Origin of the sequence: Streptomyces sp. URMC 129, from assembly GCF_051386415.1 — a bacterium.
Classification (GTDB): Bacteria; Actinomycetota; Actinomycetes; order Streptomycetales; family Streptomycetaceae; genus Streptomyces.
On the sequence record NZ_JBPQTQ010000032.1, the window covers coordinates 1 to 45,534 of the forward strand.

Annotated in this window: 42 protein-coding genes, 1 pseudogene and 1 riboswitch; of the genes and pseudogenes, 10 read left to right on the forward strand and 33 right to left on the reverse strand. The window is 72.9% G+C overall.

Features of this window, described 5'->3' with window-relative positions; all coding sequences use genetic code 11:
* Positions 1–58: 58 nt before the first annotated feature.
* Positions 59–667, reverse strand: coding sequence for a TetR/AcrR family transcriptional regulator (locus ACSNOC_RS09355; protein WP_436746832.1), 609 nt, complete (start codon positions 665–667; stop codon positions 59–61).
* A 99-nt stretch (positions 668–766) separates the two neighbouring features.
* Here ACSNOC_RS09355 and ACSNOC_RS09360 point away from each other — a divergent pair, with 99 nt between their 5' ends.
* Positions 767–2,188 carry a cytochrome P450 gene (locus tag ACSNOC_RS09360; RefSeq protein ID WP_436746833.1) on the forward strand — a complete coding sequence of 474 codons (1,422 nt, stop codon included), beginning with the start codon at positions 767–769 and terminating at the stop codon, positions 2,186–2,188.
* An 85-nt stretch (positions 2,189–2,273) separates the two neighbouring features.
* Positions 2,274–3,083: a tyrosine-protein phosphatase gene (locus ACSNOC_RS09365; protein WP_436746834.1), complete on the forward strand. Its 810-nt coding sequence runs from the start codon at positions 2,274–2,276 to the stop codon at positions 3,081–3,083.
* A gap of 27 nt (positions 3,084–3,110) precedes the next feature.
* On the opposite strand, the gene ACSNOC_RS09370 is transcribed toward ACSNOC_RS09365, so the two are convergent.
* The 11 genes from ACSNOC_RS09370 to ACSNOC_RS09420 form a co-directional block, all read right to left on the reverse strand.
* Entirely contained in the window at positions 3,111–4,172 is a 1,062-nt protein-coding gene (locus tag ACSNOC_RS09370; protein WP_436746835.1) for a polyprenyl synthetase family protein, read from the reverse strand.
* Positions 4,169–5,599, reverse strand: a complete 1,431-nt coding sequence (gene hpnE / locus ACSNOC_RS09375; RefSeq protein WP_436746836.1) for a hydroxysqualene dehydroxylase HpnE — start codon at positions 5,597–5,599, stop codon at positions 4,169–4,171. The genes ACSNOC_RS09370 and hpnE overlap by 4 nt, the downstream gene beginning before the upstream one ends.
* Positions 5,596–6,534 (reverse strand): presqualene diphosphate synthase HpnD, encoded by a 939-nt coding sequence (gene hpnD, locus ACSNOC_RS09380; RefSeq protein WP_436746837.1) that lies wholly within the window; start codon positions 6,532–6,534, stop codon positions 5,596–5,598. Before hpnD ends, hpnE begins: the two co-directional genes overlap by 4 nt.
* A 10-nt stretch (positions 6,535–6,544) precedes the next feature.
* A complete protein-coding gene (gene hpnC, locus ACSNOC_RS09385) occupies positions 6,545–7,471 on the reverse strand; it encodes a squalene synthase HpnC (RefSeq protein WP_436746838.1) in 927 nt (308 codons plus the stop codon).
* 109 nt (positions 7,472–7,580) lie between these two features.
* Positions 7,581–8,378: an ABC transporter ATP-binding protein gene (locus ACSNOC_RS09390; protein ID WP_436746839.1), complete on the reverse strand. Its 798-nt coding sequence runs from the start codon at positions 8,376–8,378 to the stop codon at positions 7,581–7,583.
* The gene (locus ACSNOC_RS09395; RefSeq protein ID WP_436746840.1) at positions 8,371–9,285 is read right to left on the reverse strand and encodes an ABC transporter permease; all 915 of its coding nucleotides are present in this window, start codon (positions 9,283–9,285) and stop codon (positions 8,371–8,373) included. Before ACSNOC_RS09395 ends, ACSNOC_RS09390 begins: the two co-directional genes overlap by 8 nt.
* An 80-nt stretch (positions 9,286–9,365) precedes the next feature.
* Positions 9,366–10,211 (reverse strand): glycosyltransferase family 2 protein, encoded by an 846-nt coding sequence (locus ACSNOC_RS09400; RefSeq protein WP_436746871.1) that lies wholly within the window; start codon positions 10,209–10,211, stop codon positions 9,366–9,368.
* A 47-nt stretch (positions 10,212–10,258) separates the two neighbouring features.
* Positions 10,259–11,044: a CDP-alcohol phosphatidyltransferase family protein gene (locus ACSNOC_RS09405; RefSeq protein ID WP_436746841.1), complete on the reverse strand. Its 786-nt coding sequence runs from the start codon at positions 11,042–11,044 to the stop codon at positions 10,259–10,261.
* Positions 11,022–12,083, reverse strand: a complete 1,062-nt coding sequence (locus ACSNOC_RS09410; protein WP_436746842.1) for an iron-containing alcohol dehydrogenase family protein — start codon at positions 12,081–12,083, stop codon at positions 11,022–11,024. Before ACSNOC_RS09410 ends, ACSNOC_RS09405 begins: the two co-directional genes overlap by 23 nt.
* Positions 12,071–12,823, reverse strand: coding sequence for a sugar phosphate nucleotidyltransferase (locus ACSNOC_RS09415; protein WP_436746843.1), 753 nt, complete (start codon positions 12,821–12,823; stop codon positions 12,071–12,073). Before ACSNOC_RS09415 ends, ACSNOC_RS09410 begins: the two co-directional genes overlap by 13 nt.
* The gene (locus ACSNOC_RS09420; RefSeq protein ID WP_436746872.1) at positions 12,820–14,553 is read right to left on the reverse strand and encodes a DUF5941 domain-containing protein; all 1,734 of its coding nucleotides are present in this window, start codon (positions 14,551–14,553) and stop codon (positions 12,820–12,822) included. Before ACSNOC_RS09420 ends, ACSNOC_RS09415 begins: the two co-directional genes overlap by 4 nt.
* A 221-nt stretch (positions 14,554–14,774) precedes the next feature.
* Here ACSNOC_RS09420 and galE point away from each other — a divergent pair, with 221 nt between their 5' ends.
* From galE to idi, 3 genes are all read left to right on the forward strand, one after another.
* Complete coding sequence (gene galE, locus ACSNOC_RS09425) at positions 14,775–15,767, forward strand: UDP-glucose 4-epimerase GalE (RefSeq protein ID WP_436746844.1); 993 nt, start codon at positions 14,775–14,777, stop codon at positions 15,765–15,767.
* 151 nt (positions 15,768–15,918) lie between these two features.
* Complete coding sequence (locus tag ACSNOC_RS09430; protein WP_436746845.1) at positions 15,919–16,860, forward strand: cation diffusion facilitator family transporter; 942 nt, start codon at positions 15,919–15,921, stop codon at positions 16,858–16,860.
* 135 nt (positions 16,861–16,995) lie between these two features.
* Positions 16,996–17,565 carry an isopentenyl-diphosphate Delta-isomerase gene (gene idi, locus ACSNOC_RS09435; protein WP_436746846.1) on the forward strand — a complete coding sequence of 190 codons (570 nt, stop codon included), beginning with the start codon at positions 16,996–16,998 and terminating at the stop codon, positions 17,563–17,565.
* On the opposite strand, the gene ACSNOC_RS09440 is transcribed toward idi, so the two are convergent.
* Positions 17,531–18,058, reverse strand: coding sequence for an ATP-binding protein (locus ACSNOC_RS09440; RefSeq protein ID WP_436746847.1), 528 nt, complete (start codon positions 18,056–18,058; stop codon positions 17,531–17,533). The two genes, idi and ACSNOC_RS09440, sit on opposite strands and share 35 nt — an antisense overlap.
* A gap of 520 nt (positions 18,059–18,578) precedes the next feature.
* Here ACSNOC_RS09440 and ACSNOC_RS09445 point away from each other — a divergent pair.
* On the forward strand, positions 18,579–20,345 hold the full coding sequence (locus ACSNOC_RS09445) for an ABC transporter ATP-binding protein (protein ID WP_436746848.1): 1,767 nt from the start codon (positions 18,579–18,581) through the stop codon (positions 20,343–20,345).
* 25 nt (positions 20,346–20,370) lie between these two features.
* Here ACSNOC_RS09445 and ACSNOC_RS09450 read toward each other — a convergent pair whose 3' ends face one another.
* The 3 genes from ACSNOC_RS09450 to ACSNOC_RS09460 all read right to left on the reverse strand — a co-directional run bounded on the left by ACSNOC_RS09450 (position 20,371) and on the right by ACSNOC_RS09460 (position 25,861).
* Positions 20,371–21,981 (reverse strand): ABC-F family ATP-binding cassette domain-containing protein, encoded by a 1,611-nt coding sequence (locus ACSNOC_RS09450; RefSeq protein ID WP_436746849.1) that lies wholly within the window; start codon positions 21,979–21,981, stop codon positions 20,371–20,373.
* Between the two features lie 271 nt (positions 21,982–22,252).
* Positions 22,253–23,236 carry an acyl-ACP desaturase gene (locus tag ACSNOC_RS09455; RefSeq protein WP_436746850.1) on the reverse strand — a complete coding sequence of 328 codons (984 nt, stop codon included), beginning with the start codon at positions 23,234–23,236 and terminating at the stop codon, positions 22,253–22,255.
* A gap of 198 nt (positions 23,237–23,434) precedes the next feature.
* Complete coding sequence (locus tag ACSNOC_RS09460; protein WP_436746851.1) at positions 23,435–25,861, reverse strand: Tex family protein; 2,427 nt, start codon at positions 25,859–25,861, stop codon at positions 23,435–23,437.
* 192 nt (positions 25,862–26,053) lie between these two features.
* On the opposite strand from ACSNOC_RS09460, the gene ACSNOC_RS09465 reads away from it, so the two are divergent.
* Positions 26,054–26,689 carry a TetR/AcrR family transcriptional regulator gene (locus tag ACSNOC_RS09465; protein ID WP_436746852.1) on the forward strand — a complete coding sequence of 212 codons (636 nt, stop codon included), beginning with the start codon at positions 26,054–26,056 and terminating at the stop codon, positions 26,687–26,689.
* Between the two features lie 204 nt (positions 26,690–26,893).
* A complete protein-coding gene (locus tag ACSNOC_RS09470; protein ID WP_436746853.1) occupies positions 26,894–27,331 on the forward strand; it encodes an ATP-binding protein in 438 nt (145 codons plus the stop codon).
* Here the strand turns inward: ACSNOC_RS09470 and ACSNOC_RS09475 are convergent.
* From ACSNOC_RS09475 to ACSNOC_RS09500, 6 genes are all read right to left on the reverse strand, one after another.
* Positions 27,318–29,507, reverse strand: a complete 2,190-nt coding sequence (locus ACSNOC_RS09475) for a 3-hydroxyacyl-CoA dehydrogenase NAD-binding domain-containing protein (protein ID WP_436746854.1) — start codon at positions 29,505–29,507, stop codon at positions 27,318–27,320. The genes ACSNOC_RS09470 and ACSNOC_RS09475 overlap by 14 nt on opposite strands.
* Before the next feature lie 48 nt (positions 29,508–29,555).
* Entirely contained in the window at positions 29,556–30,767 is a 1,212-nt protein-coding gene (locus ACSNOC_RS09480; RefSeq protein ID WP_436746855.1) for an acetyl-CoA C-acetyltransferase, read from the reverse strand.
* A gap of 19 nt (positions 30,768–30,786) precedes the next feature.
* On the reverse strand, positions 30,787–31,932 hold the full coding sequence (locus ACSNOC_RS09485; protein ID WP_436746856.1) for an acyl-CoA dehydrogenase family protein: 1,146 nt from the start codon (positions 31,930–31,932) through the stop codon (positions 30,787–30,789).
* 10 nt (positions 31,933–31,942) lie between these two features.
* The gene (locus tag ACSNOC_RS09490) at positions 31,943–33,070 is read right to left on the reverse strand and encodes a CaiB/BaiF CoA transferase family protein (protein WP_436746857.1); all 1,128 of its coding nucleotides are present in this window, start codon (positions 33,068–33,070) and stop codon (positions 31,943–31,945) included.
* Between the two features lie 105 nt (positions 33,071–33,175).
* Complete coding sequence (locus tag ACSNOC_RS09495; RefSeq protein WP_436746873.1) at positions 33,176–33,370, reverse strand: hypothetical protein; 195 nt, start codon at positions 33,368–33,370, stop codon at positions 33,176–33,178.
* Positions 33,371–33,420: 50 nt separating this feature from the next.
* The gene (locus ACSNOC_RS09500) at positions 33,421–33,693 is read right to left on the reverse strand and encodes a hypothetical protein (RefSeq protein ID WP_436746858.1); all 273 of its coding nucleotides are present in this window, start codon (positions 33,691–33,693) and stop codon (positions 33,421–33,423) included.
* Between the two features lie 155 nt (positions 33,694–33,848).
* Here ACSNOC_RS09500 and ACSNOC_RS09505 point away from each other — a divergent pair, with 155 nt between their 5' ends.
* Positions 33,849–34,919, forward strand: coding sequence for an aminotransferase class V-fold PLP-dependent enzyme (locus tag ACSNOC_RS09505; protein ID WP_436746859.1), 1,071 nt, complete (start codon positions 33,849–33,851; stop codon positions 34,917–34,919).
* 22 nt (positions 34,920–34,941) lie between these two features.
* On the opposite strand, the gene ACSNOC_RS09510 is transcribed toward ACSNOC_RS09505, so the two are convergent.
* Complete coding sequence (locus tag ACSNOC_RS09510; RefSeq protein ID WP_436746860.1) at positions 34,942–36,393, reverse strand: glycine hydroxymethyltransferase; 1,452 nt, start codon at positions 36,391–36,393, stop codon at positions 34,942–34,944.
* 24 nt (positions 36,394–36,417) lie between these two features.
* A riboswitch (ZMP/ZTP riboswitch) is annotated at positions 36,418–36,512 on the reverse strand.
* Between the two features lie 115 nt (positions 36,513–36,627).
* Between ACSNOC_RS09510 and ACSNOC_RS09515 the strand changes: the two genes are divergently transcribed.
* Positions 36,628–36,849 carry a dodecin gene (locus ACSNOC_RS09515; protein WP_436746861.1) on the forward strand — a complete coding sequence of 74 codons (222 nt, stop codon included), beginning with the start codon at positions 36,628–36,630 and terminating at the stop codon, positions 36,847–36,849.
* Between the two features lie 19 nt (positions 36,850–36,868).
* Here the strand turns inward: ACSNOC_RS09515 and ACSNOC_RS09520 are convergent, their stop codons facing one another.
* From ACSNOC_RS09520 to ACSNOC_RS09565, 10 genes and pseudogenes are all read right to left on the reverse strand, one after another.
* A complete protein-coding gene (locus tag ACSNOC_RS09520) occupies positions 36,869–37,639 on the reverse strand; it encodes an enoyl-CoA hydratase/isomerase family protein (RefSeq protein WP_436746862.1) in 771 nt (256 codons plus the stop codon).
* A gap of 21 nt (positions 37,640–37,660) precedes the next feature.
* Complete coding sequence (locus ACSNOC_RS09525; RefSeq protein WP_436746863.1) at positions 37,661–38,806, reverse strand: cytochrome P450; 1,146 nt, start codon at positions 38,804–38,806, stop codon at positions 37,661–37,663.
* Between the two features lie 272 nt (positions 38,807–39,078).
* Positions 39,079–40,458 (reverse strand): annotated as a pseudogene (locus tag ACSNOC_RS09530) (cytochrome P450).
* A 9-nt stretch (positions 40,459–40,467) separates the two neighbouring features.
* Positions 40,468–41,058 (reverse strand): GTP-binding protein, encoded by a 591-nt coding sequence (locus ACSNOC_RS09535; protein ID WP_436746864.1) that lies wholly within the window; start codon positions 41,056–41,058, stop codon positions 40,468–40,470.
* Positions 41,033–41,410 carry a DUF742 domain-containing protein gene (locus tag ACSNOC_RS09540; protein ID WP_436746865.1) on the reverse strand — a complete coding sequence of 126 codons (378 nt, stop codon included), beginning with the start codon at positions 41,408–41,410 and terminating at the stop codon, positions 41,033–41,035. The genes ACSNOC_RS09535 and ACSNOC_RS09540 overlap by 26 nt, the downstream gene beginning before the upstream one ends.
* Entirely contained in the window at positions 41,407–41,808 is a 402-nt protein-coding gene (locus ACSNOC_RS09545; protein WP_436746866.1) for a roadblock/LC7 domain-containing protein, read from the reverse strand. Before ACSNOC_RS09545 ends, ACSNOC_RS09540 begins: the two co-directional genes overlap by 4 nt.
* On the reverse strand, positions 41,805–42,923 hold the full coding sequence (locus ACSNOC_RS09550) for an ATP-binding protein (protein ID WP_436746867.1): 1,119 nt from the start codon (positions 42,921–42,923) through the stop codon (positions 41,805–41,807). Before ACSNOC_RS09550 ends, ACSNOC_RS09545 begins: the two co-directional genes overlap by 4 nt.
* 387 nt (positions 42,924–43,310) lie before the next feature.
* On the reverse strand, positions 43,311–44,228 hold the full coding sequence (locus ACSNOC_RS09555; protein WP_436746868.1) for a carbohydrate kinase family protein: 918 nt from the start codon (positions 44,226–44,228) through the stop codon (positions 43,311–43,313).
* Complete coding sequence (locus ACSNOC_RS09560; RefSeq protein ID WP_436746869.1) at positions 44,225–44,365, reverse strand: hypothetical protein; 141 nt, start codon at positions 44,363–44,365, stop codon at positions 44,225–44,227. Before ACSNOC_RS09560 ends, ACSNOC_RS09555 begins: the two co-directional genes overlap by 4 nt.
* A gap of 3 nt (positions 44,366–44,368) precedes the next feature.
* Positions 44,369–45,406 carry a LacI family DNA-binding transcriptional regulator gene (locus ACSNOC_RS09565; protein WP_436746870.1) on the reverse strand — a complete coding sequence of 346 codons (1,038 nt, stop codon included), beginning with the start codon at positions 45,404–45,406 and terminating at the stop codon, positions 44,369–44,371.
* Positions 45,407–45,534: the final 128 nt, after the last annotated feature.

The following is a 45,534-nucleotide window of genomic DNA, read 5'->3' on the forward strand; positions in this document are numbered from 1 at the left end:
GGGCGGGGTCGGGGGAAGAAGGGGGCGGGGAAGAAAGAGTGTGTGAACCGGCCGTCGTTCAGCCGCCCACGGCGCCGAGCAGGGCGCGGGCGCACAGGTCGCGGACCTCGTCGCGGGTGAGCCGGCGGTTCTCCAGCCAGTCCAGACAGACGGTGGTGACGAACGACAGCCAGCCGCGCACGGCCGTCCGCAGCGCGTCGGGCCCCAGGCACTGGGCCGGCTCCAGGGCGGCCACGATGCGGGCGGCCTGGGCGTCCAGCAGCTCCTGGTAGATGGCGCGGATCTCGGGGTCGCCGGTGGCCATGGCGCGGTGGAAGGCGCGGTAGCCCTGGGAGTGCTCCTCGGCGAAGCGGAGGTAGACGTCGAGACCGGCCAGCAGCCGCTCGTCCATGGGCAGGCCGGGGTCGGTGGCGGTCATGCCGAGGATGCGCTCGCCCTCGCGGCGGACGACGGCGAGGAAGAAGTCCCGCTTGGTGGGGAAGTAGTGGTACAGCAGACCGCGGGAGACGCTGGCGAGCTCGGCGACCTGCTCGATCCACACTTCCTCGTAGGGGCGCTCGGCGAACAACTGAACGCCCACCCTCAGCAGTTGCTCCCGGCGGCGCTCGGTGTCCAGCCGGGTGCGGGCGCGTCCGGCACCGGGTTGTCGCACGGCCTTCTCGGTCACCCCGACAGACTACTTGACACCTGTTCGGCCGGCGCCGAAGGTTCTGTTGAATCGGGTTCAACAAGACGCGTGTGCGGGACCGGCTGGAGGGGAAGCAGCGTGACCACAACGGAGGCGGCGGCGACCGCGCTCTGGCCCCGGATCGGCGACATCCCGCACCCGAGGTTCCGGGTGCCGTTCCTGGGGGACATCCTGGCCACCTCGCCGAAGCGGCCCGTGCAGGGCTCGATGCGGCTGGCCGCCGAGCTGGGCCCGATCTTCCACCGGAACATCTTCGGCCAGCGGATCGTCGTCGTCTCCGGGGCCGACCTGGTGGCGGAGCTGGTGGACGAGTCGCGGTTCGCCAAGCGGGTGGTCCTGGGCGTCGAGAGCCTGCGCTCGGTCGGTGGGGACGGCCTGTTCACCGCGCACAACGAGGAGCCGAGCTGGCAGCGCGCCCACGACATCCTGGCCCCCGCCTTCACCCGCGAGGCCATGGTCCGCTACCACCCCACGATGCTCCGGATGGCCGCCCGGCTGACGGGCCGCTGGGACGCCCGCGCGGACGAGGGCACGCCGGTGGACGTACCGGGCGACATGACCAAGCTGACGCTGGAGACCATCGGGAACACCGGCTTCGGCTACGACTTCGGCTCCTTCGAGCGCGACGAGCCGCACCCCTTCGTCACCGCCATGGTCGGCGCCCTGCACACCGCGCAGCAGCGGGTGATCATCCCTCCGGTGATCGGCCCGCTGCTCACCCGCCGCGCCGACCGGCGCAACGCCGCCTGCACCGCGTTCATGGCGTCCGTGGTGGACGAGATCGTCCGGGAGCGGGTGGCCGCCGGGGACACCCGCACCGACGACCTGCTCGGCCTGATGCTCAACACCGCGCAGCCCGGCACGGGCGCGCGCCTGGACCCGGCCAACATCCGCAACCAGGTCATCACCTTCCTCGTCGCGGGCCACGAGACGACGTCGGGCGCCCTGTCGTTCGCGCTGTACTACCTGGCCAAGCACCCCGAGGTCATGGCCCGCGCCCAGGAGGAGGTCGACCGGGTCTGGGGACCGGACGGCGACCCGGGCTACGAGCAGGTCAGCAAGCTCCGCCACGTGCGCCGGGTGCTCGACGAGGCGCTGCGCCTGTGGCCCACGGCCCCGGGCTTCGTCCGCGCCGCCCGCGAGGACACGCTGCTGGGCGGCAAGTACCCGATGCGCGCCGGGGCGTGGGCCGTGGTGCTGATCCCGGTGCTGCACCGGGACCCGTCCGTCTGGGGGGCCGACGCCGAGCGGTTCGACCCCGACCGCTTCCTCCCCGAGCGCGTCCGGGCCCGGCCGGGCCACGTCTTCAAGCCGTTCGGCACCGGGGAGCGGGCCTGCATCGGGCGCCAGTTCGCCCTCCACGAGGCGACCCTGGTGCTCGGCCTGCTGCTGCGCCGCTACCACCTCCACGACCACGCCGACTACCGGCTGAAGGTCGTGGAGCGGCTGACCCTCATGCCCGAAGGGTTCACTCTGGCGCTCTCCCGCCGTCGCCGGTGAGGTGTTGCGCCGCATGACCGGACTGTTACAACGAGCCTTGTCGTATGGTCAGCCTGGAGCCATGGCCGCTACGGGAGGAGAGTCCGTGACGCAGCAGCAGTCCGCCGAGACGGTGTTGACAGGAGTGCGCAACTTTCGCGACCTGGGGGGCCTGCCCACCGCCGACGGGCGGCGGGTGGCGCACGGCCGGCTCTTCCGCAGCGGTCACCTGGCCCGTGCCACGGCCGCCGACCAGGCGTACCTCGCCTCGCTCGGACTGCACACGGTCTTCGACTTCCGGAACTCCGCCGACCAGGCCCTGGAGGGGCAGGACGTCGCCCTCCCCGGCGTGCGCAACGTCAACCTTCCGCTGACCGACCCGGCCGACGGCAGCGAGTTCTGGGCCCTGGTCCGCGACGGGGACCTCGCCCAGCTGCGGGCCGCGCTGGGCCAGGGGCAGGCCGTCGGCCGGATGGTCGCCTCCTACCGCTGGATGATCCACCGCAAGACCGCCGAGCACGGCCGGGTGGTGCGCGCGCTGGCCGCGGGGAGCGTGCCCGTGCTGATGCACTGCTCGGCCGGGAAGGACCGGGCCGGGCTGACCGTCGCGGTGACGCTGCTGGCCCTCGGCGTGGAGCGCGAGGCCATCGCGGCCGACTACCTGAAGTCCAACGCGCCGCACCGCCGGTACCTGATACGGCGGGGCGCCGCCACCGAGGGCGGCGGGACCGTGCTGTCGGCGGAGGTGTCGGAGCTGCTGGCGCCGCTGTTCGACGCCCGCGCCGAGTACCTCCAGACGGCGTTCGACGAGATCGACGCGGTGTGGGGCGGCACCAAGCGGTATCTGGCCGAGGGCCTCGGCCTCACCGCGGCGGACCGGGACCGGCTGCGCGACCAACTGCTGACGGACGGCTGAGCCGGCCGCCGGGCGGGCCCCCGCCGGTCACTTCTGCCGCACGACCACGAAGTCGCCCAGGGCCACCAGCCGGTCCCGGACGCTCCCGGGCATCTCCACGCCGTGCAGCGCCGCGACGGCCGCCTCGTACTGGCGGCGCGCCTCCGCGGCGGTCCACGCGCGCCCGCCGGCCTCGTCGATCAGCGCGGCCCGGACGGCGAACTCGGCCTCGTCGAAGTCGTCGAACTCCTGCCGGCTCTTCTTCGCGTCGGCCGTCAGCAGCGCGGTCAGCCGTTCGGCGGCGGGCCCCCCGGCGGCCAGCGCGGCGACGACCGGCAGCGACTTCTTGCGCTGCCGCAGGTCGCTCCAGGTCAGCTTGCCCGTGCTGCGCGGGTCGCCCCAGATGCCCAGCAGGTCGTCCACGGCCTGGAAGGCGAGGCCCAGGTGGTGGCCGAACAGCTCCAGGCTGTCCGCCAGGCGCTCGTCGGCGCCGCCGAGCACCGCGCCGATGGAGGCGGCGCAGGCGAGCAGCGCCCCGGTCTTGTTGCCCTCCATCTCCAGGCACTCCGCGACGCTGACCCGCTCGCGGTGCTCGAAGGCGATGTCCTGGGCCTGCCCGTCCACGAGCCTGCGGCTGGCGGCGGCCAGCCGCCGCGCGGCACGGGCCGCCCGGTCGGTGCCGGCCTCCAGGATCACCTCGTTGGCCAGCGCGAAAAGCGCGTCGCCGACCAGGATGGCCTGCGCCGGGCCGTGCACCTTCCACACCGTGTCCCGGTGGCGGCGCTGCTCGTCGCCGTCCATCAGGTCGTCGTGGAGCAGGGAGAAGTTGTGGACCAGCTCGACCGCGACGGCGCCGGGGATGCCGGTCTCCGCCGCGGCGCCGGCCGCCTCGGCGGACAGCAGGGCGAGCGCGGGACGCACCGCCTTGCCGCTGTCGCTGTCGGACGGGCGGCCCTCGGCGTCGATCCAGCCGAAGTGGTACGCGGCGACGGTGTTCATGGGCGGGGCCAGGCGGCCGACCGCGGCGCGCAGCGCCGGCGCGGCCAGCGCCCGTCCCCGTTCCAGCAGTGCCGGTACGGCACCGTCGCTCAGTGGCTGTGCCGGGTTCACACACTCTCCTCGTGTCGCTCGTGGCTGTGGGCCCGGACCGGCCCTCCGCCGGCCGCCGCGCGGGCCGCGGCCAGGCCGCTGCGCACCGCGCCCTCCATCGTCGCGGGCCATCCGGTGGCGGTCCACGCGCCGGCCAGGTACAGACCGGGGGCGCGGGTGGCCGTCCCGGGCCGCAGCCGCCCGACGCCGGGCGCGGGGGCGAACGTGGCGGCCCGTTCGCGGGTGACGAAGAAGTCGAGGACCCGCGCCCCGGCCACCGGCGGCAGCAGCCGGGCCAGCTCGGGCAGGTACCGCTTGCGCAGCACGTCGGCGGGGAGCTGGATCTCCTCCCCCGCCGCCGACTGGGACAGCACCAGGTACTGGGCGCCCGCGCCGCCGGGCAGGCCGGACAGCCCGGAGGAGGTGGTGCGGTCGAAGACCCACTGGACGGGGCTGTTGACCGCGGCGAAGAAGGGGCGGCGCAGCACGCGCCGGTCGAGGACGACGTGCACGTTGAGGATCGGCGCGGTGCCGATGCCCAGCAGCCGGTCCGGGTCGGGCAGCGCGTCCGGCGGCAGGAGCCGGTGCGCGGCGCCCTGGGGCACGGCCAGCACGACGGCGTCGGCGGTCAGCTCCCGCCGGTCCCGCCGGTCCCGGGAGGTGACCGCGATCCGCCAGCCGCCGCCGGGGGCCGGGCGCGGCCGTCCGGCCCGGGTGGCGAGCAGCGTGGTCACCCCGGCGCGGTCCAGGGCGGCACGGGCGAGGGTGTCGTGCAGCTCGCCGAGCGGGACGCGGGGGACGCCGATGTCGGCGGCGGCGGGCTCGGTCAGCAGCCCGGTGCGGAAGATCATGGCGGCCAGGGCGAGGGAGACGTCCTCGGCGCGGGCATTGAGCGTGGCGATGCCGATGAGGTCCCACAGCGCGGCGACGGCACGGGCGGTCTGGCCCTGCCGCCGCAGCCAGCCGGCGAAGTCCTGGCCGTCCAGCGCGGGGTCCTCGGGGTCGAGGCGGCGCAGCGCGAACGTGGCCCGCGCGGCGGCGGCGCGCTCGCCGGGCGAGAGGTGGGGGTAGCGGGCGAGGCAGCCCGCCAGGTGCAGCGGGACGGGCAGCGCGGTGCGGCGGATGCGGCCGAGCCGCCCGGAGCCGGGGTCGAGCACCGGCACGTCGAGGCGGGGCTGGAGGGGGGCCAGCGAGGTGCCGCCGACGCGGTCGAGGAAGCCCCGGTAGGCGGTGCAGCAGCGCAGGTAGACGTGCTGGCCGTTGTCGACGGTGAGGGTGCCGACGGGCGAGTCGCGGCGGAAGGAGAACGCCAGGCCGCCGAGCCGGGGCCGGGTCTCGACCAGGGTGACGCGGTGCCCGCGGTCGGCCAGGCCGAGGGCGGCGGTGAGTCCGGCGAGCCCGCCGCCGACGACGACGGCGGTCCGCGACGGGGCGGGCGGGGCGTTCATGACCCCACCCGCCGGGCGGCCCGGCGGGTGTCGACGCCGGTCAGGCCGCGCGCGGCGACCAGCGCCTTGCGGGCGGGCGACAGGGTGACCCGCCCGCGCAGCACGGCGGCGGGGTCGCGGGCGATGCGGTCCAGCAGCCCGTGGTAGATCCCGGCCATGGCGGCCACGCAGGCGGCGGAGCGGCGGTCGAGGAGCGGCAACAGCCGGAAGCCCTCCGCGAACAGCTCCTGGGCGCGCCGGACCTCGAACCGCACCAGCCCGGTGAAGTCGGCCTCGGGGCCCGGGGCGAGCAGGCCGGTGCCGCCGGGGCAGGCGAACTTCCGCAGGTCCTCGGCGGGCAGGTAGGTGCGGCCGTTGACCGCGTCCTCGCGGATGTCGCGGAGGATGTTGGTGAGCTGGAGGGCGAGCCCGAGGGTGTCCGCGTACCTCTCGGCCTCCTCGGCGCGGCCGGTGTGGCGCGTGCCGGGCGGCAGGCCGAAGACGCTGAGCGAGATCCGGCCGATGGTGCCCGCGACGCGGCGGCAGTAGACGCGCAGGTCCTCCCAGGTCTCGTACGTCGTGCCGCGCACGTCCATGAGGACGCCGTCGATCAGCTCGTCCAGGGCGCCGAGCGGCAGGGGGTGGAGTCCGGCCGCGTGGCCGAGGGCGACGGCGACGGGATCGGTGTCGTCCTCGGTGATCTCTCCGGCGCGCACCCGGTCCAGCAGGGCGCGGGCCCCGGCCAGCCGGGTCTCCTTCACGGCCGGCGCCAGTCCGCCGTCACCGATGTCGTCCACGCGCCGGGAGAACGCGTACACGGCCGTCAGCGCGAGCACCTTGCGCGCGGGCAGCAGCCGGACGCCGTAGCTGAAGTTCCTGGAGTTCAGGGCGGCGACGGTCTCGCAGTAGCGGTACGCGGCGGCGACGGGCGGCGGCAGCGGGGGGCTCTTGGTCACGGGCGTCCGCTCACGATCTTCTCAGCAGGGTGGTCGCCACCGCGCGCAGCAGCCCGCCCCTGGTGGCCCGGGGTGGCCCTGCCAGCACGTCGTATCCGGCGTCGGCGATGGCCCGGGCCGCCGCCCTGCCGCCGCCGATGAACCCGGCGAGCAGCAGCCGCAGCCGCCCGGGGGCGTCGCCGAGCAGTGGCGCGCCCTCGTCCAGCAGCCTACGGGCCTGTTCGGACAAGTGTGCCACCAGGGTGCGTACCGAGGCGTTCGCGGTGGGCGCGGCGAGGTCGGCCTCCGTGACGCGGAAGCGGCGCATGGCGTCGGCCGGGAGGTAGACGCGGTCGCGGGCGAGGTCCTCGGCGACGTCCTGGAGGTGCTCGATGATCTGGAGCGCCGTGCACACGGCGTCGGAGCGGCGGACGCTCTCGGGAGTGGCGGTGCCGGTGATGGCGAGGACGAGGCGGCCGACAGGGTTGGCGGACAGCTCGCAGTAGCCGAGGAGGTCCTCGAAGGTCGCGTACCGGCGGACCCGCTGGTCGACGCGGTTGGCCTCGACGAGCGCGAGGAACGGGTCGGGCGTGAGCCCGGCGCGGCGCACGGTCGGCACCAGGCCGCGCAGCAGCGGGTGGCGCGGCGGCGGGGCCGGGGAGCCGCCCGGGCCGCCCGGGCCGCCGCCGAAGACGCGCCACAGGTCGGCCTCCAGCGCGTCGAGCAGGGCGAGCCGGTCGTCGGCGCGGGCGGCGTCGAGGCCGAGCAGGACGGCGTCGGCGCCGCCGGGCGCGAGGTCCCCGTCGCCGATGTCGTCGACGAGGCGGGCGAAGCCGTAGACGGCCATGAGGTCGTCGCGCCAGGCGCGGGGCAGGAAGCGGGGGGCGACCGGGAAGTTCTCGTGGGCGGCCTTCGCCAGCACCGCCTCCGTGTGCCGGCCCTCGGGGGCGGTCAGCACGGGCGGACCACCCTCTCCGTTGCCGTCATGCTTGTATTTCTACCTTGTGATCAGATAAGCGCCGCCCCGGACACGCGGTGCGGGGCGGTGGAAGGATCCGGCGGGCGGCCTACTTCCCGGTCTCCTCCTCGTACGCCTTCAGCACCTGGTCGGTGGGACCGTCCATGACCAGCTCGCCCTTCTCCAGCCACAGCACCCGGTCGCAGGTGTCCCGGATCGTCTTGTTGTTGTGGCTGACCAGGAACACCGTGCCCGCCTCGGCGCGCATCTCGCGGATCCGCGCCTCCGAGCGCCGCTGGAACTTCTTGTCGCCGGTGGCCAGCGCCTCGTCGATCATCAGCACATCGTGGTCCTTGGCGGCGGCGATGGCGAACCGGAGCCTGGCCTGCATGCCCGAGGAGTAGGTCCGCATCGGGAGGCTGATGAAGTCGTCCTTCTCGTTGATCCCGGAGAACTCCACGATCGACTTGTAGCGCTCCCGGATCTGCTCGCGGGTCATGCCCATCGCGAGCCCGCCGAGTATCACGTTGCGCTCGCCCGTGAGGTCGTTCATCAGCGCGGCGTTGACGCCGAGCAGCGAGGGCTGGCCGTCGGTGTAGACCTTGCCGCGCTCGGCGGGCAGCAGCCCGGCGACGGCGCGCAGCAGCGTCGACTTGCCCGAGCCGTTGGTGCCGATCAGGCCGATGGCCTCGCCGCGGTAGGCGACGAAGCTGACGCCGCGCACGGCGTGCACCTCGCGGACCCGCGCGGGCGGCTCGCGGCGGATGATGCGGCGCAGCGCCGCCGTCGCGTTGCCCCGGCCGCCCCCGCCGTAGACGCGGTAGACGATGTGCAGATCGTCCGCGATGACGGTCGGGACCCGGCCGTCGTCCACCACCAGCCCGGTGGAACTGTCCTTGTCAGCCACGGCCGTAGCGCTCCTCCGCCTTCCAGAAGTACACGAAACCGCCGATCCCCGCGACCAGCGCCCACCCGAGCGCGAACAGCCAGGTGTTGGCGGGAATCGTGTCGTGATACGGGCCGTCGATGAGCGCGTACCGCATCAGGTCCATGTACACCGCGGCCGGATTGGCCTCCAGCATATCCGCCACCCAGCCGGGCCACTTCGCGGTCTTCTCGACCATGTAGCGCAGGGGGAACATGACGCCCGAGGCATACATCCAGGTGCGCAGGACGAACGGCATGAGCTGCACCAGGTCCGGGGTGTGGCTCCCCCAGCGCGCGAAGAGCATCGCCAGCCCGGCGTTGAAGACGAACTGCAGCACCAGCACCGGGACCACCAGGAACCAGCTCCAGGTGGGCCAGTGCTGGAAGCTCAGCATCACGACGACCAGGATGACCATCGAGTAGAGGAGCTGCTGGAGTTGCTGGAGCGAGAAGGAGATGGGCAGCGAGGCGCGCGGGAAGTGCAGGGCCCGCACCAGGCCCAGGTTGCCCGAGATGGACTTCACACCGGCGAGCACCGACGCCTGGGTGAAGGTGAAGACGAAGACGCCGGTCACCAGGAACGGGACGTACTCGTCGTTCCCCATGTCCCCGCGACCGCCCAGCAGCATCCCGAAGATCAGGAAGTAGACCAGGGCGTTGAGCAGCGGGGTGAAGACCTGCCAGAGCTGGCCGAGTTTCGCCTGGCTGTACTGGGCGGTAAGTTTCGCCTGGGAAAAGGCGACTATGAAATACCGCCGCCCCCACAACTGCCGCACGTACGCCGGCAGTGACGGGCGGGCACCGCTGACTGACAGTCCGTGCAGCGCCGCCAGTTCGGCCGGCGTCACCTCACGGGTGGGCGCACTGTCGTGCGTGGTCTCGCTCACCTTGGAAATTCGTCCTCACAGGGCACAGGCTGGAAGAAGCCGCGATGGGCGGCTCCTGGATGTTCTCAGACCCGAGCTTGTCAGATGACCGGAGGTCGTCCGAGCCGGGTCAGGCGCCATACCGTACGCCAACGCATCGGCCTCCGTGGACCGCACGGGGTGCGCCAGCCTTCCACGAAGCCGCCGAACCACGCCTTCAGGGCGGACAGCGGGGGCCGCCGCAGCAGGGTCAGCAGCAGCCACACGGACAGGTAGACGGGCACCAGCGGCAGCGGCAGGTTCCGGCGGGCCAGCCACACCCGGTTCCTGGCGATCATGCGGTGGTACACGGCGTGCCGGGACGGCTCGGTGGCCGGGTGGAGCAGGAGCAGATCGGCGCGATAGTGGATGTTCCAGCCCGCGTCCAGGGCCCGCCAGGCCAGATCCGTCTCCTCGTGGGCGTAGAAGAAGTTGTCCGGCAGGCCGCCGACCTGCTGGAAGACCTGGGTGCGGACGGCGGTCGCGCCGCCCAGGAACGTGGTGACCGGGGAGGAGCGCAGCGGGTCCGAGGCGCGCAGCCGGGGCACGTGGCGCCGCTGGGTGACGCCGGTGTCCGGGTCCGCGATACGGAAGCTGACGATGCCGAGCCGGGGATCCGCGTCGAACGCCGAGCGAATCAATTCGGCCGCGCCTTTGTCCGGAAGCAGACCGTCGTCGTCCAGAAACAGCAGCACGTCGACATTGGAGCCGCCCGGCCCGAACGCCTCGATGCCCACGTTCCGGCCACCGGGGATGCCGACGTTCTCCGGCAGCTCCAGGCTGCGCACGCCCTCCGGCAGATCGGACAGCTCGGCGCCGTTGCCGACGACCACCACCTCGACCGGCTCGCCCTCCTGCGCGGCGACCGAGTCCAGCAGCGCCCTGAGTTCCTTGGGGCGGTCCCCCATGGTCAGGATGACCGCGCCGAGCCTGAGCCGATCCGTCCCCACCGCGATCACCGGAGCCTGCTGGACGCCAGGATGGAGACCAGGTGCAGCAGCGTCTGCGTCACGGCGACGGCCGCCAGGACCACCACCCCGAGCCGGGTGAAGAACAGGTCGCCCCCGAACGCGTCCAGCACGGCCACCACCAGGATCAGCAGGGACGCCTCGACGCCGCCCACCAGCCGGTGGAACTTCAGGGCGGCGGCGGCCCTCCTGGCCAGCGCCAGGCCCTGCGAGCGCGGCGTGGCCGCCTCCTCGCGCACCGCGGGCAGCCCGCCGCGGGTCCGGGCGACGTCGACCAGGTCGGTCTCCGCCTTGATCAGGATCGCGCCGAGCGCCGCGACCGTGCCGAGGAAGGCCCACAGCCAGTCGGCCGCCGCCCCCTCGACGGCGAAGACGTCGGCGGCCCGCACCCCGAAGCCGACCAGCAGCGCCGCCTCGGCCAGGTAGTGGCCGACGCGGTCGAGATAGACGCCGGTGACGGAGGTCTGGGCCCGCCAGCGGGCGACCTCGCCGTCCACGCAGTCCAGGAGCAGGTAGAGCTGGATGAGCAGCGCGGCCAGCAGCGCCCCGGCCGGCCCGGGAACCAGCAGGACCCCGCCGGCCGCGACGCCGGCGAGGACCATCAGGTAGGTGAGCTGGTTGGGCGTTATGCGCGTGGACACCAGGTGCCTGGTCCAGCGCAGCGAGATCTCCCGCATGTACAGGCGCCCGGCCCAGTGCTCCCCGCTGCGCCGGTCCTTCACCCCCGGCGGGTGGACGACCGGGCGGAGTTCAGCAACCGATGGTTTTGACATAGTCGGCGTATGCGTCCCTGATCTCGTCGGTGGTCAGGTCGAGGTGCTCGAGGATGGTGTAGCGGCCCGGCCTGGTCTGCGGCGCGAAGGCGACGGCCGTCACGAACTCGTCGGCGGTGAAGCCGATGTCGTCGGGCAGCACGGGCAGCCCGTGCCGCCGCAGCACCTCGGCGATCAGTCCGCAGTGGCCGGGCTCGCCGCGCAGGTGCATGGCGAAGGCCGCCCCCAGGCCGACCTGTTCGCCGTGCAGTGCCGAACGTCTCGGATAGAGCAGGTCGAGCGCGTGCGAGATCTCGTGGCAGGCGCCGGAGGAGGGCCGGGTGTGGCCGGCGATCGACATCGCGATCCCGGAGAGCACCAGCGCCTCCGCGAGCACGGTGAGGAAGGGGTCGTCACCGCAGCCGCCGGGGTGGCGCAGCACGGCCTCACCGGCCTGCCGGGCCATCGCCGCGGCCAGTCCGTCGATCTGCTCGCCGGTCTCCCGGTGCGACAGCTCCCAGTCCGCGATGGCGGAGATGTTGGAGACGGCGTCCCCGATGCCGGAGCGGACGTACCGCACCGGGGCCTGGCGGATCACGTCGAGGTCCACGACCAGCGCGATGGGCGTGGGCACGCCGTAGGAGCCGCGCCCGGCGTCGTTGTCCAGGATGGAGACCGGGGAGCAGATGCCGTCGTGGGAGAGGTTGGTCGCGACGGCGACCATGGGCAGGCCGACGCGCGCCGACGCGTACTTGGCGGCGTCGATGATCTTGCCGCCGCCCAGGCCCACCACGGCGTCGTAGTGGCCGGAGCGCATGGCGTCCGCGAGCTGCACGGCGGCGTCGATGGTGCCGCCGCCCACCTCGTACCAGTCGGCGCCGGGCAGGGCCGGGGTCAGCCGCTCGCGCAGCGCGGCGCCCGAGCCGTTGCTGATGGCGACGGCGAGCCGGCCGGAGGAGGAGATGCGCTGGTCGGCCAGGAGCCCCGCCAGGTTGTCCAGGGCCCCGGCGGTGATGTCGACCGAGACGGGGGACGGGATGAGGCGGGTCAGTACCGGCACGCGATCTCCCGTCCCCGGGCGAGGTCCTCGTGGTTGTCGATCTCGACCCAGCTCACGTCGCCGATGGGGGCGGTGTCGACGCGGAAGCCCCGGTCGACCAGCTCCTGGTACCCGTCCTCGTAGTAGAGCTGGGGGTCGCGCTCGAACGTGACGCGCAGCGCGTCGGCCAGCTCACCGGCGGCCTCGGCCTCGATGAGGGTGACGCCGATGTACTCGCCGCTGGCCTCGGCCGGGTCCATCAGCTTGGTGATGCGCTGGACGCCCTTCTCGGGGTCGGCGACGACCTTCATCTCCTCGTCGGCCAGGCGCTTGACGGCGTCCAGGGCGAGAACGATTCGCTGCCCGTTCCCCCGCGCGGCGAGCAGGGTCTTCTCGACGGAGACGGGGTGCACGGTGTCGCCGTTGGCGAGGATGACGCCCTCGGCGAGGACGTCGCGGGCGCACCACAGGGAGTAGGCGTTGTTCCACTCCTCGGCCTTGTCGTTCTCGACCAGGGTGAGCCGGACGCCGTAGCGGCGCTCCAGGGCGTCCTTGCGCTCGTACACCGCTTCCTTGCGGTAGCCGACGACGACGGCGGCCTCGGTCAGGCCCACCTCCGCGAAGTTCGCCAGGGTCAGGTCGAGGACCGTCTTGGGGTCCCCGCCGTCCGGGGTGACGACCGGCACCAGGGCCTTGGGCAGGGTGTCGGTGTAGGGGCGAAGGCGCCGTCCGGCGCCGGCGGCCAGGATGAGGCCGATCATGCGGGTTCTCCTGTTTCGTCGTGTACGGCCGGTGCGCGGGAGGAGCTCCAGAAGCGGATGCTCTCCCCGAGCACCAGGAGCGCCAGGGCCCCGGCGAGGACCGCGAGCGCGGTGGTGAAGCCCTGGCCGGTCGCCCAGAGGGCGGCTGCGGCGGTGACCACCAGGACGCGGCCCTCGTGACCGCCGGCGGCCAGGACCAGCAGGCGGGGGGGCGCCCCGGCGCCGCCGCGGAGGCGGTACACCGTGTCGTAATGATGGTAGGCGCAAGCGGCCACCAGGAGGAAAGCCGCGGGCAACGCCCCGTTCACCCGGCTGTGTGCGGCCAGGACGAGCACGGTGAGGTATTCGCCGCAGCGGAACAGCGGTGGGAGGACCCAGTCGAACGGCCGCTCCAGCGGTGCGGCGACGGCTCGGCCCGCGCAGAGCGCGGAGCAGGCCGCCGCGGCGAGGGCCCACCCGTGGCCGTCGCCCGCGGTGGCGAGCAGGACGCCGACCAGCACGGCGGTGCCGGCCAGGGCCCACAGCGGGGCGGTGGCACGGCTCCCCGCGGGGCGGGGGCGGGCGGCGGCCACGGCGTGCGCCACCGGTCCGCTGTCGGCCAGCCCGGCGAGCGCGGCGGCGGTCCCGGGGCCGCCGCCGGACAGCCGGCGGGAGCGCAGCAGCCGTCCGGCCGTGGTGTAGCAGGCGGCGAACCCGCCGGCCGCGAGCAGCACGGTGAACGTGACCCGCGGAGTGGTGAACGCGGTGAGGACGGCGATCAGGGCCCAGCGTTCCCCGATGGGCAGCACGATCATCCGGCGCAGCCAGACGGTCCAGCCGATCCGGTCCAGCCGTCCGGTCAGGGCCGTGGCGCCCGGTGCGGCGGCGTTCGGCGCCGGCGGGTGGGCGGCGCCGAACGCGAAGTCCACGATGTGCCGGACGGTCTGGAGCACCATCGCGCCCAGGGCGAGCGCCCACACGTCGTCCCCGTCGCGGGCCGCGCCGAGCGCCAGCCCGGCGTAGAAGGTGTACTCCTTGGCCCGGTCGAACGTCGCGTCGAGCCACGCGCCGAGCGTGGAGTACCGCAGGGCGTAGCGGGCGAGCTGGCCGTCGGCGCAGTCGAGCACGAAGGAGGCGAGCAGCAGCAGCCCGGCCGCGGCGAATCCGGCGCGGGTGCCGGTGGCGGCGCATCCGGCCGCGATCAGCGCGGTGAGCAGCGAGGCGGTGGTGACCTGGTTGGGGGTCAGGCCCCGGCGGGCGCACCAGCGCGCCAGGTAGCGGGAGTAGGGGCTGACGAAGTGGGTGGTGAAGAACCCGTCGCGGGACTTCACGGCGGTGCGCAGCCGGTGGTCCTCCTCGTCCACGGCGGCCACGGCCGCGGCGGCCCGCTCGCGTTCGGCGGCGGTGGCGGGCACGGCGGCGACCGACCGGACCGCGGGCGGCGGGGCGTCGTCCGCGGCGGGGCCGAGCGCGGCGGTCAGGGCGGCCCGGCGCGTCGGCAGGACGGCGACGGCGCCGGGCACGGCCGAGGCGTCGAAGCGGGGGTCGGTGAGGCCGAGCCGCAGGCTGTGGCGGTGGCCGACGAAGCGGGGGTCGACGACGGCGATCCGTTCCCCGGCCGGCGCGTCCGCGAGCGCGGCCCTCACACCGGCGTACCCGTCGACCACCCGGACGGTGAATCCGAGTCCGCGCAGATCGTCCGCGAGTGACGATCCGGGTGGGGGCGGACCGGTGAGGATGGCGGTCGACAGGGCGCTTCACTCCTTGGGGCAGAACCGTCTCTGCGGCTGGACGTCGGCAGAGATTATCTGATGACCACCCCACGGCAATAACGGCGTTGATGTCAGGAAACCCGGAGTTCATGTCGGTGGGGGCGCATCGGAAGGGCGCCACCCTAGCCGATGCGACCGTCCGCGATCGAACCACTACGACAGGCAACCACCCCGTCCGGCCGAGCGGTTAGGCTGCCGCCATGAGCTGGCTGATCACCGGCGGTGCCGGGTACATAGGGGCGCACGTGGTGCGGGCCATGCGGGACGCGGGTGAGCGCGTGGTGGTGCTGGACGACCTGTCCACCGGGATCGCCGCCCGGCTGGCCCCGGACGTCCCGCTGGTGACGGGCTCGGTGCTGGACCGGGCGCTGCTGGACCGGACGCTGGCCGCGCACGGCGTCACCGGGGTGGTGCACCTGGCGGCGAAGAAGCAGGTCGCGGAGTCGGTGGCGGAGCCGCTGACCTACTACCGGGAGAACGTGCACGGGCTGACCGTGCTGCTGGAGGCGGTCGCCGCCGCCCGGGTGCGGCGCTTCGTGCTGTCGTCGTCCGCCGCCGTCTACGGGATGCCGGACACCGACACCGTGACGGAGGAGACGCCCTGCCTGCCGATGAACCCGTACGGGGAGACCAAGCTGGCCGGCGAGTGGCTGGTGCGGGCGGCCGGCCGGGCGCACGGCATCGCGACGGTCTGCCTGCGGTACTTCAACGTGGCGGGCGCGGCGGCCCCCGGGCTGGCCGATACCGGGGCGGCCAACATCATCCCGATGTTCTTCGAGCGGATCACCCTCGGGGAGGCGCCGGTCATCTTCGGTGACGACTACCCGACCCCGGACGGCACCTGCGTGCGGGACTACGTGCACGTGGCCGATCTGGCCGAGGCCCATCTCGCGGCGGCCCGGCACCTGGCGGAGCGCCCGGCGCCGCCGCCCGGCGCGGGCGACGACCTGACGCTCAACATCGGCACGGGCACCGGCGCCTCGGTCCGCGAGGTGGCCGCGCTGGTCGCGGAGGTCACCGGGGTGCGGGAGCCGGCCGCCAAGGTCGCCGGCCGCCGGCCGGGCGACCCGGCGCGGGTCGTGGCCGCCGCCGGGCTGGCCCGCGAGCGGCTGGGCTTCACGGCCCGCCGCGGTCTGCGCGAGATGGTCTCCTCGGCCTGGGAGGGCTGGCGGCTGCGGCACCCGGGGAGGTAGCCGTCCCGTCGGCGCGGCCCGTCGCGCCGCCGCTGTCCCGGCGAACGAACGCCCAGGTCAGAGCACATGACAACGGTGTTCAGTGCCGCGTTGCCGGATACCCCCCTCCCGTAGTTCACTGTGGGAGTCGACGAGGGAGGCAGGGGCCAGCATGGGTGCCGGACATCACCACCACGGGTCGTCGCCGGGCGGACACGGCACGGCGGGCGCCGCGCACCGGGGGCGGCTGCGCACCGCGCTCATCCTGGCCTGCGTGCTGCTGGCCGCCGAGATCGCGGGCGCGGCGGCCACCGGCTCGCTGGCCCTGCTGGCCGACGCCGGGCACGTGGCGACGGACGTCATCGGCATCGCCATGGCGCTGGCCGCGATCCACGTGGCGAACCGGCCGGCCCCGGCCGGCGACCGCAGGACCTTCGGGTACGCCCGGCTGGAGATCCTGGCCGCCCTGGCGAACTGCCTGCTCCTGCTCGGGGTCGGCGGCTACATCCTCGTGGAGGCGATCGACCGGCTGCGCGAACCGGCGGAGGTGCCGGGCGGGCAGACGGTGCTCTTCGGCCTGCTGGGCCTGCTCCTCAACGGGATCTCCCTGGCGCTGCTGATGCGCGGCCAGCGGGAGAGCCTGAACGTGCGCGGCGCGTTCCTGGAGGTCGCCGCCGACACCCTCGGCTCGGTCGCGGTGGTGGCCGCCGCCCTGGTCATCGTGGTGACGGGCTGGCAGGGCGCCGACCCGGCCGCGTCGTTGCTGATCGCGCTGCTGATCGTGCCCCGGACGGTGAAGCTGGCCCGCGAGGCGCTGGACGTGCTGCTGGAGGCCGCGCCCAGGTCCGTGCGCATAGCCGAGGTCAGGGAGCACATCCTCGCCCTGCCCGGCGTGGAGGACCTGCACGACCTGCACGTGTGGACCATCACCTCGGGGATGCCGGTGCTGTCGGCGCACGTGGTGGTGAGCCGGGACGCGCTGGACGCGGTGGGGCACGAGCGGATGCTGCACAGCCTCCAGGGGTGCCTGGGGTCGCACTTCGCGGTGGCGCACTGCACGTTCCAGCTGGAGCCGTCGGGCCACGCGGCGCACGAGGCGGGCCGGTGCGACTGACGGGCCGGTGCGACTGACGGAAGGCCCCCCGCGGCCGTCGCCGGTGCGGCAGACTGGTCGGAGCAGGCCCGGGGCGTCGGGACACGGGTCGTGGCGGCCGGGAAAGACCAGGAAGAGGCCAGGAAAAGGGTGGACATGCCCCACGGCACGGCCGTCTCGGCGGACCCGATCATGCTGGAGCTGGTGGACGAGGACGGCCGGACGGTCGGCACCGCGGAGAAGCTGTCCGCGCACCGGCCTCCGGGGCGGCTGCACCGGGCGTTCTCGGTCTTCCTCTTCGACGCGGCCGGGCGGCTGCTGCTCCAGCGGCGCGCGACGGACAAGTACCACTCCCCCGGCGTCTGGTCGAACACCTGCTGCGGTCACCCGTACCCCGGCGAGCCGCCGTTCCTGGCCGCCGCCCGGCGCACGGCCGAGGAACTGGGGGCGGCGCCCGCGCTGCTGCGGGAGGCCGGGACGGTCCGCTACCGCCACCCGGACCCCGCCTCTGGGCTCATCGAGCAGGAGTACAACCATCTCTTCACCGGGCTGGTGAGCGCGCCGCTCCGGCCGGACCCGGCCGAGGTCGCCGAGACGGCGTTCGTCACGCCGGAGGAGCTGGCCGGGCTGCGGGCCCGGGGCACGTTCTCCGCGTGGTTCCCGACCGTGCTGGACGCGGCCCGGCCGGCCATCAGGGAGACGACGGGGGTCGCGGCCGGCTGGTGAGCGGCCCGCCGCGCGGCCCTCGGCCCCGGTCGAAGGGGAGCGTCGCCCAGACCGCCTTGCCGCCGGAGGGGGTGGGCTCGACACCGCAGTCGCCGCCCGCCTCCCGGGCGATCGCCTTCACCAGCAGCAGTCCGCGCCCGCCGGGCCGCTCCTGCTCGGGGTGCGGCTGGAGTGCCTTGGGCCGGCGGGGGTGCCCGTCCTCGACCGCGACGCGGAGGAAGCGTTCGCCCATCACCACCTCCACGCCGATCTCGGGGGTGAACGGGGCGGCGTGCCGGACGGCGTTGGTGACGAGCTCCGACACGATCAGCAGGGCCCCCTGGAGCAGGTCGCCGGAGAGCGGCGCCCGCCGCGAGAGGACCAGGTCGCGTACCGCGTGCCGGACCCGGGGAACGGCCGCGTCCGCCGGGCGCACGGTGACGCGCCAGGTCGCCGAAGAGGCCGACCCGTCGTCAACAACGGTCTCGTGCAGGGCAGTTGCTCGCGTATGCATGGTCGGGCACCACTCTTCCTCGTCGCTCGGTCGTCCACTCGGTCCGCGTGTGGGCATGTGCCGCGGCGACATGACCTGGAGAGCACAACTCCGTACATATGGGCGTACCCAGATCAACTTGCTTCATATCAGGCAGTTTTTCGACCGGTTCGTGATCGGCGCCGTCACCCGGCCGCGCGGCCCCCTCCCCCGGCCGGTGCGCCCCCGTCACCCGACCGGGCGAGGCGCACCGTTGCGAACGCGCGGCGGACTGCCGCCCTGGCGTAAGCGCCGGATCGCACCGCGCCTGCGTGGCGCGAATATACGCAAGTTGAGAAATCGGACCGCTGCGGGGGCCCACCTCGGCCTTTCGCACCGCGTCGGCGCCATACATGGTTACTATCACCATGTATATGAATTACCCCGAACCAGAGGGAAAAGGGCAGAGCCTCACCACTCTCGACATTTCGGAGAGTGTTCGAGTGGCTTCGGGGGCAAGGTCATCCCGACCGAATCCCCTGCACGTTGGAGTGCTCCCGCCATGGCTCTTCCGCAAGGTCCCCTGGAGCATCGCTACCAGGGGGAACATCCGGTGCGGACCCTCGCCTACCTCTTCCGGGACGACCGCTGGAGACTCCTCGTCTCCGTCCTGGCGTTCATCGTCAAACACAGCCCCGTCTGGCTGCTCCCGCTGGTCACCGCGAACATCATCGACATCGTCGTCGAGCAGCGCCCCATCTCGGAGCTCGGTGCCAACACCGTCATGCTGCTGGTCGTCCTGATGCTCAACTACCCGACCCACCTGCTCTACGTGCGGTGCATGCACGGCAGCGTCCGCCGCGTCGGCACCGCGCTGCGCTCCGCGCTCTGCCGCCGGATGCAGGAGCTGTCGATCGGGTACCACGCCCGGGTCAGCGCGAGCGCTCTGCAGACCAAGGTGATCCGCGACGTGGAGAACATCGAGGTCTCCGCCCAGCAGAGCGCCGACACCGGACTGGCCGCCGTCATCACGCTCGTCGGCGGCCTCGCCGTGATCGCGGTGCGGGTCCCGGCCGCGCTGCCGGCCTTCGTCCTCGTCGTGCCCGCCGCCTCGCTGCTCGTGCGCCGGCTGCGCGGCCGGCTGCGCAGGCACAACGAGCAGTTCCGCCGCCAGGTGGAGCAACTGTCCACGCGCGTAGGCGAGATGACGACGCTGATCCCGGTCACCCGCGCCCACGGGCTGGAGCGCACCGCCCTGGGCCGGGTGGACGGGTCACTGCGCCAGGTGCTCACCGCGGGCATACGGCTGGACCTGCTCAACGGCCACTTCGGCGCGCTGGCCTGGATCCTGCTCAACGCCATCGGCATCGGCTTCCTGGCCGGCGCGGCCCTCATCTCGTACTACGCCTGGCTGCCCATCTCCCCCGGCGACGTGGTGATGCTCAGCACCTTCTTCACCACCCTCACCGGCTCCATGACCATGCTGATGGGCCTGACCCCGATCATCAGCAAGGGGCTGGAATCGGTCCGCTCCGCGGGCGAGGTCCTCCAGGCGCCCGACCTGGAGGTCAACGCGGGCAAGGCCGAGGTGCGTTCCGTGCAGGGCCGGATCGACTTCGAGTCGGTCACCTTCCGGTACGACGGCGACGGAGCCGCCGCCGTCAGCGACTTCAGCCTCTCCGTGCCGCCCGGCGAGACCGTCGCCCTGGTCGGCGCCTCCGGCGCCGGCAAGTCCACCATCCTGAACCTCCTCATCGGCTTCATCCGCCCCGTCTCCGGCCGCATCCTGCTGGACGGCGTCGACATGGCGACGCTCGACCTGCGCAGCTACCGCCGCTTCCTGTCCGTGGTGCCGCAGGAGTCGGTGCTCTTCGAGGGGTCCATCCGGGAGAACGTGGGCTACGGGATGGGCGACATCGACAACCAGGCCGTGCGGGACGCCCTGCGGGACGCCAACGCCCTGGAGTTCGTGGACCGGCTCCCCAACGGCCTGGACACCGTTGTCGGCGAGCGCGGCGCCCGCCTCTCCGGCGGCCAGCGCCAGCGCATCGCGATCGCCCGGGCGCTCATCCGCGACCCGCGGATCCTGGTGCTGGACGAGGCCACCTCGGCCCTCGACACCCGCTCCGAGGCGCTGGTGCAGGAGGCCATGGACCGCCTGATGCACGGGCGCACCGTCTTCGTCGTCGCCCACCGGCTGTCCACGGTGCGCGGCGCCGACCGCATCGTGGTGCTGGACCAGGGACGGATCTCCGAGATCGGCAGCCACGCGGAGCTGGTGGAGCGTGGCGGGGCCTACGCCCGCCTCCAGTCCACCCAGATGACCTGAGCGGTGCCGCCGGAGCGCCGGGGCCTCACAGCGGCTCGGACTCGGCCAGGTCGCCGTCCAGCACCAGCCACCGGGTGATGCCGAGCCCGCGCAGGAACGGCAGGTCGTGGCTGGCGACCACCAGCGCGCCCCGGTAGGCGGCCAGCGCCGAGGTGAGCCGGCGGACGCTGGCCAGGTCCAGGTTGTTCGTCGGCTCGTCCAGCAGCAGGAGCTGGGGAGCCGGCTCGGCCAGCATCAGCGCCGCCAGCGACGCGCGGAACCGCTCCCCGCCGGACAGGGTCGCCACCGCCTGGTCCGGGCGCTCCTTGCGGAAGAGGAAGCGCGCCAGCTGGGCCCGGATCGTCTGCTGGTCGGTGCCGGGCGCCAGCCGCCGCACGTTGTCCAGGACGCTCAGCGACTCGTCCAGGATGTCCAGCCGCTGCGGCAGGTACCGCAGCGGCACGTGGGCGGTGACCTCGCCCGCGACCGGCGCCAGTTCCCCGGCGACCGTCCGCAGCAGCGTGGACTTGCCCGCGCCATTGCGGCCGGTGAGCGCGATCCGTTCCGGCCCCCGCACCTCCAGCGCGGCCCGCGCGCCGTACCGCAGCTCCGCCGCGCGCAGGCTGAGCACCTGGCGGCGCGGCGGCACCTCGGTGCGCGGCAGGTCGACGCGGATCTCGTCGTCGTCCCTGACCGCCTCCTCGGCCTCCGCCAGCCGCTCCCTGGCCGCCGCCAGCCGCTCCTCGTGCATCAGGCGGTGCTTGCCCGCCGACTCCTGCGCCGCGCGCTTGCGGGCGTTCATGACGATGCGCGGCTCCCGCTTGTTCTCGTACGCCTTCCTCGCGAAGCGGGCCCGGCCGGCGAGCTTGTCGTGCGCCTCGATCAACTCCCGCTTCTGCCGCCGCACGTCGGCCTCCGCGACGCGGACCATCCGCCCGGCGGCCTCCTGTTCGACGGCGAGCGCCGCCTCGTAGGCGGAGAGGGTGCCGCCGAACCAGCGCACCCCGCCCGCCCGCAGGTCCGCGATCTGGTCGACCCGCTCCAGGAGTTCGCGGTCGTGGCTGACCACCACGAGCACGCCCTGCCAGGCGGAGACGGCCGCGTACAGCCGCCGCCGGGCGCGCAGGTCGAGGTTGTTGGTCGGCTCGTCGAGCAGCAGCACGTCCGGCCGGCGCAGCAGCAGCGCGGCCAGCCGCAGCAGCACGGTCTCGCCGCCCGAGACCTCGCCGACCGTACGGTCCAGGCCGATGCCGTCGAGACCGAGCTGGTCGAGGGTGGCGCGGGTGCGCTCCTCGATGTCCCAGTCGTCCCCGACGACGGCGAAGTGCGCCTCGTCCGGATCGCCGGCCTCGATGGCGTGCAGCGCGGCGCGGATCCGGTCCACGCCCAGCACCTGGTCGACGCGGCGGCCGGTGTCGAGGGTCAGGTTCTGCGGCAGGTGGCCGATCTCGCCGGCGACGCGCACCGTGCCGGAGACGGGCGCCAGTTCGCCGGCGATCAGCTTCAGCAGGGTGGACTTCCCCGTCCCGTTGAGGCCGATCAGCCCGGTGCGCCCGGGGCCGACGGCCAGGTCGAGGCCGTCGAAGAGGGACGTGCCGTCCGGCCAGGAGAAGGCCAGCCGGTCACAGGTGATGTACGTGGTGGAAGAAGCGGCCATGCGGGCCTCCGGTCTGCGCGTGACGGATCTACGACGACACGTGCGGACACCGGGCCGTACCGGAAAGGCGGCCGTTCATCGATCGAGGTCGTGCGTGTGCCACGGCCGCGTGCGGAGTCGGGTCGACTCGTCACGCACCGGCGGCAGGCTCACGGTGTCCGCGACCTCAGATGAACAACGGCCTCTCCCCACGCCGACGACAGGGCCGGGAAAGACGGTAGGCGGGCGCTCCCGCCGGGGCAACCGGTTTTCCGCCGGGCCCCGGCGGGGGCTACTTGGCGGCGTTCTGCGCCGCGCGGGCGGCGGCGCGGGCGCGGCGGGCCGCGAGCCGCTCGTCGAAGAGGCGGGCCTCGTTGTCGAGCCCCTCCAGGAACATCCCCAGCTCCTCCTGGGCCTTGAGGCCCTCGGGACCGAGACCGCCGAGCTCCAGGGTGCGCAGGAACCGCAGCACGGGCTGGAGCACGTCGTCGTGGTGGATGCGCAGGTTGTAGATGCCGCCGATCGCCATGCGGGCGGCGGCCCGCTCGAAGCCGGGCATCCCGTGACCGGGCATGCGGAAGCCGAGGACGACGTCGCGCACGGCCTTCATCGTCTGGTCGGGAGCCAGCTCGAACGCGGCCCGCAGCAGGTTCCGGTAGAAGACCATGTGCAGGTTCTCGTCGGTGGCGATGCGCGCGAGCATGCGGTCGCACACCGGGTCGCCCGACTCACGGCCGGTGTTCCGGTGCGATATACGGGTGGCCAGCTCCTGGAACGCCACATAGGCCACGGAGTGCAGCATGGAGTGCGCGTTGTCGGACTCGAAGCCCTCCGACATGTGCGCCATGCGGAAGTTCTCCAGCTGGACCGGGTCGACGGCGCGGGTGGTCAGCAGGTAGTCCCGCATGACGATGCCGTGCCGGCCCTCCTCGGCGGTCCAGCGGTGGACCCAGGTGCCCCAGGCGCCCTCGCGGCCGAAGATGGTGGCGATCTCCCGGTGATAGCTCGGGAGGTTGTCCTCCGTCAGCAGGTTGACCACCAGGGCGGTCCGGCCGATGTCGCTGACCTTGGACTGCTCGGGGGACCACGGCTCCCCGCCCATCGGGCCGTCGAAGTTCCGTCCTTCGCTCCACGGCACGTACTCGTGCGGCATCCAGTCCTTCGCGGCCTTCAGATGCCGGTTGAGCTCCCGCTCGACGACCTCTTCCAGTGCATAGATCAGGCGCGCGTCCGTCCACTCCTCCTGGTTGGCGACGGGGGTGGGGCTGAAGGTCACGAGTTCTCCTGGCGTCGGGGACGATGTCTACCTACGAGTCCGTAGGTTACGGCACCGTAAGTTGTTACCCGCCGGTCTGGCAAGGAGAGCAGACCGAAATCACCGCATCGGCGGTCGGAACCGGTCCGCTCCCGGCCGCCGGCACGGGCCCAGGTCGTGGGCGACGGGCGCGAGTTCAGGGCGATCCGGGGGGAAACATCACCGTTTGCCGCGTCCCTTGTCGACAAGTCCCGCCCGCCGGAGGGCATCCGCCATCGCGCTGTTGACGGGCGGGGTGTCCCCGCGGCGGGCACCGCCCCGGCCCCCGCCCCCACTTCCTCCGCCCTCGTCGCGGCGCCCGCCGCGCCGGTCGCGCTGCCGGGGGGCGCCTCCGCCGCCGCCGCGGGCGCCGCGGTCCTCGCGCTCCCGCTGGCGGCCACCGGCGCCCGGCTCCTCGTCCAGCCGGAGCGTGAGGGAGATCCGCTTGCGCGGCACGTCCACGTCCAGCACCTTGACCTTCACGATGTCGCCGGGTTTGACCACGTCGCGCGGGTCGGAGACGAACTTCTTCGACATGGCGGAGACATGGACCAGACCGTCCTGGTGGACGCCGACGTCCACGAAGGCGCCGAAGGCCGCCACGTTGGACACGACGCCCTCCAGGACCATGCCGGGCGCCAGGTCCCCAATCGTCTCCACACCGTCCATGAACCGGGCCGTGCGGAACGCCGGGCGCGGGTCGCGGCCCGGCTTCTCCAGCTCCCGCAGGATGTCGGTGACGGTCGGCAGGCCGAAGGTGTCGTCCACGAAGTCGGCGGGCGACAGGGCCCGCAGGGCCGTGGCGTTCCCGATGAGCGAGCGGACGTCCGCGCCGGAGGCCCGCACGATGCGCCGGACGACCGGGTACGCCTCGGGGTGCACGGCCGAGGCGTCCAGCGGGTCGTCGCCGCCGAGGACGCGCAGGAAGCCCGCGCTCTGCTCGAACGCCTTGGGGCCGAGCCGGGGCACCTGCTTGAGCGCGGCGCGGTCGCGGAAGGGGCCGTTGGCGTCGCGGTGGGCCACGATGTTCTCCGCCAGGGTGCCGCCGATGCCCGAGACACGGGCCAGCAGCGGCGCGGAGGCCGTGTTGACGTCCACGCCCACGCCGTTGACGCAGTCCTCGACCACGGCGTCCAGCGAGCGGGACAGCTTCACCTCGGACAGGTCGTGCTGGTACTGGCCGACGCCGATGGACCTGGGGTCGATCTTCACCAGCTCGGCCAGCGGGTCCTGGAGCCTGCGGGCGATGGAGACCGCGCCACGCAGCGACACGTCGAGGCCGGGCAGCTCCTGGGCGGCGAAGGCGGACGCCGAGTACACCGAGGCGCCGGCCTCGGAGACCACCATTCTGGTGAGCTTCAGCTCCGGCAGCCGGGCGACCAGCTCGCCGGCCAGCTTGTCGGTCTCGCGGGAGGCCGTGCCGTTGCCGATGGCGATCAGCTCCACGGCGTGCTCCCGGGCGAGGGCGGCGAGCGTGGCCAGGGCCTCGTCCCAGCGCCGCTGCGGGGCGTGCGGGTAGACGGTGGCGGTGGCGGCGACCTTGCCCGTGGCGTCCACGACGGCGACCTTGACACCGGTCCGCAGGCCCGGGTCCAGGCCCATGGTCGGCCGGGTGCCGGCCGGGGCGGCGAGCAGCAGGTCCCGCAGGTTCGCCGCGAAGACGGCGACCGCCTCGTCCTCGGCGGTCGTGCGCAGCCGGGTCCGCAGGTCGATGCCGAGGTGGACCAGCACACGGGTGCGCCAGGCCCAGCGGACGGTCTCGGTGAGCCAGGCGTCGGCCGGCCGGCCGCGGTCCTCGATGCCGAAGCGGCGGGCGATGATCCGCTCGAACGACGACGGGCCGGCCGGGGCGGCGGCGTCGGCGGGCTCCTCCGGCTCCAGCGTCAGGTCGAGGACGTCCTCCTTCTCGCCCCGGAACATGGCGAGGATCCGGTGCGAGGGCAGCTCGGTGAACGGCTCGGAGAAGTCGAAGTAGTCCGCGAACTTGGCGCCCGAGGTCTCCTTGCCCTCCCGCACCTTCGACACCAGGCGGCCCCGGGTCCACATCCGCTCGCGCAGCTCGCCCAGCAGGTCGGCGTCCTCCCCGAACCGCTCGGTGAGGATCGCGCGGGCGCCGGCGAGGGCGGCGTCGGCGTCGGGCACGCCCCTCGCCTCGTCCACGAAGGCCGCGGCGGCGGCCCGGGGGTCGGCGGACGGGTCGGTCAGCAGGCCGTCGGCCAGCGGCTCCAGGCCCGCCTCGCGGGCGATCTGGGCCTTGGTCCGCCGCTTGGGCTTGTACGGCAGGTAGATGTCCTCCAGGCGGGCCTTGGTGTCGGCCGCGCGGATGGTGGCCTCCAGGGCGGCGTCCAGCTTGCCCTGGCCGCGGACGGACTCCAGGATCGCCTCGCGCCGCTCCTCCAGCTCCCGCAGATACCGCAGCCGCTCCTCGACGGCGCGCAGTTGCCCGTCGTCCAGGGTGCCGGTGGCCTCCTTGCGGTAGCGGGCGATGAACGGGACGGTGGCGCCGCCGTCGAGCAGGCCGACGGCGGCCCGCACCTGCCCCTCCCGCACACCCAGTTCCTCGGCGATCCTGCCCTCGATGGACCTGTCTGCGACGGACTGTGTCACGATCAACGCTCCGCTTTCCCGGCGCCCTCTGCGCCGCGCTGTGCATTCTGGCACCAGGCGGCGACAACGGCGCGGTCAGGCGCGCGGCGCCGCGCGGCGGGCGAACGCGGCGCGGACACCGGGAAGTCGGACGCCGCGGGCAGACTCGGCAAACCAGGGTCGCTCCCGGCGCCGCCGTCCTACGATGCGTGCATGGATGGCGACGCGAAGCCTCCGGGACCGCGTGAGCTCAGAAAGCGGCGCACGCACGAGGAGTTACTCCGTGCCGGTCTGGAGCTGTTTCTGCACCGGGGGTACGGCAGGACGACGATCGGCGAGATCGTCCAGCACGCCGCGGTGTCGGAGCGCACCTTCTTCCGGTACTTCGCGAGCAAGGAGGAGCTGGTCCTCTTCCCGGTCCGGGAGACGAGCGAGCTGCTGCTGGCCGAGGTGGTCCGGCGCCCGCCTGCGGAGGCGCCCCTGCTGGCGCTGCGCCGCTCGATCGGGGCCCTGCCGGTGCTGATGCCGGCCGACCGGCCGACCCGTTATCTGGCGGCGATGCGGGTGCTGTGCTCGGCGCCGGAGACGCGGGTGGTGCTGCTGCGGTACGCCGCCGAGGACCAGCACCGCCTCGCCGCTGCCCTGGCCGGGCGGGAGGGCGTCGCGACCGGCGACCGGCGGCCGGCCCTGCTCGCCGGGGCGTTCATGATGTCGGCGATCCAGGCGGCGCTGATGTGGGAGGAGCGGAAGGACGGCACGATGGGCGGGCTGATGGCCGGCGTGGAGTCGAATCTCGCCCTGCTGCCCTCGGCCGTGACGTGCCGCTGGCAGGAGGACCGGACACCCTGACGGGCCTCCCGCGGCCGGGATGCGCGGCGACTGCCCTGAAAGAGTGACCGGATCCCCCAGAAGTCGCTCCTGCCACCCCTTCGAGTGATATGAACGGCACAGGTGCAGGCGAATTCCTTGCGGACTGCCGGGAGTTAAGGGCAGGGTGCGAGAAGTAACCGAGTGCACTCACCCCATGACACCTCGTGCAGCCCCGGAGGGACCATGACGCTCACCAGCCAGGACGCCGCCACCCAACGCCTCTCCTACAGCTGGCTCCTGACCGCCCGGCGGGAGGATCTGGCGCACTTCCGGCGCCTGGCCTCGCTGGCCATGCGGGAGTGGGGGCAGGCGCCGGAGGTGACGGAGGTGGTCCTGCACGGCGTCACGGAGCTGCTCTCCAACGTGGCCCGCCACGTGCCCGATCCGCGCTGCACGCTGGAGCTGACGCTGGTCGGCGGCGCCGTCCAGGTCACGGTGCACGACCGCTCCACCGCGCTGCCCAGGATCACGCTGCCGGACTGGACCGCCGAGGAAGGCCGCGGGCTGTGGCTGCTGCGGGAGATGGCCGACGACCTGGGGTTCGCGCTGACCGACGAGGGCAAGCGGGTGTGGGTGCGGGTGAGCGGCGAGCGCGCCGCCCCGCCCGTCACGCGTCGGTGAACGTCTCGCCGCGCTCGGCCGTCTCCAGCAGGAGCGGCGAGGGGGCGAACCGGTCGCCGTAGCGGGCCTGGAACTCGCGGGCCCGGGCCACGAACCCGGCGGGGCCGCCGGGGTAGCCGTTGATGTACTGCAGGACGCCGCCGGTCCAGGCGGGGAAGCCGATGCCCAGGATGGAGCCGATGTTGGCGTCGGCGACCGTGGTGAGCACCCCTTCCTCCAGGCAGCGCACGGAGTCGATCGCCTCGACGAAGAGCATCCGCTCCTTCAGCTCCTCGAAGTCGGGCGCGGGCGCGTCCGGCTTGGCGAAGTGCTCGCGCAGGCCCGGCCACAGCCCGGCCCGCTTGCCGTCCACGTAGTCGTAGAAGCCCGCGCCGCCGGAGCGGCCGGGGCGGCCGAACTCCTCGACCATGCGGTCGATCACGGCCTCGGCCGGGTGCTCCGGCCAGACGCCGCCGGCCTCCTCGATCGCGCGCCGGGTCTCCAGGCGGATCTTGCGCGGCAGGGTGAGGGTCAGCTCGTCCATCAGCGACAGGACCTTGGCCGGGTAGCCGGCCTGGCCCGCGGCCTGCTCGACCGTCGCGGGGTCGACGCCCTCCGCGATCATCGCGATGCCCTCGTTCATGAAGTGGCCGATGACGCGGGAAGTGAAGAAGCCGCGGGAGTCGTTGACCACGATGGGCGTCTTGCGGATCTGCCGCACCAGGTCGAACGCGCGGGCCAGTGCCTCGTCGCCGGTCCGCTCACCGCGGATGATCTCCACCAGCGGCATCCGGTCGACCGGCGAGAAGAAGTGCAGGCCGATGAAGTCCGCCTGGCGCCGCACGCCGTCGGCCAGCAGCGTGATCGGCAGCGTCGAGGTGTTCGAGCACAGCAGCGCGTCCGGGGCGACGATGTCCTGGATCTCCTGGAACACCTTGTGCTTCAGCGCCGGGTCCTCGAACACGGCCTCGATGACCACGTCGCAGCCCGCCAGGTCCCGCGGGTCGGCGGTCGGCGTGATGCGGGCCAGCAGCGCGTCCCGCTTCTCCTGGGTGGTCCGGCCCCGGGCGAGCGCCTTGTCCAGCAGTCCCGTGGAGTACGCCTTGCCCTTCTCGGCCGCCTCGGCCGAGACGTCCTTCAGGACGACGTCGAAACCGGCCTTCGCGCAGGTGTAGGCGATGCCCGCGCCCATCATCCCGGCGCCGAGGACGGCGATCTTCGTCGCCTTGCGCTCCTCGATGCCCTTGGGCCTGCTGGCGCCGGAGTTGACGGCCTGGAGGTCGAAGAAGAACGCCTGGATCATGTTCTTGGCGGTCTGCCCGATCACCAGCTCGGTGAAGTACCGGGCCTCGATGGTCTGCGCGGTCTCGAAGTCGACCTGGGAGCCCTCGACGGCGGCGGCCATGATGTTGCGCGGTGCCGGGTAGGGCGCGCCGGCCAGCTGCTTGCGCAGGTTCGAGGGGAACGCCGGGAGGTTGGCGGCGAACTTGGGGTTGCTCGGGGTGCCGCCGGGGATGCGGTAGCCCTTGACGTCCCACGGCTGCTGGGCGGTGGGGTTGGCGTCGATGAAGGCGCGGGCCTTGGCGAGCATCTCGTCGCGGTCCTGGGCCACTTCGTGGACCAGGCCGGCCTCCAGGGCGCGGGCCGGGTCGTACTGGCGGCCCTCCAGCAGTACCTTCAGCAGGGCGTCGGTGATGCCCATCAGCCGCACGGTGCGGGTGACGCCGCCGCCGCCCGGCAGCAGGCCGAGCGTGACCTCGGGCAGGCCGATCCTGGAGCCGGGCGCGGCGAGGGCGACGCGGTGGTGACAGGCCAGCGCGATCTCGTAACCGCCGCCGAGGGCGGCGCCGTTGATCGCGGCGACGACCGGCTTGCCGAGCGTCTCCAGCTTGCGCAGCGCGCGCTTGATGCGCATGCCGCCCTCGAAGACGGACTCGGCGTGCTCGGGGCGCGCGGCGAGTAGGTCGCGCAGGTCGCCGCCGGCGAAGAAGGTCTTCTTGGCGGAGGTGACGATGACGCCGCGCACGGACGCGGCCTCCGCCTCCAGGCGGTCGACGACCGCGGTGAGGGAGGCGATGAACGCGGCGTTCATGGTGTTGGCGGACTGGTCGGGGTCGTCCAGGGTGAGCGTGACGATGTCGTCGGCGTCCCGTTCCCAGCGGATCGTATTCCCGGGCTGTGGCGTGGGCTCAGGCATGGTGTCGTTCTTCTCCAGGGGTCCAGAGGGGTCCAGGGCGGGCCGCGGTCAGACGCGTTCGATCACGGTGGCGATGCCCATGCCGCCGCCGACGCAGAGGGTGGCCAGGCCGTAGCGCAGGTCGCGCCGTTCCAGCTCGTCCACCAGGGTGCCGAGGATCATCGCGCCGGTGGCGCCCAGCGGGTGGCCGAGCGCGATGGCGCCGCCGTTGACGTTGACCTTCTCCAGGTCCAGGCCCATGTCCCGCACGAAGCGCAGGACGACGGCGGCGAACGCCTCGTTGATCTCGACCAGGTCGATATCGTCGATGGTGAGCCCGGCCTTGGCGAGGGCCTTGCGGGTGGCCGGGGCCGGGCCGGTGAGCATGATGGTGGGCTCCGAGCCGGTGACGGCGGCGGAGACGACGCGGGCGCGGGGGGTGAGCCCGAAGCGCTCGCCGGCCTCCCTGCTGCCGAGCGCGACGAGGGCCGAACCGTCCACGATGCCGGAGGAGTTGCCCGCGTGGTGGACGTGGTCGATCTTCTCCACCCAGTGGTACTTCTGCAGGGCCACCGCGTCGAAGCCGCCGAGGTCGCCGATGTCGGCGAAGGAGGGCTTCAGCTTGGCCAGGCTGTCGGCGGTGGTGCCGGGCCGCATGTGCTCGTCGTGGTCGAGGACGACCAGGCCGGCGCGGTCGGTGACGGGGACGACCGACCGCTCGAAGCGGCCTTCCTTCCAGGCGGTCGCGGCGCGCTCCTGGGAGAGCGCGGCGTACTCGTCGACGTCGCGGCGGCTGAAGCCCTCGATGGTGGCGATGAGGTCGGCGCCGATGCCCTGCGGGACGAAGCGGGTCTCGTAGCTGGTCATGGGGTCCATGGCCCAGGCGCCGCCGTCGGAGCCCATGGGGACGCGGGACATGGACTCCACGCCGCCCGCGAGGACGAAGTCGTCCCAGCCGGCGCGGATCTTGGCCGCCGCCATGTTGACGGCCTCCAGACCGGAGGCGCAGAAGCGGTTCTCCTGGACGCCGGCCACGGAGTCGGGCAGGCCGGCGGCGATGGCCGCGATCTTGGCGATGTCGGAGCCCTGGTCGCCGTGCGGGCTGACCACGCCGAGCACGACGTCGTCGATGGCGGCCGGGTCGAGACCGGGCAGCCTGCGGCGCAGTTCCTGGATGAGGCCGACGACGAGGTCGATGGGCTTGGTGCCGTGCAGGGCGCCGCCGGGCTTGCCGCGCCCGCGCGGGGTGCGGATCGCGTCGTACACGTAGGCTTCAGTCACGCTGGTCTCCTTGCGTTCCTCAGTCGGCGAGGAGCGACCGGCCGATGATCTCTTTCATGATCTCGGTCGTGCCGCCGTAGATGGTCAGGATCCGCCCGTCCGTGTAGGCGCGGGCGATGGGGTATTCGGACATGTAGCCGTAGCCGCCGTGGAGTTGGAGGCAGCGGTCGGTGACGCGCTTCTGGAGCTCGGTGGCCCACCACTTGGCCATGGAGGCGTACACGGCGTCCAGTCGCCCGGCCACGTGCTCGGTCACGCAGCGGTCGACGAACTCGCGGGTGACGGCGCACTCGGTGGCCATCTCCGCGATCTCGAACCGGATGTGCTGGAACGTGGAGATCGGCCGGCCGAACGCCTCGCGCTGCTTGACGTAGTCGGTGGTGATCGACAGCAGGTGCTCCGCGATGGCGATGGCGCCCACGGCGATGGTCATCCGCTCCTGCGGCAGGTGCGTCACCAGGTGGATGAAGCCGCCGTTCAGCTCACCGAGCAGGTTCTCCTTGGGGACGCGGACGTCGGTGAAGGACAGCTCGGCGGTGTCCTGGGCCTTCTGGCCGATCTTGTCGAGGTTCCGGCCGCGCTCGAAGCCGGGCATGCCGCGCTCGACGACGAGCAGGCTCAGTCCCTTCGCGCCGCCCTCGGGGGTGGTGCGGGCGACCACGATCACCAGGTCCGCGAGGATGCCGTTGGAGATGAACGTCTTCGCGCCGTTCAGCAGCCAGTGGTCGCCCTGGTCGGTGGCCGTGGTGCGGATGCCCTGGAGGTCGGAGCCCGCGCCCGGCTCGGTCATGGCGATCGCCGTGATCAGCTCGCCCGAGCAGAACCCGGGCAGCCAGCGCCGCTTCTGCTCCTCGGTCGCCAGGTTGGTCAGGTAGGGGCCGATGATGTCGTTGTGCAGCGGGATCGCGAAGCCGGAGGCGCCGGCGCGGGCGAACTCCTCGCCCAGCACGGCGTTGTAGCGGAAGTCGTCCACCCCGCCGCCGCCGTACTCCTCGGGGACGGCGAGGCCGAGCAGCCCCTGCCGTCCGGCGGCCCGCCAGGCGTCGCGGGAGACGATGCCGTCGCGTTCCCACTGCTCGTGGTGCGGCGTCACCTCCTTGGCGAGAAAGGTGCGCACGGTCTCCCGGAACGCCTCGTGTTCGGCGCTGAAAAGCTGACGCTTCATCGCATCGTCCTTACTGAGTGAGCTGGGGCAGATCCCAGTCGCGGGCGATCTCGGCCGCGTCGGCGCCGGGGATCGCCGGGCCGCGGCGGATGGTGACCGGGGTGTCGGAGAAGCGGGGGGCGGGCGCCGGCTGGACGGCGCCGCCGTGCTCGGTGAACGTGCCGCGGGCGGTCAGGTGGGGGTCCCGCGCCGCCTCGCGCAGGGACAGCACGGGCGCCACGCAGGCGTCGGTGCCGGTGAAGACCTCGGTCCACTCCGCGCGGGTGCGCGCCTTGAAGCGGGCCGCGATCAGCTCCCGCAGCTCGGGCCAGCGGGCGAAGTCGTTCTGCTCGGGGGCGTCGGGGCCGAGGCCGAGGAGGCGGGCGAACTCGGCGTAGAAACGGGGCTCCAGCGCGCCGACCGCCATCCAGCCGCCGTCGGCCGTCTCGTACACCGCGTAGTACGGGGCGCCGCCGTCCAGCAGGTTGGCGCCGCGCCGGTCCTGCCAGACGCCCGCGTCGAGCATGCCCCAGATCATGGTGCCCAGGTGGGCGGTGCCGTCCACGATGGCGGCGTCCACGACCTGGCCGCGGCCGGTGGCGCGGGCGTGGTGGAGGGCGGCGAGGACGCCGACGACGAGGTAGAGGGAGCCGCCGGCGTAGTCGCCGAGCAGGTTGGCGGGGATGGCCGGCGGGCCGTCGCTGCGGCCGATCATGCCGAGGGCCCCGGCGGTGGCGATGTAGCCGATGTCGTGTCCGGCGCTGTCGGCCAGCGGGCCGTCCTGGCCCCAGCCGGTCATCCGCCCGTAGACCAGGCGCGGGTTGCGCGCCAGGCAGTCGGCGGGTCCGACGCCGAGCCGCTCGGTGACCCCGGGCCGGAATCCCTCGATCAGCACGTCGGCGCGGGCGGCGAGGTCGAGGACGAGTCCGGGCCCCTCCGCCGCCTTGAGGTCGACGAGGACCGACCGCTTGTTGCGGTTGGTGACGTCCCGCGCCGGGTCGAGGCCGAGGGCGGCGGCCCCCGGCCGGTCGACGCGGACGACGTCGGCGCCGAGGTCCGCCAGCAGCATCGCGGCGAACGGGCCGGGACCGATCCCGGCCAGCTCCACGACGCGCACGCCGCTCAGCGGGCCCGAGCCCTGTGTGGTCACTGCTGTCATGGGGCCCCCAGGCACGCCGCGGTCGTTGCGGTAACTCGGGGCGATTCTAAGAACGTGTTTCACTTTTTGGCAAGGGTCGCCGGATGCCCGCGTCACGGGCCCGGCTCAGAGGCTGACCACGCGCACCACTGTGACCGTCAGCACCGAGCCGCCGACGTAGTAGCGGATGATCACGCCCTCCACGGTGGCGTCCCTGCGGTCGCACTCGCCGCTCACCGCGCTGGAGCCGTGGCCGTAGGGGTCGACCGCGACCGTGGCCGCGAGGGCGGCGTCGAACAGCGCCCGGCCGGCCGGGTCCATGGCGTCGTGGGCCTTCTCCGCCACGGGGTCGTAGACGACGCGGTAACGGATCACGCGTCCCCGTCCCGGCCGGGCTCGCGGTCGCGGTCCCGGCGGGCCAGCTCGTCGAGATCGTGCCGCATCTGCGGGTCGTACTGCTCCAGCAGCTCCATCACCCACCGGCGGACCACGGCGTGGATGTCGAAGACGCTGGCGTTCTCGATGGACTCGTTGAACGCCTCGCGCCGGTCGGCCGGGAGCGCCGCCCTGATGTCGCGGACGGTCGACGGGAGCGTGATCTCCCGGCCGTCCCCGCCGATGGTGCGCAGGGGTCTCGCCTCCACGGCGGCCTCCTCCCAGCCGTTGCGTCCTCGGAACGGCCACCGTACGCCGCCCGGCCGCCCGGCCGCGACGGTGCGGGACCCGCCGCCCGGTGGCGGGCGGCGCGATGCCAGACTGTGGCGGAGCCGTGGCGCTGCGCGCCGCCCGAGGAGGTGCCGTGGGATCACTGCCGCAAGGGGAGTACGCGCCGGGCAGGGCGTACCTCAACACCGCCGCTCACTGCCTGCTCCCGGCCCGGACGACGGCCGTGCTGCGGGAGACCGTCGCCGCGATGGGCGACGGCCGGCTCGACACCGTCGCGTACGCGGAGAGCGTGGAGACGGCGCGGGCCGCGTTCGCCCGGGTGGCGGGCGTGGCGCCGGAGCGGGTGGCGGTCGGCTCGTCGGTCGCCGTGCACACCGCCGTGGTGGCCGCCTCGCTGCCGCCGGGTTCCGAAGTGCTGTACCCGCGCGACGAGTTCAGCTCGCTGGTGACGCCGTTCACGCAGCGGGAGGGAGTCCGGCCGCGGGCCGTGGAGCTGACCGCGCTGGCCGACGCGATCGGCCCCGGCACGGCGCTGGTCGCGGTGTCCGCGGTGCAGTCGATCGACGGGCGGGTGGCGGACCTGCCGGCGATCCGGGCCGCGGCCCGGCGGCACGGGGCGCGGACGCTGGTGGACACCACGCAGGCGACGGGCTGGCTCCCGCTGTCCTCGGGGGACTTCGACTTCACGGTGTGCGCGGGATTCAAGTGGCTGCTGTGCCCGCGCGGCACCTCGTTCCTGACGGTGCCCGAGGACGGCGGCGGGCTCGTGCCGCTGCACGCGGGCTGGGCCGCCGCCGCGGACCTGACGCACAGCTCCTACGGGCCGGTCACCGAACTGGCGGGCGACGCGCGACGGTTCGACGAGCCGACGGCGCACCTGCCGTGGGTGGGCGCGGTCCCCTCGCTGGAGCTGGTCGAGCGGACGGGCCGGGCGGCGATCGCGGCGCACGACCTGGGGCTGGCCCGGCGCTTCCGGGAGGGGCTGGCCGGCCTGGGCCTGACGGCGGTGCCCGCGGACTCCCCCATCGTCGCGGTGCCGCGGCTGGGCTGGGCGGTGCCCGCCCTGGCGGAGGCCGGGATCGTGGTGGCGGCGCGCGGGGGCAACCTGCGGGCCTCGTTCCACCTCCACAACACCCCGGCCGACGTGGACCGGGTCCTGGACGCGCTGGCGGACGCGGGTCGTCAGGCGCCGTCCGGCACCTGACGACCCGGCCTCCGAACCGGCCTCAGCTCAGGTCGATGCCCGGGTAGAGCGGGTGCTTGGCGAGCAGGTCGGCGGCGCGCTCCTCGACCTGCTTGGCCACGCCGTCCTGGAGCACATAGGCCGCCTTCGACGGCTTGCCGTTCTTGGCGGTGCCCGGCTCGGTGCGGGAGAGCACGGTGTCGATCAGCTCGGCGACCTCGTCCATCTCGGCGGTGCCCAGGCCCCGGGTGGTCAGCGCCGGGGTGCCGACGCGGATGCCCGAGGTGTACCAGGCGCCGTTGGGGTCCTGCGGGATGGCGTTGCGGTTGGTGACGATGCCCGCGTCCAGCAGGGCGGCCTCGGCCTGGCGGCCGGTGAGGCCGTACGACGAGACGTCGATGAGGGCGAGGTGGTTGTCCGTGCCGCCGGTGACCAGGCGGGCGCCGCGGCGCTGGAGGCCCTCGGCCAGCGCCCGCGCGTTGTCCACGATGCGCTGGGCGTAGTCCTGGAAGGACGGCTGCCTGGCCTCCGCGAGGGCGACGGCCTTGGCGGCCATCACGTGCGGCAGCGGGCCGCCGAGCACCATCGGGCAGCCGCGGTCGACCTGGTCGGCCAGCGAGTCGTCGCACAGCACCATGCCGCCGCGCGGGCCGCGCAGCGACTTGTGCGTGGTGGTGGTGACGATCTGGGCGTGCGGCACCGGGTCGAAGTCGCCGGTGAGGACCTTCCCGGCGACCAGGCCCGCGAAGTGCGCCATGTCGACCATGAGCGTGGCGCCCACCTCGTCGGCGATCTCGCGCATGATCCGGAAGTTGATCAGCCGCGGGTAGGCGGAGTACCCGGCGATGAGGATGAGCGGCCGGAACTCGCGGGCGGCGGCGCGGACGGCGTCGTAGTCGACCAGGCCGGTGGCCGGGTCGGTGCCGTAGCTGCGCTGCTCGAACATCTTGCCGGAGATGTTGGGCCGGAAGCCGTGGGTGAGGTGGCCGCCGGCGTCCAGGGACATGCCGAGCATGCGCTGGCTGCCCAGGTCGCGGCGGAGCGCCGCCCAGTCCTCCTCGCTGAGGTCGTTGACCTGGCGGGCGCCGGCCCGCTCCAGGGCCGGGCTCTCCACGCGCTGGGCGAGAACGGCCCAGAACGCGACGAGGTTGGCGTCGATGCCGGAGTGCGGCTGGACGTAGGCGTGCCGGGCGCCGAACAGCTCGCGGGCGTGCTCGGCGGCGATGGCCTCGACGGTGTCGACGTTGCGGCAGCCGGCGTAGAAGCGGCGGCCGATGGTGCCCTCGGCGTACTTGTCGCTGAGCCAGTTCCCCATGGCCAGCAGCACGGCCGGGGAGGCGTAGTTCTCGCTGGCGATGAGCTTGAGGGAGGCGCGCTGGTCGTCGACCTCGGCGGCGATGGCGTCGGCGATGCGCGGCTCGACGGCGCGGACGACGTCCAGGCCGCTGCGGAAGGCGATGGACTCGGTGGTGCGCGCGGACGGTTCTGCGGTCACTTGCGGGGCCTCCTAGACGTGAGTCGCGACAGCCCAGGCGCACGGCTCCTCATCGCTCGGCGGCGGGGCCGCTCCCCGATGGTTCGTCCCATCTCAACGCGCCAGTCACGGCCCGGTGCGAGCCTAGCATCGCCGCCGGGGGCCACCGCCACCGTGCGCTCGCGGAAGCCGGGTCCCTGGGGCACGGTGGAAGGTGCGCGCACCACCGTGCCCCAGGCCCACCGGGAGACCAGCATGAGTGACCACACCTACCGGGTGACCGAGATCGTCGGCTCCTCGCACGAGGGGCTGGACGCCGCGATCCGCAACGCGATCGGCCGGGCGTCGCAGACCCTGCGGCAACTGGACTGGTTCGAGGTGACCCAGATCCGCGGCCACATCGTCGACGGCTCCGTCGAGCACTATCAGGTGGGGCTGAAGGTCGGCTTCCGCCTGGAGGACTCCGCCGGGGGCTGAGCCCGGGACGACCGGCACGTCAGGGCGTCCCCCGCGCGTGGTAGCGGGCGGCGAGCGCCGACGCCAGCACGTCGCCCTCCAGGAACGAGGCGTCCGCGAGCCGGGTGGCGCCGGTGTAGGCGTTGAGGGCGGCCTTGGTCGTGCGCAGCGCGCCGGGCGGCCGGCGGACCATGGGCCGGACCCAGTCCTCCACCGCGTCGTCGAGCGCGCTCTCCGGCACGGTCCGGTGCAGGACGCTCAGGTCACGTGCCGTCGCGGCGTCGAAGCTGTCCCCGGTGAGGATGAGCTCCCGGATCCGCGCGGCGCCCACCTCCTGGAACAGCCGCGGCATGGCGCTGCCCCAGGAGACGGGGAAGCCCAGCGCCAGCTCCGGCATCCGGAAGCGGCAGTCGTCGGCCCCGACCCGCAGGTCGCAGAAGACGGTGAACGCCAGCCCGGCGCCGATGGCCCGGCCGTGCACCCGGGCGATGGTGACGACGCTGCTCATGGCGAGGGCCTCGCAGACCTGGCGCGCCTTGGTGCCCATGACCTGGATCCGGGAGCCGGAGGGGTCCTCGGCGATGAGCCGGTCGTACTCCTTGCGGTCGACGCCGAGGCAGAAGTCGTCGCCCGCGCCGGAGAGGGTGAGCACCCGGATGGAGGGGTCGTCGCGGACGGCCGAGAAGACCGCGAGCAGCTCGTCGAGGAGCGCTTCGTCGACGACGTTCCCGTTCTCCGGGGTGTTCAGCCGCACGCGCAGGACGTGCTTCTCGTGGCGGACGTCGAGGGCGGACTTGGCTTGGTCCAACATGGCTGGGGGCTCTCTCTGTCGTCAGTGGTCCACGACCTGCAGGGTGGTCATGCGGCGGAACGCCACCCGTGGCTCCCACACCGGGGGCGCGCTGACCCGGAGGGTGGGGAACCGGCGGAGGACGGCGTCCAGCAGGATGTGCGCCTGGAGGCGGGCGAGCCCCGCGCCGATGCAGTAGTGGATTCCCCCGCCGAAGGCGAGGTGCGACAGGTGGCGGCCCTGCCGCCTGATGTCGAAGGTCTCCGGGTCGGTGGTGCGGGCGGGGTCGTGGTTGGCGGAGGCGATCAGGGTGTGCACGAGCTGGTCCTTGGCGATGGGCACCCCGGCCAGCACGGTGTCCTCGGCCGCGGCCCGGGTGGTGAGGTGGACCGGGGCGTCGTAGCGCAGGATCTCCTCCAGGGCGCCGGGGATCTCCTGGGGGTTGCCCCGCAGCCAGTTGAGCTGGTCGGGGTGCTGGTCGAGGGTCCAGATCATGCTGGACAGGAGCGTGGAGGTGGTCTCCTGGGCGGCGATGACGAGGAACATCGTCAGGAGGTAGACCGCCTCGTCGGCGGCGTCCCGGTCGCCCTCCTCCAGCTCGTCCCAGGTGCGCAGCCAGCGGGAGACGACATCGGTGCCGGGCTTCCTGCGGCGCTCGCGGACCAGCTCCCCGAAGTAGTCCCGCAGGCCGAGGGTGGCCGCGTTGGACAGGGCGATCTGGCTGGCGGAGGGCAGCAGTTCCTGCGCGTAGACCTGGTGGTGCGTCAGCTCGCGCAGCAGCGGGTAGTCCGCGGGCGGGAGATCGAGCCACAGACCCATCGAGGTGACCGGGAGTTCCTCGGCGACCAGTTCGGCGAAGTTGGCCTCGCCGTCGCGCATGCGCAGGGCCAGCCGGTCGAGGAGCGCGTCGACGGCCCGGGTGACCGGGTCGTGGAGCCGGGCGAGGGTGGCGCGGTCGAAGATGTGCCCGACGGACCTGCGGAAGCGCGTGTGCTGCGGCGGGTTGAGCCCTTGCAGGGCCCGCCCCAGCTCGCGCGAAGCGGGCGCCGCCCAGCGATTTCCCTCGCCCTGGCGCGCCCGCCATTCGCTGTCGAGTGCCACCCAGGATTTACTGCGGAGCACGTGGTCGCAGACGTCGTAGGTGGTGAGGAGAAACGCGCCCCAGGGGGCCGGGACGACCTCCCCCATCTCGCGGAGTTCCGTGTATATCGGGTAGGGATTCGCCTGTCCTCGCGGCGAGCGCAGACGCGAGATCCGGGAGACGACTGAACGTGGACTGATTGCTGTGTCAGCAGCAGCGGATGCCACGAATTACCCCTTCATGCCCACTAGGCCGGCCGTATGGATTCACGCCAGTCCGGGAACACAATTCCGGCCACTGGCGTGAATCCATATACGTCTACCCGCATACCTAAATCCTCATACATATACCTTCCACATATGCCAACTTGTTATCTTGGTTACACACGCCACCAGTTGAGGAACGAGCTCCACCAGGTGCCCCGCTCGGGCCTGGCCTGCGGCGCGGGCTCCGGGGAGGTCGCCGACGCGGTGGCCGGCGGCGCCTTGGGGGCGAGGCGGACGGGGGTGAACCGGGCGGGCAGCGTGGCCAGCGCCCGGTGGAAGGGACCGGTCCGCCACACCAGGCTGTCGACGGGGACGGCCAGTTCGATGTCGGGAAGCTGGTTGAGCAGCTTCTCGATGGCGATCACCGCGATGAGCTGCGCGGGGTCCTTGGCGGGGCAGGCGTGCGGGCCGGCGCTCCAGCCGAGGTGGGCCCGCTTGCTGAGCGTGTGCCGCGAGGACGGCAGCGCGGGATCGGTGTTGGCCGCGGCGAAGCTGATGAGGAGCAACTCACCGGCCTCCAGCGGGACACCGAACAGCTCGGTGTCCTGAACCGGGTAGTGCGGCGCGTAGTTGGCCATCGGCGGAGCGTCCCAGAGCACCTCGTCCAGGGCGTCCTCCACCAGCAGTGAGCCGCCGTACCGGCCACCGGAGAACCGCTCGTCGGACAGGACCAGGCGCAGGCCGTTGGCGATGAGGTTGCGCTACGGCTCGGTGCCCGCGCTGATCAGCATCACGAGCTGGTGGATCATCTCCTCGTCCGTCAGGTTGGCCGAGTGCTGCATCAGCCACGAGGTGATGTCCTCGCCGGGCTGGGCGCGCTTGAGCGCCACCAGCTCCAGCAGGGCCTGCGAGAGCTCCTTGTTGGCGTTCTCCGCGTCGGCGTCGGCGTCGAAGATGCCGGAGGTGCCGTAGATCAGGCGGTCGCCGATCTCCGGGGGGCAGCCGAAGATCTCGTTGAACACGAGCAGCGGCAGCATCTTGGCGTAGTCGTTGAGCAGGTCCACGTGGCCGCGGTGGGCGAACTGGCCCACGAGGTAGGTGGAGACGCGCTCGATGTGGCGGCTCAGCCGGTGCGAGTCGACGCGGGCCAGGCTGTCCGTCACGGCCTGCCGCAGCCGCATGTGCTCGGCGCCGTCGGTGAAGAGGCAGTTCGGCCGGTAACCCAGCATCGGGTAGACCGGGTTGTCGGCGGTGACGCGGCCCTCGTTGAAGTCGCGCCAGCGGCGGGCGTCCTTGGAGTACCGCTCGGGGTTCTGCAGGACGTGGAGAGCGGCGGTGTAGTCGGTGACCAGCATGGCCGGCACGCCCGGGGACAGCTCCACCGGGGCGGCCGGGCCGAACTGCCGCAGGTAGTCGTAGTAGGCCTCGGGGTTCGCCGCGAACTCGGGGCCGTAGAGCGGGACCGGCGCCTCGGTGTCCTGGGCGCCGGTCCCGCCGTCGTCATGAGCAGGGCAACCGGGGGGTGGTGACGCGAAGTCCGGATGAGAGTTCAACGTGTTCTCCTAACGGGTGCGGCTCTGCAAATAGCGGACGAGAGCCATGAGCGCGTTCGCCGATGACCTCTCGTCGCGCGCGTCGCAGGTGACGATCGGAGTGTCGGGAAGCAGGTCAAGTGCTTCCCTCAACTCGTCGTCGGAGCGGCTCGGCGTGCCGTCGAACCGGTTGACGGCGATCGCGTAGGGAATGCCGTACTTCTCCACCAGGTCCATCACGGAGAAGGATTCCTTGAGCCGTTGGGGGTCGACCAGGATCAGGGCGCCGAGGGCACCCCGCGTCATGTCTTCCCACACCTGAACGAAACGCTGCTGGCCCGGCGTTCCGAAGAGATAGAGGACGAGCCTTTCGTTCAGCGTGAGCCGGCCGAAGTCCATGGCGACGGTGGTCGTCGTCTTGCCCGTGATGCCTTTCAGGTCGTCGACGTGGGCCGCGGCCTGCGTCATCGTTTCCTCGGTGCGCAGTGGAGGTATCTCCGACAGCGTCCCGATGAATGTGGTCTTGCCGACCGCGAAATGCCCGACGACAAGAATCTTCGCGGCGATCTGCACCTTCTCGGGCAGATGCACGCTCTCACCCGAAACGCGCCTGGAGTCCATCCAGCACCTCCTGAAGAACCTGAACGTCGGCGAGTTGAGCCGGAGGTACCGGGGTACGCGTGAGGATGTAGCCGTCCTCCGCGAGGTCGGAAAGCAGAACCTTGACGATGCCGATGGGCAGGCGCAGATGGCCCGCGATCTCGGCGACCGAAAGATAGCCTCCCTGGCACAGCGTGACCAGGCTGCGCTTCTCCGGGTCGAGCCGGTCGGTCCGCTTGTCCCCGGCCGACGCCGTGACCAGGGTGATCAGGTCGAACCGGTTGCGGTCGGGCAGACCGCGGCCGTTGGTGATGACATAAGGCCGTACTAATTCCACGGACTCGGGCCTGAGCTCGTCATCCGGTGCTGTCATGCCTGAATACCAGTATTCTCACGGGGCGGGGTGGTCAGTGCCTTGCCGAGCTGCGCGACGAGTTGCTGCATCCGGAAGGTGATGTCGGCCATGTCGACGTCGGGTGAGGCGGAGACCGCCAGGTACGCCCCCTCCCCGGCGGAGATCAGGAACACCCACCCGCCGTCGAACTCGACCACGGTCTGGCGCCACTGCATCGAGGCGCCCCCGGCGAAACCGCCCACGGTCCGGCTCAGCGACTGCATGCCGCTCATCGCCGCGGCCACGGTGTCCGCCTCGTCCTTGTCGACGTCGTTGGAGCGGGCCATGAGCAGACCGTCGGCCGAGACCAGGATGGCGTGGCGCGCCTCCGGGACTTCGAGGGCGCTCTCCAGCATCCAGGACAGTTCGGTGTTCACGGGGTCTCGTACCCTTCCGTGCTCGGATCGGCGCCGCGGCCGGACTGCGTGCCCCGCTGGAAGGCGCCCATGATGGACGCCGTCTCCTCGCTCGACCGCGCCGGACCGCTCTCCGCGGCGGAGCGGGCCTGCGGCACGATGGCGATGGCTCCCCTCCTGCGCCGTTTGGGCAGGCCACCGGCCGTGGTGGCGCCCTCGTCGCTCTCCGCCGGGGCGGCGGCGGCATCGATCGCGGTCGGGTTCTGCGGTTCGGGCATGCTGGTGAGCAGCTCCTGGGGAAGAAGGACCACGGCGCGCACCCCTCCGTACGGGGACGCCGAGTCCACGGAGACGCTGAATCCGTAACGGGCGGCGAGCACGCCTATGACGGCGAAGCCGAACTGCGGCGGGTTGCCCAGCTCCGTGACGCCCACGGGGTGCTCACCCGACAGCAGCCGCGCGGCCCGGCTCTTCTCCTCCTCGTTCATGCCGACGCCCGCGTCGTCGATGATGACGCAGACGCCCTTGGGCACGGTCCTGATGTTGATGTCGATCGTCGTCTCGGGAGCCGAGTAGCTGGTCGCGTTGTCCAGCAGCTCGGCCAGGACGAGCGCGACCGGCTCGACGACCTGGCTGACGATGGCGAAGTTGGTCTGCGAGCGGATCTCGACGCGCGTGTAGTGGCGGATGCGCCCCTTGGCGGCGCGCGCGACGTCGTAGACCGAGGCGACGGCCCGCTGCCGTCCGAGCCAGCCGTCGCAGAGCACGGCGACGGACTGGGCCCGCCGGCCGAACTGCGAGTTCATGTGGTCGATTTCGAGGAGGTCCTGGAGGATCTCCTGGTCCCCGTACTTGCCCTGAAGCTTGGAGATGACCAACTGCTGCTCGTTGGCCAGGCCCTGAAGGGTCCTCATCGCGGACTTCAGGGCCGTCTTGGTGGCGTCCTCGGCGCGGAGGCGGGCGTCCTCCACCGCCTCGTTAAAGGTATTCTCCAGCTCCCTGTGACGGCTTTCGAGATCGGCGTTCTGTCTGCGCAGCTTGGCGCTTGTCTTTCGCCCCCGATAAATGACGGACGCGGCCAGGGGAGTTCCGGCGATGAGGCCCCATAGGGCAGGATCCTGTAGGTATTGGGTCATGAGATTCTCTTCAAGCTAGACCGCCAGGTACTTGAATATGAGGGAGACCGCGGTCGGCCGATCCGGCTCCCCCGCTGCGGATCCGCCCTACCAACCGACCTGACACGATGACGGGGCCCGCTCAGCCGGGGAGGATGACTTCGACCGCGCCGGCGGCCTCCGCCGCCAGCCGGCCCGCCGCTTCGGCTCCATATGCCCTACTGACGGCATGGTGCTCCTCGGTGAAACCCTCTCGGCTGCTTTTACGAGTCGGCTGTTCGCCTTACGCGCTGTCAGCCCGTTTGGCAAGCCCGGCGATCGTATCATCAGAGCGCCGCACAACAACCTTCTCACCGAAGTCTGTTACGAGACCTGACCCCGCCTCACCGGCGCCCCGTTTCCGGCCTGTTAAGCCTGACTGAACGCGGACAGTTCGGCGCGGGTCGGGGGGTCGGCGCCGACCCGCGTGCACGTGATGGCGGCGGCCGTCGCGCACCGCGTGAGCACCGCGGCGAGCGCGTCGCGCCCGGTGGGCGGGCCGCCGTGCTCGGCTATCGCGTCCAGCAGCGCGGCCTGGAAGGTGTCGCCCGCGCCGACCGTGTCCACCACCGACACGCTGGGCGCCGACACCCAGACCTCGTCGCCGTCCCGCGTGACCGCGAGCGCGCCCTTGCCTCCCAGCGTCACCACGACGAGCCCCGGTCCGGCGGCGAGCAGCGCCCGAGCCGATACGGCGGCCTCCTGTCCGGGATAGAGCCACGCCAGGTCCTCGTCGCTGGCCTTCAGCACGTCGACCGCCCCGGCCAGCCGGGCGGCGACCGCGCGGTAGGCGTCCGGGTCGGGCTGCACGGCGGGCCGCACGTTGAGGTCGGCGGCGACCGCGCGGCCGGCGCGCCGCTGCGCGCGGCACAGCTCCAGCACCCGCGTCGCGCCCGGCTCCACGACGGCGGCCAGCGAACCGGTGTGCAGCACGCCGGTGTCGTCCGGAACCGTCAGCTCGCGCGGGTCCCAGGAGACGAGGAAGTCGTAGGTGGCCGCGCCGTCCTGGCCCACGTAGGCCAGGGCCACGATGGTGCGGCCGGGGCCCGCGGGCAGCCGCCGCACGTCGACGCCGGTGCCCGCGAGGTGGTCGCGGACCAGGTCGCCGGGCGGGTCGTCGCCCCACGCGGTCAGCAGGGTGGCCGGCCGCTCCAGCCGGTGCAGTCCGACGGCCACATTGGCCGGGCTGCCGCCCGGCGCCGCGTGCACCTCCCGGGCACCCGCCCGCCACAGCAGGTCGACCAGCGCCTCACCGACGACGGTCACCCGCGTTCTCCGCGACGTCACAGCCCCTCCTTCCGCACGTCCTCGTTCACGGGGCGGACGTCGACCGGGACACCGCCGCGCTGATGATCATCGTCGGTGACCGGTCCCGGGAACGCCAACCGGGGCGTCGGGCCGTTGACGGCGGGGTGTTCGCGCATGGTTCATCCGTTCTCGTGCGGCGGGCTCACCGAGTCCCGGACGCGCAGCGGCATCGGGACCCGGTGCACGGTGGCGTCGAGCCGGCCGCCTTCGAGGATCAACTCGACGGCGACCCGGCCCAGTTCGCTGTGCGGCAGGGCAAGGGTGGTGAGCGGGGGACGCATCCAGGAGGCGAAGTCCTGGTCGTCGAAGGAGACCACGGACACGTCGTGCGGCACCCGCAGCCCGGCTTCGGCCAGCGCCTGGTACGCGCCGAACGAGACCCGGTCGGTGGCGCAGACCAGCGCCCGGGGCCGGCGCCCGTCGGCGAGCAGCGCGCGGACCTCCCGGTGCCCGGCCTCCGCCTCCCACGCGCACTCGACGACGCCGTCCAGGCCGGTGCCGGCGGCGCGGAGCGTGTCCCGCAGCCCGCGCACGCGCTCGTTCCCCGCGAACAGCCCCTCGGGGGTGGGCGGGAGGGCACGCCGGCCGCCGATCGACCAGATGCCCCGGGTGTGGCCCGCGCCGAGCAGGACCCGGGCGGCGGTGCGGCCCGCCTCGATCTCGTCGGGGACGACGGAGGGCGCGTCGAAGCCGGGCGCCAGGCAGTTGAGCAACACCACCCGCCGGCCGTCCAGTTCGGGCGGCGGGGTGACGTGCCGGGTGAACATGGCCGCGTAGAGCACCGCGTCGACCTGGCGGTCGAGCAACGCGTTGACCAGGCCGGACTCGGCGGCGCGGTCGCCGCCGGTCTCGGTGATGAACAGCAGGTGGCCCCGGGCGCGGGCGGCCTCCAGCGCGCCGCGGATCACCTCGCCCGCGTACGGCGTGGTGGTGATCGTGTCGGAGACCAGGCCCAGGGTCTGCGTGGACTTGGTGCGCAGGCTGCGGGCGGTGACGTTGGGCCGGTACCCCAGCGCGCGGGCCGCGTCCTGGACGCGCCGCCGGGCGGCGTCGGAGATCCGCATGTCGGTGCGCCCGGACAGCACGAACGACGCGGTGGTCGGCGAGACGCCCGCGCTGCGGGCGACATCGGCCATGGTGACGCGCGCGCGGGCCATGATCGGTCTCCGGTCCGGTGAGCTAAATCGAATTAGCGGATCCCGAGGAGGATGCGGTGCCGCCCGGTGGATGTCAAGGCGGGGCGGCGCGGGAGCGTGGGCGCGGGAGCGTGGTGGGGGGCCTGGGC

Excerpts from the sequence above, each read along its gene's own strand:
- hpnE (WP_436746836.1), bottom strand. The coding sequence starts at position 5,599 with ATGAACGCCCCGCCCGCCCCGTCGCGGACCGCCGTCGTCGTCGGCGGC.
- ACSNOC_RS09400 (WP_436746871.1), bottom strand. The coding sequence starts at position 10,211 with ATGGGGGACCGCCCCAAGGAACTCAGGGCGCTGCTGGACTCGGTCGCC.
- ACSNOC_RS09405 (WP_436746841.1), bottom strand. The coding sequence starts at position 11,044 with ATGTCAAAACCATCGGTTGCTGAACTCCGCCCGGTCGTCCACCCGCCG.
- ACSNOC_RS09415 (WP_436746843.1), bottom strand. The coding sequence starts at position 12,823 with ATGATCGGCCTCATCCTGGCCGCCGGCGCCGGACGGCGCCTTCGCCCC.
- galE (WP_436746844.1), top strand. The coding sequence starts at position 14,775 with ATGAGCTGGCTGATCACCGGCGGTGCCGGGTACATAGGGGCGCACGTG.
- ACSNOC_RS09430 (WP_436746845.1), top strand. The coding sequence starts at position 15,919 with ATGGGTGCCGGACATCACCACCACGGGTCGTCGCCGGGCGGACACGGC.
- idi (WP_436746846.1), top strand. The coding sequence starts at position 16,996 with ATGCCCCACGGCACGGCCGTCTCGGCGGACCCGATCATGCTGGAGCTG.
- ACSNOC_RS09440 (WP_436746847.1), bottom strand. The coding sequence starts at position 18,058 with ATGCATACGCGAGCAACTGCCCTGCACGAGACCGTTGTTGACGACGGG.
- ACSNOC_RS09445 (WP_436746848.1), top strand. The coding sequence starts at position 18,579 with ATGGCTCTTCCGCAAGGTCCCCTGGAGCATCGCTACCAGGGGGAACAT.
- ACSNOC_RS09450 (WP_436746849.1), bottom strand. The coding sequence starts at position 21,981 with ATGGCCGCTTCTTCCACCACGTACATCACCTGTGACCGGCTGGCCTTC.
- ACSNOC_RS09465 (WP_436746852.1), top strand. The coding sequence starts at position 26,054 with ATGGATGGCGACGCGAAGCCTCCGGGACCGCGTGAGCTCAGAAAGCGG.
- ACSNOC_RS09470 (WP_436746853.1), top strand. The coding sequence starts at position 26,894 with ATGACGCTCACCAGCCAGGACGCCGCCACCCAACGCCTCTCCTACAGC.
- ACSNOC_RS09475 (WP_436746854.1), bottom strand. The coding sequence starts at position 29,507 with ATGCCTGAGCCCACGCCACAGCCCGGGAATACGATCCGCTGGGAACGG.
- ACSNOC_RS09485 (WP_436746856.1), bottom strand. The coding sequence starts at position 31,932 with ATGAAGCGTCAGCTTTTCAGCGCCGAACACGAGGCGTTCCGGGAGACC.
- ACSNOC_RS09490 (WP_436746857.1), bottom strand. The coding sequence starts at position 33,070 with ATGACAGCAGTGACCACACAGGGCTCGGGCCCGCTGAGCGGCGTGCGC.
- ACSNOC_RS09495 (WP_436746873.1), bottom strand. The coding sequence starts at position 33,370 with ATGGACCCGGCCGGCCGGGCGCTGTTCGACGCCGCCCTCGCGGCCACG.
- ACSNOC_RS09515 (WP_436746861.1), top strand. The coding sequence starts at position 36,628 with ATGAGTGACCACACCTACCGGGTGACCGAGATCGTCGGCTCCTCGCAC.
- ACSNOC_RS09520 (WP_436746862.1), bottom strand. The coding sequence starts at position 37,639 with ATGTTGGACCAAGCCAAGTCCGCCCTCGACGTCCGCCACGAGAAGCAC.
- ACSNOC_RS09525 (WP_436746863.1), bottom strand. The coding sequence starts at position 38,806 with ATGGGGGAGGTCGTCCCGGCCCCCTGGGGCGCGTTTCTCCTCACCACC.
- ACSNOC_RS09535 (WP_436746864.1), bottom strand. The coding sequence starts at position 41,058 with ATGGACTCCAGGCGCGTTTCGGGTGAGAGCGTGCATCTGCCCGAGAAG.
- ACSNOC_RS09540 (WP_436746865.1), bottom strand. The coding sequence starts at position 41,410 with ATGACAGCACCGGATGACGAGCTCAGGCCCGAGTCCGTGGAATTAGTA.
- ACSNOC_RS09550 (WP_436746867.1), bottom strand. The coding sequence starts at position 42,923 with ATGACCCAATACCTACAGGATCCTGCCCTATGGGGCCTCATCGCCGGA.
- ACSNOC_RS09560 (WP_436746869.1), bottom strand. The coding sequence starts at position 44,365 with ATGCGCGAACACCCCGCCGTCAACGGCCCGACGCCCCGGTTGGCGTTC.
- ACSNOC_RS09565 (WP_436746870.1), bottom strand. The coding sequence starts at position 45,406 with ATGGCCCGCGCGCGCGTCACCATGGCCGATGTCGCCCGCAGCGCGGGC.